Raw genomic sequence first — 53,015 nt, 5'->3', positions numbered from 1 at the left:
TATACCATTCTTTATGTTTAGATTATGCAAACTGACAGTGTGAATTTAACATATCCACAGGGTTTTCGGACTGACCCCTATATACTTCAATTTTATAAGGATATACAAAAACGACGACTTCAGAGTCACGAAAGAAAAAGCCCCGAAAGATGTCTCTTTCAGGGCTTTTCTTCGTTGGACTACCAAGATTCGAACTTGGACAAACAGAACCAAAACCTGTTGTGCTACCATTACACCATAGTCCAAACTTATGTGCTTTCTGTTAAAAAGCGGTGCAAAGATAGAGGTTTGCAAGCAAACCTCCAAATATTTCGTTCACTTTTTTACGTTCTATCGAGTGAATCGTGCATTATTACTTTGCAATCAATAGATAATAGTTCTTTTTGCCGCGCTGAACAAGCAGATATTTCTCATCGAGCAAGTCAGCAGTTGTAATCACCTGATCGAAAGCCGCCAGCTTCTCCTTATTCAACGAAACGCCGCCGCCCTGAACCAACTTACGCATTTCGCCTTTCGACGCAAATACGGCCGCATTATCAACGAATAGGTCGACAGCCTTCACTCCTTCCGCCAATGCGTCACGTGAAATCTCAAATTGAGGTACTCCTTCGAATACAGCAAGAAGAGTATCTTCATCCAGTTTGCGCAAAGCTTCCGAAGTCGCGTTACCGAACAATATGTTCGACGCGTCTACTGCTGCGTTGTAATCATCTTCAGAGTGAACCATCACAGTCACTTCCTTAGCCAGACGTTTCTGAAGGAGACGCAAGTGCGGAGCTGTCTGATGCTCGGCAACCAACGCTTCAATTTCTTCTTTTTCGATAGAAGTGAAGATTTTGATGTAACGTTCGGCATCGGAGTCGCTTACATTCAGCCAGAATTGATAGAACTTGTAAGGTGAAGTATAGCGAGGGTCCAGCCAGATATTTCCGGATTCTGTTTTACCAAACTTACCGCCGTCAGCTTTTGTAATCAGCGGGCAAGTCAGTGCAAACACCTCTCCCCCATTGGTACGGCGGATCAATTCGGCACCGGTAGTAATGTTTCCCCATTGGTCGGAACCACCCATCTGAAGCTTACAGCCCTTTGTTTCATACAAATGAAGGAAGTCATATCCTTGAAGCAACTGATAAGTGAACTCGGTAAATGACAATCCATCACGCGCTTCACCATTCAGACGGCGTTTTACAGAGTCTTTTGCCATCATATAGTTCACAGTGATGTGCTTACCTACTTCGCGAACAAAATCGAGGAAAGTGAAATCTTTCATCCAGTCGTAATTGTTCACCAGTTCGGCACGGTTAGGTACATCCGACTCGAAGTCGAGGAACTTGGCAAGCTGATTTTTAATACATGCCTGATTGTGACGCAATGTTTCCTCGTTCAGCAGGTTACGTTCTGCAGATTTTCCGGAAGGGTCTCCAATCATACCTGTAGCGCCACCGATGAGTGCCAGCGGCTTATGACCGCAGCGTTGTAAATGACGAAGGATCATCACTCCACAAAGGTGACCAATGTGTAGCGAATCGGCAGTCGGGTCGATACCCAAATAGGCAGTCACCTGCTCTTTGCTTAACAACTCTTCCGTTCCCGGCATAATGTCCTGCAACATGCCACGCCATCTCAATTCTTCTACAAAATTCATCGTATTACTCTTTAATTATTTGGTTTTTATTGTATTTCAATTCCATGTGCGACAAAAGTACGACTCTTTCTCGGAAGATACAACTCTTACGCCCTAAAAAAGACATTTTGGATATTTCGGCGGATCGTCTCACGCAACGCTTCCACTTCTACCCCACGCACTTTGGCTGCCCGGCACAGGATATCTTCAATATCAAGCGAACTGTTGTCCGTTTCCAGAAACAACCGTTCGTCGGGTACTGTCTGCATCGTTTCATCAGGATAATACTCTCCAAAAGAGAGATAAAAACCCTTTTTCAACAACTGCATCGCCTGCTCCGGTTTTCCACGGAAACCATGCCATACCCAAGCTTGTTGGGGACGAAATTCTTTTTTCACGGCCAGCAGTTCATCCGTCGCTCTCACACAGTGGATAATCAACGGCAAGCCATGCTTCTCCGACAACTGAACCTGCTTCTTAAACATTGTCAACTGCAGTTCCATTGGAGCCGCTGCCAGCTTATCCAGCCCGGCCTCTCCTACAGCCACAAACTGCTTATGCTTCAACTGCTTCTGAAGAAAAGCCAATTGCTGATCGGCATTACGTTCTGCCAACTCCCAAGGATGAATACCGGCAGAATAATAATATCCTTTCCTAGCAGAGAACACATTGTTAGACAAAGCATCCACCAAACCCTCGCCCTCATTCAGAAAACCTAAATACTCTTCAAGCAGGAGCCCTCTGCTCACCGCCACTTCCGCATTCTTTGCCAAAGGCATATACAATGGAGAGTCCGTTAATAGCGGATAATTGATGATGGATTTTCCTTGGGAGTCAATCTCCTGTTTATGAGTATGAATATCCAAAATGTCAGTCATATTCTTTTTCATTTTTCATTTCTCCTTTCAGTTGTTTCAAGGTACGGGATCATAGCCGGAGCCACCCCAGGGATGACACCGCAGAATACGTCGCACAGCGAGATAAAGCCCCTTTATAGGACCATGTTTCTTAATTGCTTCGACGGCATAAGCCGAGCAAGTTGGCGTGAATCGACAAGAGGGAGGAGTAAGAGGCGAAATACAAACCCGGTAAAAGTAGATGGGAACAAGCAACAAGAAAGAGAATACTTTCCTCAAAATTCCCGTTACGAATACCCACAGGGCAGATATTCGGGAGTTACGAGGTTTCATGAGGATAGTTTTTCAGAGATGCGCGCAAGCGCTATTTTCATCTTTTCTTCCAATTCGGAAGTTGCAATAAGCTCGTCCGACAGATAGATAAAGGCAACGGCTAACCGCTGCTCCCGGCGTTGCAGTTCGTCCACCAGAAGAGATTTGTTCTTCCGGTAGGCTTCGCGTATCTGACGTTTCACACGGTTGCGTTTCACCGCTCGTTTAAAACGACGTTTCGATACACTGATTAGTATAGAAGCAGGAACCTCTCCCTGCTCGACAGGCATATATACAACGCGTATCGGAAAGATGGAAAACGACTTCGAAACGCCGCCTTCAAACATCTTTCCGATCAAAATTTTACTATTCAGCCTTTCGGCTTTACACAAAGTATATATACCCACTCTGTTTATTTATTGTTTTCTCTGATAAACATGTCAAGTGCGGCAGTCATTGACGGAGCCTGCACCGTAGGAGCTTCAAGATCCAGACGGAGACCTGCGTCACGTACAGCCTGTGCGGTAGTAGAGCCGAAAGTTCCGATCTTAATCTCTCTCTGATTAAAATCAGGGAAGTTCTTCTTCAATGAAGTCACTCCGGCAGGGCTGAAGAACACTAACATGTCATAATCAAACTCCTCGTCCGGTGTAAAGTCGTTGCTCACTGTACGATACATCACAGCTTCTGTATGCTGAATGTTATTCTTGTCGAGCAAGTTTTTCACATCATCATTGTGTACGTCTGACATCGGAACGAGATATTTCTCCGTTTTATGCTTCACAATGGAAGGTATCAGGTCCTCAATCTTTCCGGTAGCTCCGAAGAAGATCTTACGCTTGCGGTATTGCACATATTTCTGAATATACAATGCAACAGCTTCCGTCACGCAGAAATACTTCATCGTTTCGGGAATTGTCACGCGCAATTCAGTACACAAAGTGAAAAAATGGTCAATAGCATGGCGCGAAGTGAATATTACGGCAGTGTGGTCGAGAATCGAAATTTTCTGTTGCCGAAATTCTTTCGCCGAAAGACTTTCAACCTTAATAAATGGTCGGAAATCTATTTTAACGCCATACTTTTCAGCTATGTCGTAATAGGGAGATTTCTCTGACGCAGGCTTAGGCTGCGACACTAGTACTTTTTTAATTTTCAACGTCCTAAAATTTTATTAGCAAAATATTGTTCATTTGAATCATACCTTGATAGAGTAGCAAACAAGGTACTATTTCAAGAGCGCAAAAGTACAAAATTAATAGGAAAAGCCCGCTAAATTGATGAAAAAAAAGCTTTATCCACTTATAAAACATCAATATTTTAGTGAAAATTAAAATAATAGCCCCAATTATGACCAAATTTGTGAGACTTAAATCAAAATAAACTAGAAAAAGAACGAATGGAAAGAGGGCAAATCCGACATAATATATGAGCGCAGAATAGGATTCCAGCCATATATTTGTCTTATTTTTATCAAAAAACGTCCACCCAAGAAACATGTAAATCAGCCATTTTAGTAAGAAATAAGCAAGGCAGAATCCAACGTAGATACCCAGCAAAAGGAGGGGGGATACCCGGTTCATCAAAGCAGGGCATGTATCATGAAAATAATTGAGAAATGTGATACCTGACAAGACACAAGTCTGCAACACAAGCACAAGGAGATAACGCACATCGGCTGCCGTAGAACTATCAAAAATACTCGTTCGTTCACGGTGCAATACAAAGTCTTTCACCTGTTGGGAGAGAAATTTCTTTCCGCGCGCCAAGGCTATGGAGGAAAGAAAGAAGCAAGCCAGCAAGGTCAACGCAATGGCATCGTCCGTGCGGGGAGAGTAGGAGATAGGTGTCCCCTCAAAGCCGGAATCAACTTCTTGCACAGCATGAAGATCAACCAACTGCAGACTATCAGTGTCCGCCTTTGCCGGACTAGTCTGGTTCTGCCGAAGAAGGGACAGCGTATCCGCACTTCGGGAACTTAGTGTGTCGCCTATCATATCGCTGCAAATTTACGAATGGAAATGTCCCATACAGGAGTTTCATAAAGCAATTGAACCGCTTCTTCCGGCGTCTGCGCCACTTTCCATATATCGCCATGCTGCCGGCGCATAAAGTTCTCATCAATAGCTTTTTCAAGCATTTCGAGGAGTGGATCGAAGAATCCATTTATATTGAGGATTACAATCGGATTGAGATATAATCCCAATTGTTTCCAGGTAATAATCTCCAGCAGTTCTTCAAGGGTACCGCATCCACCGGGCAAAGCAATAATACCATCGCTCAAATCTGCCATCTTCCGCTTGCGTTCGTGCATGGATTCTACTTCAATCAGTTCTGTCAATCCCGTATGATGCCAGTTTTGCTCCACCATAAAACGAGGAATCACACCTGTCACCTCACCACCATTTTTCAATACAGCATCTGCCACAGAACGCATCAGGCCAATACTTCCGGCTCCATTTATCAAACGAATACGGTGTTCGGCAAGCAAACGCCCGAGAGTATCGGCTGCTTGGAAATAAACAGCGTCTATCTTGGTACTGGAAGCGCTATATACACATACGGAATTTATCTGATTCATCTTCATCACTATCCATTATTATATCGAGAAGGCAAAATTACGAAAAAATTCCGTTATTCACATTCAACTTAATCAGAGATCATTTTTATCTCTACATTTATCTATCCCTATAAAAAAAATCTTGGACTCCTTATCCAGAAGTCCAAGAACCTTTCTCACAAAGAATACATCTATCACAGATATCTCATCTACTAACAGGTGTATCAAATTGTTGCTGAATGAACTTTATTATTCGAATCATAAAATCATTCGAACACCCTACCAGTAGTATTCAGCATACAATTTAAAAAAGTGATTTTAATTCTACGTTTCAATATACCTTTATGCGCCTTTCACAAGGTTTATTAAGCCCACGGATAGAATTTACCGATCTTTCCCCTTTCGGTCATCTAATCGCCATTTCAGCAATGCGCCATATATTTCAACAGCGGGGCTTCATCAGTTAATGATTTAGGTATATCATCATTATGTTAGTTGCAAATAATATATATTTCAAAGATTTATTCTAATTCAAAATCTCCGGTAAAGGCCTCCTCCGAAAGCTGTATTTCCAAGATATATTTACCTTTTTCCTCACCAGCAAGATCGACATAAACCTTATTTACATTTAAATCAGTAGAAGTATAAACAACTTCTTCTGTTTCTGCATCTTTTATAATAACAGTCACAACAGGAACAGTAGAAAGAAGATCAATAGACAATAATGAGTTTTCAATAAAAGCTTCAGGAGTAACAGGAATAGACCGATGTTGTACCTTAGTTTTATTTTTCAATCTGATTTCACGCGCAGATATCATTTCATCTGCAAAGGAAAACGTACTCACTTGAAGTAAAACAGCCAACAATAAAAAAGGTAAGAATTTAGCTTTCATAATAAATGGGTTTAAAATTTCGCTTCAAAAATACACAGATGAAGCAAAAGAAACGATTATTATGTGGTAACAATGGTAACAGACATTCATTAAAAAATAAAACAAGCAAAAAGTTCGTATCACATCTCACTGATTATCAACACCAAACACACGCTCAAAAATTTGTGCATCCATTTTATTCTTTATGCGATTTTTACGTGTCTTAAGAGCATCTGATGTGGCATCCATTAACTCCATTACAACAGTTTTTGAGCAACAAAGTAATGAAAGAACACAAAAAAACACATCATCACCAGTTAAAGCAGGATAACGTTCTTTTAAGTTCATCATCACATCAACAAATGCATTAGAAATATCAGAACGTATTTCCTTCCTCAAGCTACGCATCACCAATAACTGTTTAGGAGTTGCTCTCTCCAACGCTTCCAATTGATCGTAGCAATCAGTTGTTTTAAGTACTGATATACATAATTGAATCTGTTGTTCGGTCAATTCCGATCTTTTCTTATCTATATGTTCCTTATTAGATTCAGAAAGCTCTTCTTCTTTTAACAGCATAGTATCCACTCGTTTTTGGGTCAATTCATGCTGTAGAGCTATATAATGCTTTTTCCTTTTTCTGTCGTTCCACATAAAACAGAAAACACATATAATCATTAAAGAAGAAAATGCAGTAATCAAACTAAAAATTAGCGTTCTAGTATGCTCTGACAATAATCTTTTATGCTCTTCCAGTTGATGTTTATCCATAAGGCGGTTTAGCTCCTCATTATCAGTCATAATCTGCATAGAATCATAAAGTATCTTATAAGCATCCATATTCTCTGTTGCAGTTTTCCACTCTCCCTTTCTCTTCGCTATCTGATACATACCATCATAACAAACGGCCTTTCCATAAATATCAAGCTCATCCATGTTCTTACTAAAAAAATAACTGGCAGAATCTAGTTTATTCAGATTCAACATAATTTGAGCCTTTGACAAACAAGTATTAATAGCATCCTGCCCCTGTAATAGAATTGCTTTCGACACAAATTTATCTGCTTGAATATAATCCTTTTTCTCACTATAAACCATAGCTAAATCGTGATAAAGAGCTCCTATCAAACTAGAATCTTGATCTGCCAATGCACAATCAAGAGCTTGTTGATAATAATATAATGCACTATCCTTTTCATTTTGCAATAAAAACACACGCGCAATCCCTCTCATCGGATATGTCTGTTCATCTTTGCCTTTCAATATCTGATAAGCCGCACGATAGTTTTCTATTGCTACATTGTACAAACGATCCTCTTCATAACATTCTGCAAGATTATCATAAATCATTGCTAAGAATTCATTCCTAACAGGCATCAATCGAATTGCCGTCAGATATTCTTCGACGGCAAATGAGGCATATCCTTTCTCGCTATAAATAGCTCCCCAGTAATAATGAGCCTTTGCAGCACGCAGACTTTTCTTCTTATCGCCATAATAGTCAACAGCCGTTTTTATCAACGAATCATCCTCTAAAGCAATATAGTTTTTATGCCGTGCCTGGGTGAGCAGTAGCGCATAAAGCGCCCGGTCAGCACGTGGCATCTTCTGTGGATAAGTAATTGATTCCAAAATAGACAAAGCACTATCTGGATATGTCTCCATTAATGAATCAGCGCATAATAACAATTGATTCTTCACTGAAGGAGAGGAACAGGAAGAAAGAGAGACAGACATAAAAATGCTACCTACGCTGACAAGTAAAATAGAGAACACCAATAAATAGCGTTTAGAACAACAACATCTTGTTTTCATTTAGCAGTCTGTTTTATTTTACGATACAAAAGTAGCAATTTCCGATAAAACATACTTAGTAGCCAAAAAACATTTATTTAAATATAACTTATTAAAAATCAAGAGCTACAACTTCAATTTCCATTAAAGGAAGTTGAAATTGCAGCTCTTTCTTAACAAGTTAAGCCCTGTTTCAGACTGTTTTACAGACCAAAAGCAGCTTTAATTTTATCTACGTAGTCGAGTTTCTCCCATGTAAAGAGTTCCACTTCCACAGTTTTGTCTCCTTCGTAACGAGAGAAGAATTTCTTCGTTATCACTTGCGGTTCACGTCCCATGTGACCGTAAGCGGCTGTTTCCTGATAAATAGGATTACGAAGTTTCAGACGTTCCTCGATAGCTTTCGGACGAAGATCGAACAATTGGTCGATAACACGCGCAATCTCGCCATCAGTCATGTTGACGTGAGAACGGCCGTAAGTATCTACAAAGATATTGATTGGACGAGCCACACCGATAGCATAGCTCACCTGTACAAGCATTTCGTCTGCTACGCCTGCCGCAACCATATTCTTTGCGATGTGACGTGCTGCATAAGCTGCACTACGGTCTACCTTACTAGGATCTTTTCCGGAGAAAGCACCACCACCGTGAGCACCTTTACCACCGTAAGTATCAACGATAATCTTACGACCGGTCAAACCGGTATCTCCGTGAGGACCACCGATTACAAATTTTCCGGTAGGATTCACATGATAGATGATTTTATCATTGAACAGTGCCAATACCTTATCGTGATGAATAGAAGCAATTACACGAGGCATCAGAATCTCGATCACATCACGGCGGATGATAGACAACATTTCTTCGTCAGCTTTCAGTTGAGCAACTTGCGAGTCATCTTCCGGTTGGATAAAGTCATCATGTTGTGTAGAAACAACGATTGTATCGATACGGACAGGCGTTCCGTTGTCATCATATTCGATAGTAACCTGGCTTTTGGCATCGGGGCGGAGGTAAGTCATTACCTTTCCTTCACGACGAATGTCGGCCAGCACTTGCAGAATGCGGTGTGCCAAATCAAGAGAAAGCGGCATGTAGTTTTCCGTTTCATTGGTAGCATAACCAAACATCATTCCCTGGTCGCCTGCACCCTGTTCCATCGGATCCTGACGCTCTACACCACGGTTGATATCGGGGCTTTGCTCATGAATAGCGGAAAGTACACCACAAGAGTTGCTTTCGAACATGTACTCTCCTTTGGTATAACCGATTTTCTTAATCACTTCGCGTGCGATGAGTTGTAGGTCAACGTACGCTTTTGTTTTCACTTCACCCGCTAGCACCACTTGTCCGGTAGTCACTAGTGTTTCGCAAGCTACTTTCGAACTGGGGTCGTAAGCCAACAGTTTGTCAAGCACGGCATCCGATATTTGATCGGCTACCTTGTCGGGGTGTCCTTCTGACACCGATTCGGATGTAAATAAGTATCCCATCTTTCTTAAATTAAGAATTAAAAAATAAGAATCAAGAATGAGAGAGTAGGAGAGGCGAGTGCTGCAAAGGATAAGCCGAAAGGCGTCAATCAGACGTGTTTTAGCATTTTTTTCCGTGGTTGCAAGCTACTCAAATCTGTCCACACTTTCATTTCGGTTGCAAAGATAAAGAGATTTTGGAGATAATGAGTATCTTTGCCACGTATTTAACACATAAATAGATTTATAATGATTCTAAATAAGAAATTAAAAACGCTTTTGGTGCTGGCGTTCTATGTAGGATTCACGATTGCTATCTATGCCATTGTTTGCCATTTCATCGACAAGCCGTTTCAGGAGATTCATTTGCTGTATGCAGTACTGATAGGATGCATCGCCTATTTGCCGGTGTTTATTGCGGAGAAAAAGAAGAAGTAAGCTCTTTCATCGTTTTTCCGAGTACCGGATGCACTAATCCGGGAGCAATTTCCGCCAGTGGTTTCATAACGAAGTCACGTTCTGCCATTAACGGATGGGGGAGGATTAACTCTGCTCCGGAAGCAGAAATCACAGAAAGCACTAAATCTTCATAAAGTAACAGGTCAATATCAATCAGGCGGTCGCTATATATTTCGTTGACGGACTTTTTGGTACGCCCCAGCTCCCTTTCAATCATTTGCGTCTCTTGCAATACCTCCAATGGGGACAATTCCGTCTCTACACAAGCGGCCGCATTTAGAAAACTATTTTCTGAAGCAAAGCCCCAAGGGGCAGTAACATAAAAAGCAGACAGGGAAACTACTTTCCCTACCTGCTCTTCTATTTTTTGCACGGCATCCCGGAGATTCTGTTCTTTATCTCCAAGGTTAGTGCCGAGTCCCAAATATACTTTTGCCATTATTTGTCCAGAATCAGCATTGCATCTCCATACGTGCCGAAACGGTAACCTTCCTTCAATGCTACATGGTAAGCATCCATCACCTGGTCATAACCACCGAAAGCAGCTACAATCATCAGCAGGGTAGAAAGCGGCATGTGGAAATTGGAAATCATTGAATTGGCTACGGTAAATTCATACGGAGGGAAGATAAACTTATTAGTCCATCCTTCGAATTCTTTCAAATGTCCGTCGGTGCTGACTGCGCTTTCAATAGCACGCATCACAGTCGTACCTACCGCACAAACATTTCTGCCGTTATCTTTGGCACGATTAACGGTTTTCACCGCCATTTCGTTTACAAACATTTGTTCCGAATCCATCTTATGCTTTGTCAAGTCTTCTACGTCGATGTCGCGGAAGTTACCCAAACCAGCGTGCAAAGTGATATATGCAAAGTCTATACCTTTGATTTCCAAACGTTTCATCAACTCACGGCTGAAGTGCAAACTAGCAGTCGGAGCAGTCACCGCACCTTCGTTCTTCGCAAAGATAGACTGAAAGCGTTCTGCATCTTCCGGTTCCACGGGACGGTTGATGATAGAGTGGGGAAGTGGGGTCTCACCCAAAGAGTACAAAGCCTTTTTGAACTCGTCATGAGGTCCGTCATAAAGGAAACGGAGCGTACGTCCGCGGGAAGTGGTGTTATCAATTACTTCGGCCACCATCGAATCGTCCGGACCGAAATACAGTTTGTTACCGATACGGATCTTACGTGCCGGATCGACCAATACGTCCCACAAACGAAGTTCTTCATTCAACTCACGCAACAAGAATACTTCGATACGAGCACCTGTCTTTTCCTTGTTACCATACAAACGGGCAGGGAATACCTTCGTATCGTTGAATATAAACACATCTTTATCATCAAAGTAGTCCAACACATCTTTGAACATCTTGTGCTCAATCTTACCTGTATTACGATGCAATACCATCAAACGAGACTCATCCCTATATTTCATAGGATGTAGAGCGATCTTATCCTCGGGTAACTTAAATTTGAATTGTGATAATTTCATATCTATTCCTTATTACGTTAATTATTTTCTTCCTCATTTTCTATTTCCTGTCCGTCAATCCACTCTTTAAAGTGTTCGGGGTTCAGGCAGTCTTCCAACCGGACGTCACCTACACGGGTGCGGATCAATCCTGTCAGATGGGCTCCACTATGGAGCGCTTCACCAATATCACGCGCCAGAGCACGAATATATGTTCCTTTGCTGCATACGACACGGATTTGAATCATCGGTTCCGGGTCGTCCAGGCGACATTCCAGCAATTCAATCTCGTCGATAACAAGCTGCTTTGCCTTTAGTTCGACTTCTTCGCCTTTTCGGGCCAGTTCGTAGGCACGTTTACCATCTACCATACAGGCAGAGAAAGCAGGAGGCACCTGATTGATGGCACCGATAAAGCGCGTCAACACTTCTTCCACCAGCTCCCTTGTGATATGCTCGGTAGGGTAGGTGGCATCTATCTCATGTTCCAAATCGTATGACGGGGTAGTAGCGCCCAAACGCAACGTTGCGACGTACTCCTTCGTGTGATATTGAAACTCTTCTATTCGTTTGGTTGCCTTGCCTGTGCATACAATCATCACCCCCGTTGCAAGAGGATCCAACGTTCCGGCATGGCCGACTTTTAGTTTTTTCACTCCAATCCGACGGCAAATATGATAGCGGGCGTGCCCTACTACCTTAAATGAAGTCCAGCCAAGAGGTTTATTGAAAAACAGTACTTCTCCTTTTTTAAAATTCATCAGCCAATTTCTAAGTTGTATCCAAGCAACAGCATTACCAAAATGGTTCCGCCAACAATAATTCTGTACCAGCCAAATGCCTTAAAGCCATATTTCGTAACAAAGCTAATAAAGAACTTGATAGCCAGCAAAGCAACGACAAAAGCCACCACATTACCGATAATAAGTGCCGGCATGTTGTTGACAAGAATCTCGGTTCCACCATCCAGGAAGAGTTTCAACACCTTGTAACCGGTTGCCGCAAACATAGTTGGCACGGCAAGAAAGAATGAAAATTCGGCAGCATCCTTACGAGTCAACTTCTGGGCCATACCTCCGACAATGGTAGCCATCGAACGGGATACCCCCGGTATCATAGCAATACACTGAAACAAACCGATATTGAATGCCTTTTTTTCTGTCAGTACGGTATCTTCGCTTCCTTTCGAGAAAATCTTATCGCAGAACAGCATAAATATACCACCGATTACCAGCATCACTGCCACTATCGCTACACTTTCCAGCATCTCGTCTATCTTATCGCTAAACAGGAAACCCAAAATTGCAGCAGGAATAAAAGCCACCAGCAGTTTCCAGTAAAAATCGAATTTATGCAGAAAACACTTCAAAGCGGAAGCGCCTGCAGGAGCCGGTGTATGGTTCAACCGGAAAAAGCGTTTCCAGTAAAGGCAGACAACTGAAAGAATTGCGCCAAACTGAATAATTACAGTAAATGCTTTTACAAATTCTGTACTTTCTACTCCTAATATGTTTTGTGTAATAATCATGTGTCCTGTAGAAGAAACCGGTAGAAACTCTGTCAACCCTTCTACAATAGCAATAATAATCGTCTCAAATGTTGTTAAATCCCCCATCTTTATTCTTCTGTTTTTTGTGTTTTAGGTTTGCGCAATACTGCATAAATCATAGATATAAAGCCAAACAGGCAAACGACCGGCGCTACCTTGATTCTGCGTACACTGAAAATATCGGGTTCAAAAAGCGTTTCGGACGATGTAGGTCCCGTCATCAATAGAAAGCCGATAATAACAATCGCCATCCCTATTGCGAGCAAGATAAAGTTCACTTTATCAAAGGCAAATTTCTGCTTGTCAGACATAGTTTATTTAATTACAAATTACTAAATTCAATCATTCCCTTACTCTATCAGTCGGTTGTTACGGATGCTAATCACACGCAAACACAGGTTTGCCGTCAGTCATTCGCCATCCGCTAAATATAGTACAGGCTGTTTGCTTTCATTCTCAAGTATTTATTCATGGAGAAATAGGCGCATAGCCACGTTATTACAATTCCAAACGCCAATACGCTTGCACAGACTATCAACATGACTTCAGGCGTGATGACCTGAAGCAATTCCTGTTCGTACGTCACGGCCCAATAAGCGGTCCCCATCAATATGGAATCGGCAACGATGGCTGCCAATATCCCGCTCCATACATTCTTTCGAAGGAATGGCCCCCGGATGAATCCCCAACTCGCTCCTACCAACTTCATGGTGTGAATGAGGAAGCGTTTGGAGTAAATAGCCAGTCTTATGGTATTGTTTATCAGGGCAAAAGAGATAAAAGTAAGCACTACCGCCAAGGCAAGCAGTACCAGACTGATATTTCGTATGTTATCATTCACGGCGTCAATTAACTCCTTTCGATAGAGCACATCTTGTATGTTGATGTTCTTTTTAATCATTTTCTCTATCTTCGCAATGCTGTCGGAGTTTGCATAGTCGGAATGGAGTTTGATTTCAATGGAAGCGGTAAAAGGGTTATAGCCCAAGAATTCTTCCGGATCGGTTCCCATTGCTTCCGTCTGTTCTTTCAGTGCTTGTTTTTTAGAGATATATTCGGATTGTTTCACGAAAGGTTCCTGATTCAGCTTCTTCTGAAGTTTCAGTATATCCGCTTCTTTCATGTCGTCACTGATAAGAACGGAGAAACTGATATTCTCGCGGACATATACGGAAAGATTGTGTGCTGTCAATACGAAGAAGACAACCAGTCCCAGCAACAGCAACACTAATGTCGTACTGATACTCGACGTGATGAACTGCATGTCGAAAATCGAACCTGACTTATATTTGTTTTGATTTCCCATGCGTTATCTCTTTTTTCGGAATACATAAATCATTGAACTGCTGCGTTCTTTCCTTCCCAAAGCATTGAACCAGGCCAACGTCCCGGCAAACATCCCTTTCAGGAAACTGCATGAACTGCCACGATGTTTCTCGCTCAACATAGATACGTAAAACGCATCGAACGGCATCGGATGACGTGCCGCCATAATAAAGCCATGACGGGAAGCCAGCTGCTGTATAGTGCCCGGAGTGAAATGCCAGAGATGACGGGGAACGTCATAAGCCGCCCAATATTCACCGTAGCGCTTGGCATCATAAGAAGAGCAGTTGGGTACTGCCACAATCAATACTCCTTTTTCTGTCAGCAATTCGCGAAGCGTTTCCCAGGTCTCATTCAAAGATTCGAGATGCTCCATCACATGCCAGAGAGTGATGACATCAAAGCTAGCAGGAGCAAACTCTTTCAGAGCCGATTCGGGCTTTACCTCCAGTTCGAAATGTGTTTTTGCAAACTCACGTGCCTGCGGGCTTTTCTCCACTGCCTCTACCTTCCATCCCCGGCGAACCATTGTATCGGAAAAGTAACCGGTTCCCGTACCTATATCGAGCAAACGCCCCGTTTTACGATGCGCCTCTTTAGCTACCAAGCGCGCTTTGCGGCCCAGCATATAAGAACGTACGTAATGGTAGATATTATTCATCGCGCCCTTGCGCGTATCAGTGTGAGAAATATAGTCGGGAGTCTCATAATACTTGCCTATCTCTGCTTCCACGGGAACTCCTTGTGTGAATGTAAATCCACAGTCCTCACACGAATACAGTTCAAACTGTTCGCCCGAAGCATAAAAATCCGTACAAGTCATGACGCGTTTCAAGTGCATACCGCCACACACCGGACAAGCATTTATACTGAGTTTCTCCATTAACTATCTAAGCAAAATTAAGTGCTGCCTCGAATGACAAGACAACACTATACCCGAATTTGGTGCAAAGAAACAAATAAAAAGTGATGGATTGGGGTTTCGTTAAGGACTTTTAATAGAAGAGTTGTTCCCGATAGGAGGCAGAAGTAGTTTTGACAGCTCCTATCGGGACAAGTTCTCTTTTTTCAAGAAGATCAAAAAGTCAGATTAACGGAAAAGCCCATGTTTCTGTAGCTAGGCTGACGGAAATTGTCTATGCCCTGCCCCCAGGTTCCCGTGCTTGCCGTAGATTCCGGATCAAACGGAGCTTTATTGTACAACATAAGCAAATTACGTCCCACTAATGCCACCCGAACATCTTGTATCCATTTTACCCACCGGTTAACGGGGATATGATAGGCTATCGACATTTCAGCAAGACGAATATTAGTGGCATCATAGGTATACACTGTTCCCGTACATGCCTGTCCTACCTGCCGAAAGTAGTTCTCTGCCGGAATCTTTTCATCACTAACCCAGACACCGCCATTATCACGGGCTATTGCCGTAGCCTGCGAGACACCAAATCGATCCATAGCAGCTTGCGTCATCGACACACCTACACCACCAAAACGGGCATGAATCACAAAATCGAGTTCAAAGCCTTTCCATAAAAAACTGTTAGCCAAGCCCATCGTATATTTAGGATCAGTATTACCTGCATACACATAGTCGTATGCAGGATTGACAGTCTGTGAGGATTTATCAACAATAACATTCCCCTGTGCATCTCTCTGAAAATCTGTAATATATATATCACCTATAGAGCCACCTTCCTTCAATGGAGTATACCAACCGATACCTTTACCCATTTGGATTTCTTTTAAATTAAAATCGGTACCCGTTATAGGATTTTTCTGAGGTTCTAAAAGCTGCTTTACTTCATTCTTATTGATAGAATAAGTGAAACGTCCATCCCACTTTACCTGCCCGATATTCATATTTGTACTCAAGATAAGCTCGAAACCTTTATTATCAACCTTGGCCCCATTATACATGAAATAAATATCCCCCTGAAAGGGAATAGAAAGATATCCTCCAAACGGTAAATCGGAAGTAGATGTCTTGTACATTGTAAACGCCAAACTGATTTTATCATTAAGAAAACCTGCATTGAGTCCTATTTCGTGAGACTTAGTATGCTCGGGATCCAGCATATTATCCTCCAATCTGGGCTTCAAACCCACCCTTTTTTTATTCAAAAAGATATAATCAGTAAAACTATTACCGGTTTCACTATAGGTATAATTGAGTTTTAGAAACGAAAGGAATCGGTTGGGATTATCAGACAACCATCCTGTTGGGACTACAGATACCCCTACCGAAGGATAGATAACATCTGTTGAATAACTTGAATCATCATCCCAGAATTTCAGCCATTCCATTCGTCCGCCCAAATCAAGAAATAACAGGTTTTTATATCCCAATTGCGCAAGCATAAACAATGATGTAGCCCGGTCGTGATAATTGAAGTCTTGATCTCTATAGTAAGAGCCCCCATGTTTATCCAGCCCTGATAAATTAAACTGATTCACTACTCCCAATGCACCGTCAATGTAAGAGTTATCAAACTTCGTATCACAAATAGAAGAACCTAAAGTGGCATTAATCGAAAAGTCCCCTAGCTTTTTATTGACATTGAACAGGAGATCGGAATAAAACTGGGTATTCTTATCTTCAGACTCATAATACGAGCCCAAAGGATTGGCTTGAAGAGAAGACGCATAAAGTTTTTCGGTGGCAGTTTCTTTATCACGATCGTAATGAATACGCCCCGCCACATTGAGCCAGGAGATCAAATCATATTTTGCTCCTATCCCACCTAGTAAACGTCTCTTTTTCTGATTGTACAGATTCCGGTTGATTATCCAATAAGGATTTTGCATACCCATCCCCATGTTTCCTAAAGGCCAATATTGCGCATTAGCCCCAAGTTTCGGATCGTAAACTTCAAAATGATTCTTGTAGTTATAATCGGGATTGACGCTAATACGCTCTTGCAACACATCAGGTACCAAATAGACAGGAACCAATGGATTACCATACATACCTTGCGATAACATATTCTGTTCTGCGGTATGAATATATCTCAAAGTAAAGTCGAGTTTCAGTCTATGATTTAATAAAGAAGATGTATTCCGGAATGAGAAATTGTAACGATCTACATCGTTGTTGGGAATGATGCCAGTGCCATTCATTGTGACAGCCGATACTCGGGTTTGATTATATTCATTTCCTATAGAAAGGCTAAGGGAATTATTGATAGTATGTCCGGTACGGAAAAAGTCTGCTGGATTCCATGACTGAGGATGATTCGTCTTTTCTCCCCACCCCGCCACGTAGGTCTGCTGGAATTCAGGCATGACAAGTGGCGAACTGAAAGTGGTACTATTCCCCAACTCTACTCTTAGTTTTCCGGAATGTGCTTTCTTTGTATTAATCATCACCACACCGCTAGCGGAACGACTACCATACAAAGTAGAAGCTGCTGCGGTACTCAAAACAGAAATGCTCTTTATATCATCAGGAGAGAAAGCTGCTATACCATCACCAGTCTGCCAGTTAGAGGTATTTACATTAAAAGATTGCTCTGGCTCCAATCGTGGCAAAGGTACACCATCCAAAGTAAAAAGCACATTGTTGGATTTTAATATGGAACGGTAACCACGCAACACCATCCTTACTGAACCACCCACACCGGAAGCACTGGGATTAATAGCAGCTCCCGCCACTCTTCCTATCAGGGAGTTTACGAAATTGGCGTCTTTCACCTTCATCAGATCGGCCCCATCAATCTGTTGTGGACTGTATGCCAACTTCACCGTATCCTTTGGAGAAGTTTCATGATCCGCATAAATCATAGAAACAGGTAACAAGGCCAATAAAAGAATCGCACCTCCTTTTTTCATCAAAGAAATGTACAAAGATTGTGAGAAGCCACAACTAAGCAAAGTTTTGAGAGTAAATGCTTTCATAGGCATCAAATATTTAGATTTTGGTTACTACAAACTATTCATGTATCAAAGTTTATAGAAAAACTATATACATAATATAAATACAACTATAAGGAGCTTTCTACTAAAAGAGAAATGAGACTTTTTAAGAAAAATCTTAAATTATATTTTAGATAGTTTCTATTTCCCTTTACTAACAAAATTCAAATTACATACTTTCGAATGCATAATTTCGAAGAATATTATACAGCCCTAAAAAACATTCAATTTAGAGAATATAAAATACCCTGATATAAATTGGCTGTTTTTAGTCGACTTATATTAGGGTAAGATACATATCGGACGACAATCCATCAGCGATGTAACTGTACATTCTCTGTAGCCAAGTGTCGTCCGGGGCTTTTTGAATATAAACCATAAAAGAAAGTAGGAAGAAAACAAACCCAGTTCCCTTCCTACTTGATGAATAAAAGTTCTATTTGCTCTTTCTCAGTTTTCTGACGACCTCGTTTATGGGTACTAATCTTTTACTTTGATAAACAATCGCAGCATCATACCCTGTTTTTGCCACTTGATCTTCGTTAAAAATGACCAATTGATCGGTACATAAGGGCAAGTAACCTTTTTGGTTTACAAAATACTTTATCCTATCAAAATATTCTTTTTTTGTGCTTTTGATCGTCCCTGCATTGCCTTTAAAAAATGCAACTCTCTTTCCGTGAAAATCAAATGTGCTTTTTATCGTTTGATAATTAAAATTCAGATATTTACTTTCACAAATATTCAGGGTAACCATAGTATCTTCCCCCATTTTGACAAGACAGTCTAAAATATCTTTTTGCCTGTCTTGTTCGGATTTATCTTGCCCCATTAATGAAATGTTAAAAATCATAGGCAGGAATAGAATTAAAAGTAAATGTTTCATTTTTATTTATTAAAAAAATAACTATAAGTCCACGGTCTAATACCATTTCCCCACAAATACATTTGTGCATTTAAGAGATATGGATGTATTCCTATATTGAACAATCCCGATAAATTCAATGCAACAGAAGTATGTGTAACACAACTGCTCAATTCCAAGCTATAGATAAATTTGCCAGAATTCTCCATCTTATTAAGCCATTGTCCATATTTCATTATTGTACCCTTATTGACATTAAGAGTTTGTCGCCAAAACACTTCTCCTGCACCTGTATGAGTATCCCAATGGTTTGTTCCTTTCATCCAATGCCAACTGCCATTCCCGTCGACATACCTATTGGGACCGACTGAAATAATACCATTAGGGTCAGCATTAGCAGGATTTCCATTGCCCAAACCAGTTCCTGTCATAGTTCCTTCATTTACTAATGCAGAATGCCCTACAGCATCCGAATTTTCAGTAACCAAATCAACCTTTTGAGGATTAAATCCTATCAACGCATCACTCAAATTTGCCAGTGCTCCAAGCCCATATCCGATATTCTCCAGTACAGAATTCCCTTTTTCGCCGAGATATCCAAAATCTCCATTCGTAAAGTCGTAAGAGACTGCACCAAGACTGATTGATATCGGCGTTTGTCCACCGGTATAAGCCCAAGTACCTACCGAGTTGACAAGCGAAGAACCAGCTATAGCCACAGTGTTCGCCATTGGAATTCCTGAAGTCGCTATCGCTCCACCTACATAACCTGACACACCGCCTACAACAGCACCACCAAGCATATAACCCCAAGTTTTACCGGAGCTCCAATCCCATTTTACAGGATTATATTGTCCTTTATTAGCTATAACACCACCCGAATACATACCAATTGCAGCACCAATAATTACAGGAACAAACCAAAGAAACTCTCCATTCCGATCCACATAGCACAGTGGATTATTCATCGCATACATATACCGATTATACGACTGCGTAAAGTCCAACACCTGCACATATGGGTCAGGACTCAAGAATCTTCCCAGCACTGGATCATACAGACGGGCATTCATGTTAATCAATCCAAAGAACGAAAGATGCTCGTGTCCTGTAAAGCCTCGATCCAGCATCAGCTCAGGCTCCGTACCTGGTGCATAAACGGTTTGGGTAGCGGGATTGCGCAATCTTCCCCAAGCATCAAAGCTATTCTCTTCCACTACGTTTCCTTGTGCATCGGCTATTTGTAAAATGCTGCCTAAGTAATCCCGATGAATAAAGAAAACAGATAAGCGATTACCTTCTTTTATTAATACCGCAGGAGCATCATAATATCCGCCGCCAAGATAAAGCTTTTCTTTGACACTGCCAAGAGATTCGTCTATTTCGTAGTTACCACCCAGATAGTAACGAGTCAACTCATTCTGATTGTTCACAGAATACTGCATACGTATGCGCTCATGATTGGCGTTGTACGTCAACATGACTTTCTTCGTATCCAGCATGATAACAGAAGGACGCTGGGCAGCGGTATAAGTGATGTCAATACCTGACTTTACCGGGTCTCCCCCGTTGTAATCCAAACCAGTCACTGCATAGGGGCGATTAGGATTAGTATAATTCAGGCCCAAGTTATTTTCATTACTCTTCCTGCGAATATTGCCCAAATCGTCATAGATGATACTGTTATGTCCTTCAATTCGTAAGCGGTTCAATTCATCATAACCGAAGTTTTCCGACAACCCTCTCGTCTCATCCGTACGATTCTCTAGACTGTTGGTTTCCGTATTGAAGCTGTAGCTATGGTCGAACATGACTGTTTCGTCTGCCCTCATAATGCTGCGTCTTGTAAGTAATCCACAATCATTAAAGGTATAGCTGCGTTGCATACCACCGGCGGTAAGCTTCGTCAATTGGCCCAACTCGTTCTCTTCATCGTGACGATACACCAAGGTCCCGTCCTGCAAGCGGACTTCGGACAAGAAACCGTTCCGGTAAATCAGATGCTCGGTAGCCAATGTTCCGTTTTGAGAAGTATAAACCACATCGGATGGCAGTCCAGTGGTAGTGTAGCCATACGTTTTCTGTAACCACTTGCCGTCTGGCGCTTTTTCACGCTGCATTTCCAGCCTGCCATATCCGTCGTAAACGTTGTACATACCACTGCCATTGCTCGACACTGCCGAGAGCAGCAGGTTCTCTGTATTGTCATAGGTGTAGACCGTTGTCATGTCAGGGGTAGTCTGCCTGGTTATTCTCCCGTAGCAATCGTACTCTTTCACAATCTCACGACTATCAGCATCCGTTTCCTTACATATGTTTCCGGCAGCGTCGTATGCTGTACGCCTGATTCCGGCACTCGGGTCTTTGATAGCAATGCGCCGACCGTACTTATCGTAGTAGAAACGGGTCTGTATTTCTTTCTGATTCGCCTTTACTACTGCTACTATCGGTTGTCCGTCAGGGCGGTAGTAATAGTCAATAATTCCCCCGTTATCCGCAACCTGCGTCATCAGTCCCGCAGCGTCATACTTGCGAATGCGGCGAATACCATTCTCTAGAACAGTGTCCGTCAAAATTCCATAGGCGCAGGAATCTATTTTCCCCGAGGCGTGGCGGGTAGAGGTAAGACGGTTGAACTTGTCGTATACAAAGTGGGTCCAGTGTGAAGCCACGCTATCCTTAGTCGGTAGTGATTCTTTTTCCAACAAGCCAGTCTTGGGGTTATACACCTTATCTATTTTCATTTCCCGTTCATCAAAGCGAATCTGCGATGTACGCACTTCACGCTTGAGAAAGTCATAATACATTTTCGTCACGGGTTTTCCGGTCTCAGTAGCGGTTACAACATACAGTCCGGGGTCCTTTCCCTGGCTCCATGCAATTGATAGCTGTTTCGCACTCCCGTCAGGATAGCTGGTTTCCATAAGACGTCCCCATGCATCATAGATGTAGCGGGTGATGCGTCCTTTAGCGTCAGAACTGCTTTGCAAAAGTCCGGTTGCAGGGTCATACGTATAGTCAATAGATAGTCCCATGGCATTAGTCTTTTTAAGCAGGCGTCCGTTAGGGTAGTACATAAATGTGTATCCTAATGTATCTGTTGACTCATAAGAGCATTGCTTCTGCTTGATTAGCTGCAAACGGTCGTTATACTCGTAACGTTCTTGGGAAGTGATACTTCCATTGATAAAGTTTGTTCTACAAACAGGCCAATAACGGTCGTCGTAATCTACTCTTACTTCCTGGATAACAGTTGAATCATTACGGAAGTTCTTTGTCACGGAATAAAGCGGAAGTCCCAATAGATACAAATCACTATTTTCCACATTCTCATAACCATGCGATTTCGTTTCCTTAAGGACGCCACAGGAAGTGGATACAGCAACCACCTGCCCATACCCATTATGTTCATACCTAGTCACTTTTTCCGTTTCATTGAGAGCATTCTTCACCGTTTCTTTCTGTAATTTCAGAAGGATCGTTTTATCCTGTGCCCTCTCCAACACATATTTACGTACAACTGTATCAGTGGGAGTTTCCTTTTTTATCTCCGCACCTAACAATTCCGGATCAAATACGGAAGTCATCAGACGTTTATTTATAACGTCTTCCGTCTCAATTTTCCGGAAACCACGGAATCCGAGCCCCGTACAGTGGAAAACGGCATGAGTATAGTTGTAGTATTCCCACGAAAGCTGCTCGCCTCCCTTTGTTTTTTTCAGCCATGACGGAACATACAGATGAGGAGTCATTACCGCATGTGGGTAACTAATATACCCAAATGATGGACTCAAAGTACCCTTATAGCGACTTTCGGGAACTTTCATTATATCCATATAATAGTGGTTCGAAGTCACTCCATAACTATCGGTTAGGTCATGTAACATACGCTGTTCTGACTCGTTATGAGAATAATCATATACATGGAGATTCTCATTGTCCACGCAGATAAGCCCGCCCGACCAGTAGTAAGATTGCGCTACATTAGCCATAGCAAACTGCGCCGAAAGATTATCCATTTGCAAAACAGAACGGATATTATAGTTCTGACTTATTTTTCCATTCTCGTTCAAGTGAAGATAGATTTTCCCACGCACGTTACGCAGCAAATCCGGCAAGCCGTCACTATCCACATCCACCAACATGAAGTTCTGCCCAACCGTCTCGTGAAAACAGTAGAACAATTCCTCTGTATGCACTTTAAATCCAGGATTAGCGGAACTGTAGGAAGAGTTGCCGGTTGATAACAGAAACTTCCACTGCTTGCCGTTCTCCACATTCCAGTCAAAGACCACCAAGTCACGCTGGGGTACACTCGGATCAACCATACACTCCTGGCCGGAGTAGGGATGTACATAATGTTTATATCCACTCGCACTAACGCTTTTCAGATTACTCTCACTATCACATGCACCATGGCAAATTCCATCTCCGAAGTGTTTAAACCCATCCTTACAATGCACACGACGTGGCCCCAGAATAATATCCATATTCCCGTCACCGTTCATATCAGCCACCATCAGTTCCCTGTCCTTTATAGTACCGCTTTCAAAATTGAAGTGCATGATATTAATAGCACTAGAGTATGCCAGTTGCCTGAACCCATCACCGGTAAACTCGTAAACATAAAGACCGTTTATGTTGATCAGACAGATATCCGTTTTTCCATCACCATTATAATCCATAGGAATCAGTCGATCGGCATGCAATGCCCGACTATCTGCTTGGTACAGTGCAAAGTCAAAACAGGTTCCATTATAAATCGCTTTACGGCTATTCAAGTCTACCAGCAAGGCACGTGACGGATATTTCTTTCTATTCGAATCATAGCAAGTGGATATAGCCAGCAGCTCTGCCTTTCCATCCCCATTAAAGTCACCGGTAAGTACCTGCCGTTCATGAACATATCCATCCCATTCCGAGTATACATAATCCGAATGACGATTAGGATCGACATTATTTGTATATACAGACACCATCAACCGATCTTCATCATAATTCACTTTTACCGGTTCCTCCAATCCATCCCCATTCACATCTACCGCTTCCAATTGCTTAAAGCCTTTTCCTGCTGTAAATATGACGGGAGAAACGGGAGAAGTCGACAAATCTTTATATACCAGTAAATGCTGGTCTTCTTTATACTCACCTAACACCGGATACGAAATTAAACCGTCACTTTTCGACGCCCGGCTAAACTTTCCACGTGACAAGGCAAGTGACCTGTGAGAATTGGCTCCCTGAACAGAATTCGGAAAATACTTCTGTAAATAAATAGTACGCCCACTAAGAAACTCAATGCTCCTTCCATCTCCGTACTTGAAACGCAGAGGAGTTAATTTGCCGCTTTCTGTCTCGCAATCCAATTGTACCGGCAGATCCACGCCTCTATTTTGATAAGAAAGCAGATAACGCCGCCACAGTGTACTTTTATAAAAAGATTCCACTTTTTCCAGTAAACGACTATATTTAAATGCTTTTCCATCAACATAGCGTGTGATGTCATCAGTCACATTGCGATAGGTAAATACTATGGAATCATTATATACGCTTCCAGCTTCTCCATACAGAATCTTACGAATATAAGGTAAATTATCAACCTGAGTATAGTCATATTTAATAGTTCTACCTTTACGGTTCGTATATGAAGTCATCACGTAGCTGAAAGGAGCTTGCGCAAAGGCTTCAAACAAAGCGATGTTTCCATCTGGATAACGAGCTTGCAATGAACCGTTCGCCAATTTTTTCACTTTCACGAATCCCTGTTCGCTTTGCCAACTATTCGTACCAGTTTTTAACAAGCGGATACCATCCAACATCAACTTATCTTCGTTCAAAGAGAGAGGAGATGATTTTCCATCATAATAGATTGTTCCAGCCACGTGGGTGATACCGGAGAGCCCACTGATATTCCACCCATACCCCAATGCGCTTTCACGTTGTTGGCTATTGTAACAGAACGACAAACGGGGGTGAAAGTCTTCCGGATCAGGATGAATATCGATTGCCACCTGATAGGTAACAGCTCCCGTGGGAGTAAGGGCGTATTGAATAGGTATTTCACCTACTTCGTACCCCGTATTAGCGTAGTCATTACCACCTTCTAATGTTGTTGCGCCCTGCGCTTTTGCAGAAAGGGCCGTCAGTGAGGCGATTATTAAAATAATGAATCTTTGTATCATATTTTTCATATATATTGCTATTTCTTATTAGTTTTAATTCGATTACCCGACTGATCGTATTGGTAGCATACCGGGCTATTATCCGGTTCCTCCGGCAGAATTTCCGGTTCATCAGGAATGCCAGGTGATAAATCGGCTATAATAGTTATTCCCAGTTCTCCATTGGGAACAGAACCATTCATGTATTTATATCCTGCAGTAATAATAAAATAGGTGCCGGCAGGTAAATTTTTCAAATGGATATAAGCAAGTCCATGAGAAGCACCTTCAGGGATACCAAGCTTCTCCGGATCAAAATCCGGGGACATAAAGTCTCCCTCTTCAAAAATTTCGACCTCTTCTATGTTTACATCACTGTCTGGCTGAAGTTCAGAAAGGAGTCGATATACAAACAAGGAACTAAATCCCATGCGTGAGTTCCAGTTATGGACAATTACATTTCCCGAAGCCGGAATCTCCATCCGATAAAAAACGGCATTCCCTTGAGTCTTCTGATAATGGCTGCTCCCTTTAGGCATGTAAATGAAGCTATTATACCAAGGTGGCACTTTCCGTGTATCGCGTACATCCGTAAATATCATTTTTCCAATGTCGAATGTCACTGGTATTGCGTCATAATAATAGGTACCATCTTTTTCTACGGTTTGCGCCTGCAGTCCCAATCCCCAAAATACTGCTAATAATATGAATATAATTCGTTTAGTCATTGTGTTTATTGTTATAATTCACTATTGGATAATTCTACAAAGCCCCGCCATGCCAAACTGGCGCGCACAATTTTGCATAGTGGGGATTATTCAGCATTTCTCTTTTACAAATTCATCGCATTAGCGCCTAAAACGCCTGCCAAAGCCGAAGCCACTGCGATAACCACCTTCAGGATCATATCCCATACTGATTTCTTCATTGCCATCATTTACCTCCTTTCTGTTCTTTAATGTGTTGTGTTACTCTGTGTTTCTCCGTACTTCCAGTCTCATCAGTTCTATCGGCAAATTCTCCGAACTCCTTGAATTCCTTTGCCACATCGAAGCACGGGCACTGTTTAATCCACTCTTCCGGTTCTATCTCACCGTTTCCGTTCAAGTCCGGCGAAAGATCCCGGTGTCCGCAGACCCGGCAGCCGGAAAATTTCTCCTGTAGTTGCCCGACGAGTTGCCGGAGCGTAGCCCGCTGTGCCGGGGTCCGGGTATCTGCCGGGCGTCCCCGGCAGTCCAGACCACCTTCATAGCAGATACCTATCGAGTGAGCGTTGAAACCTTTGGCGTGTGCTCCGATGCGTTCCACGGGCCGGGTAAGGTGCACTGTTCCATCCTTGCGGATGTAGTAGTGATAGCCTGTTCCGTTAAATCCGCGACGCCGGTGCAACCGGTCCAAATCTTCCGGAGAAAGTATACAATCCTCCCTCGTAGCGCTGCAATGCACCACAATCAAGTTGATAATCCTCATGTTAGTGGATGATTTCTAGTTTAGTTAAAAGCCAAATGTTTAGTTAAGCCTACGACGTTTGTCGTTTACATTTTGTGTACTCTTCACTGCTGTGACGCCATTTATGCAGCCGGATCGGGCGCTTCTCCGCCTCCTTCATTACCGCCTCCACCGGGCTTGTCGCTTCCACCGGAGTTGCCGCCTTCCGCACTACCCGCATCGGAAACAAGTTTATCATAACGGGCACACTTCGCACCGGTCACCATCGAACGGGTAGCGGTAGTGCGGTCAAGGTTCCTGGTAGTCGCCGGTTGGAAACGGACGGTAAGCGTAGCCTGTGCAGCCGACACTTCGTCAGAGGTTTCCACACCTTTGCCACGAGCCACCATCACCATACGGAAGGTACCAAGACCGTCCACGCTTACGCTTTCCGAAGATTGCAAGTGTTGACCCATCACCGTCACCAGGTTGTCGAGTGTGTTTTTTACGTCACCCGGAGAGAGGGAAGAGTAGGCTGCTATCTCTTTCGAAAGTTGTGCGGAATCTACGTTTCCCGAACGTACAACTCGGGGGTAGAAGAGTTTTTTACCGCTTTTTTTGTCTTCCAGAGTTGACTGGAAGGGTTTGTACAATACTGGCATAATTGTAATAGTTTTTAGTCGTTAATAATTCTAGTTTGTCTGTGTCTTTAAGCTTATCGACAATGCAAATATAAGACCTTATTTCTGTCTGTGCAAGAGATTTTAAAAGTGTGCGTTAATAAATTCATTAATATAAGAAGTTGTTGTTATATCACTAATTTACAACATATTACACAACGCAGCAGCATCATAACCCTTATTAATTCAGTTATTCAGGACACTCAACAAATAATGACCGGGCAGTTTGATCTTTCCGGCACTTGCCCGAATGACACCGAAACCCTTCCAAACCTTACCACCGATTTCTCCGTAATTACTTTTCAGTACGATTGCATACTGTTCAGAGGGAGGAATATGATAAAGGCGAAGGTTATCCAATAGTCCGGAAAGGTTGCGCGGGTGTCCGTCAGCAGGAGCTTGCATCCGGTCAATATCCGACTGTGTCAGTTCGTGTTTCTTCTTCGCCGGTTTTCTGTTAGAAAAATCTCCTCCTTCTTCTCCCTCATCCCCTCCTTTGGGCAAAGGAGGGTTAGGGAGGATGTTTTCTTTCCTTTCTTTTTCTTTTCTTTTTATGAAGGTGCTTTTTGTTGCAGTACCCGGGGATTCTGTTACAGTATCGAGGGTTTGCGTTACAATATCCGGGGTTTCTGCAACAGCATCCGGAAGGGTGGAGTGTACGGTTTCCTCATCCGGCAGCAGACAGTAGTCCGGAGAAATATGACAGCGGCTGCGGCGTTTAGTGATAAAAAGGAACTGCCGCTGAATGTCGGCGGAAGTCAGGATGCCGTAACGTTCGTAGAGAGAGGAATCGAAGAAACCGTACTCCACAAACAGACGAAGCACCCGGCGGACACTATCGTTATCCGTGCTGAAGAGCTGGTCGGAGAGTTCGTCATAGAAGTCATCATCGACATGAATATAATAACCCTCGCCCGAATATAGATAAGACAGGGTATAGAGCAGGATCGTGAAGGCGGAATCGCCTTCACGCTTCATCACACGGCGTACGACACGGTCGTGCATAAAATCGGTATTCAAAGGGAAATAGTCAAGCCCTTGTTTTATTCGTCCCATGATATAAATTGTTTTTATAAATCAGTCTGCCAATTCTAATTTTGATCCTGATTTTGATTCTAATTCCAATTCAAAGACTGATTCGGATTGGAATTCAGAACCTGATTCGGATTCAAATTCCGATTCACGGACTTTCCGCCTTTTCCGTTCAATGCTGGCAGCTACGGTTTCAAGGGCATGCAGAATAAGTTCCCGCCGCAACGTGGGATCTTCTGTAGAGGTAATTACCGGATAACTGCTTTCCCTGTTGCATGCCAGGGAGCGTTTCTCGTTCTTCCGGTGGTTCCGGCTGACAGTTTTACGACATTCCTTACAGTAGTTGCCGGGAAGACCGGTTTTCTTATTGATATAAAAGGCACTTGCCGGAAGAGAGCGTTTGCAACATCCGCAAACGCACAGTGTTTGTACTTTTGAGCTTTTCATTTTGTTATCCAATTATAAATTATAAATGCTAGTTTTTATCAGTCAGGTCTGTAATCATTCAAATACGGAGTATTCGTATACAATATGTTATCCTTTTGTTATCCTATTGCCAGGTATTAACATCTGGCGTTTCAGATATTAATGGTTAGAGAAATAGCTATTAACACTTGAGAGAATAGCTGTTAACAGGTATCAGTAAGCTTTCCGCAGGTGGCGGATGAGAAAATTTCAAGTTTTTTGTGTTTTTCTTGAAGTATTGCATGGCATATCCGTTTTTAATTTATATTTTTGAAACGTTTTCTATTAATCAATGGGACAAAGATAGAATATTTTTCATAAATAAAATAGCGATTTTCAATATTAAATCTCAACTATTTCACAAATCATTGATTATAAACATATAGTAAACATATTTTTGAGGCAGCCATTTTTATAGCTGTCATTTGTAAATCCGAGATTAGTCTTTTAAATAAAAAAACAGAATGGATACAAATTTGGATGTATTAGGTATCATCAAGCGTGCCAAACAGGCATTGAACTTAAAGAGAGACAGCGAACTAGCTGAATACCTGGAAGTTTCGAGAGCAACAGTTACCAATTGGGGAGCACGAAACAGTATTGATTTCCGTCTGCTGCTTGACAAATTCGGAGACAAGGTGGACTATAACTGGCTATTATTGGGAAAAGGAAATCCGAAACATCAGCCGAGATTTTGCCAAAGCGAGCTGGTACAGGGAGAAGTCGAAATTATACACAATCCGAAAACGCCCGAACCAATAGACGACCGTAGCGTGACATTATACGATATTACGGCGGCGGCGAACCTGAAAACATTATTCACCAACAAACAGCAATATGCACTGGGGAAGATATGGATTCCCAATATTTCCGTCTGCGACGGGGCGGTCTACGTCAACGGAGACAGCATGTATCCCATACTGAAATCGGGAGATATTATCGGATACAAGGAAATTAGCAGTTTCGACAACGTGATTTACGGGGAAATATACCTGGTGTCGTTTATGATTGACGGAGACGAGTATCTGGCGGTGAAGTACGTGAATCGTTCGGAAAAAGAAGGGTATCTCAAGCTCGTGAGCTATAATACTCATCATGAGCCGATGGATATTCCATTCGCGTCCATCAATGCGATGGCGATTGTGAAGTTCTCCATCAGGAGACACATGATGATGTAAGTTTTACCACAAAGAATGCAGAAGACACAGAGTTTCAAGGAAGAAAAAAGACCTCCGTGTCCTCTGTGGTGAAATCAGATTTCTTCCCCCTTCAGCGTAGCCGAGCTGGCCTCCGTGACACGCACATTAACGAAATCACCGACACGGTGCGTACCTCTGTCGAACACCACCACACGGTTCTGCTCCGTACGGCCGAACAGCTGGTCGCGCGAACGCTTGGAGACTCCTTCCACAAGCACTTCATACGTTTTACCGATGCAACGCTGGTTGGATTCGGCAGACAGACGGTTCTGCAAAGCGATAATCTCGTTCAGGCGACGGACTTTCACCTCTTCGGGCACATTATCTTCGAGATGCTTGGACGCATACGTTCCCGGACGTTCGGAATATTTAAACATGAAAGCAGCATCATATCCACATTCTTCCATCAGCGAAAGTGACAAGGCATGATCCTCTTCCGTTTCAGAATGAAAACCGGAGAAAATATCGGTAGTCAGTCCGCAATCGGGGACGATACGTTTGATAGCTGCCACCCGGTCCAGATACCACTCACGGGTATACTTACGGTTCATCAGTTTCAGAATACGCGAACTGCCGCTCTGCACAGGCAGATGGATATGTTTACACACATTCGGAACTTGCGCAATCACTTCCAGCGTTTCATCACTCATATCCTTCGGATGGGAGGTCGTGAAACGAATACGCACTCCCGGAGCAGCCTCGGCCACTGTTCGGAGCAACATCGGGAAAGTAACCACTTCGCCTGTCGGTCTTTCAAAACGGTAAGAGTTGACGTTCTGCCCCAACAGGGTGACTTCCTTATAGCCTTTCGCCACGAGGTCTGCTACTTCATTCAGGATGCTTTCTACGTCACGGCTGCGCTCGCGTCCACGAGTATAGGGCACGATACAATAGGTGCAGAAGTTATTGCAGCCACGCATGATGGATACAAAACCCGAAATATGATTGCCGCAGATACGCGACGGAATCACATCCCGATAAGTCTCGGTAGTAGATAGTTCCACATTGATTGCTTTTTCACCGGTTTCTACGGCCGCAATCAGGTCGGGCAACGTCAGGTAAGCATCCGGCCCCACAACGAGGTCTACATGATGATTCGTTATCAGATCATCCTTTACCCGTTCGGCCATACAGCCCAGTACACCTACAATCAGATGCTTTTTCTTTTTCTTCAGCGAGTGGAAAAACTCCAGGCGATTCAGAATCTTCTGCTCCGCATTGTCGCGGATGGAACAGGTATTCATAAACACGGCATCGGCTTCCTCCAGCGTTTCGGCTACGGAATAACCCGCCATTTGCATCACCGAGGCAATCACCTCACTGTCGGCTACGTTCATCTGGCAGCCATAGGTTTCGATAAACAACTTTTTGTTGTCATCCTTCATTTCAGTTGCGGATTTAAAGTCCGCTCCCGTTAATTCGTTCATACTCAAATCTTAGTTTAAAAATTCGGATGCAAAGATACGGCTTCGCTTTCAATAAGTAGTGAATTGATATCAAAATAACGCAAAAACTTATGATTTGGCAAGCAAATTTGTAATTTATGTTAAGAGAATAAACATTTTTAGGCGATATGCTTGGCATATTTAAATTTATTTTTCACATTTGTGCAATGAAAGAAACATTAGATTTTTTCATAGTTAAGGTTTAGGTTAAAAAAATTAAGGGGAGCTGTGAAGCTGCCCTTTTTTCATAATAAAATGTTAGCCTGAACCAGATAAAATACGTAACTTTGGCAGATAACTAATTAGCAGTGAAACACAATGGAAGATTTTTTGAAATTTCTCTTGATAGCAGGTGTCATTCTTGTGGGAATATTCAAAGAGGTGAATAAGAATAGTAAATCGAAAAAAGCTAAGAATAAACGCCCCGTTTCCCCGATGCCATCCCCCGTTGAAGTAGCTCCGGATGCAGTTCCTATGCCCGAGGCATGGGGTGGCCCCAAGTCGCTGGAAGAATTATTCCAGCCTAAACCCCTGAAACAGACGCCACCGCAACAGTCTCCCAAACAGGCGGCGAAACCAGCGGCGCAGCAGAAAAGAAAAAAAGAAGAAATATCCGTTTCCGCATCCCTGGCAAACAGTGCCGCGCAAGATAAACGAAATTCCCAACAAGGTTCTCATTATAACTCTCACACCGAATCAACTGATAACGAACATGATTTCACGATTCACTTCGCAGAAGAAGCCCGCCGCGCTATTATCTGGGGAGAGATACTTCAACGGAAGTATTGAGAGAGCCCGTAAACTCATTGAGTTTCGAATCATTATGTGACGAGTCATTGCCAAGCATTGGTACAAGGCCGTACAAACAGAGAATTAATTATCAATAAAAATATCAACTGTATTTAACACGAAATTTACTATTTATGTCACTCAATCGTATTTCGGCAGCGGAAGCTGCAAGCCTAATCAAACATGGCTACAACATCGGCCTAAGCGGATTTACTCCCGCCGGAACGGCCAAGGCTGTAACAGCCGAACTCGCAAAAATTGCTGAAGCAGAACATGCGAAAGGAAACCCGTTTCAAGTAGGAATTTTCACAGGCGCATCGACAGGGGAATCCTGTGACGGCGTACTGTCACGTGCCAAAGCCATCCGCTACCGCGCTCCTTATACTACCAACGCCGACTTCCGCAAAGCTGTGAACAACGGAGAGATTGCCTACAACGACATACACCTCTCACAAATGGCACAGGAAGTGCGCTACGGGTTCATGGGCAAAGTGAACGTAGCCATCATCGAAGCCTGCGAAGTAACTCCGGACGGAAAAATTTATCTGACTGCCGCCGGCGGCATCGCCCCGACCATCTGCCGTCTTGCCGACCAGATCATCGTGGAGTTGAACAGCGCACACAGCAAATCCGGTATGGGTATGCACGACGTATACGAACCGCTCGACCCGCCTTACCGCCGCGAAATACCGATCTATAAACCGAGTGACCGTATCGGACTGCCTTACGTTCAGGTAGACCCGAAAAAGATTATAGGCGTAGTGGAAACCAACTGGCCGGACGAAGCGCGTTCTTTCGCTGCCGCTGATCCGTTGACCGACAAAATCGGCCAGAATGTTGCCGACTTCCTTGCAGCCGACATGAAACGCGGTATTATCCCGTCCAGTTTCTTGCCTTTGCAATCGGGTGTAGGAAACATCGCCAACGCTGTACTCGGTGCATTGGGACGTGATAAAACGATTCCTGCATTCGAAATGTACACAGAGGTAATCCAGAATTCCGTGATCGGATTGATTCGCGAAGGACGCATCAAATTCGGTAGCGCCTGTTCACTGACTGTTACAAATGACTGTCTGGAAGGCATCTACAACGATATGGATTTCTTCCGCGACAAACTGGTTCTCCGTCCGTCGGAAATCTCAAACAGCCCGGAAATAGTACGCCGCCTCGGTATCATTTCTATCAATACAGCCATCGAAGTTGACCTGTACGGCAACGTAAACTCTACCCATATCGGCGGAACAAAAATGATGAACGGTATCGGTGGTTCGGGAGACTTTACCCGCAACGCTTACATCTCTATCTTCACTTGTCCGTCTGTGGCCAAAGAAGGGAAGATCAGCACGATCGTACCGATGGTATCCCACCACGACCACACGGAGCACGATGTCAACATCGTTATCACCGAGCAAGGTGTTGCCGATCTTCGTGGCAAGAGCCCGAAAGAACGCGCACAAGCCATCATCGAAAACTGTGCACATCCTGACTACAAAGAGCTTCTTTGGGATTACCTCAAACTGGCCGGTAACCGGGCACAGACTCCACACGCTATTCAGGCTGCACTTGGTATGCACGCAGAGTTGGCTAAGAGTGGCGATATGAAGAATACTAATTGGGCTGAATACTCAAAGTAAATATAATATATATAGTATAGAATTTACAGTATTCGATTCAAAACAAGTATAATTGTATTCTCTGGTAAACAAAATCCTACGATTTTTGCTTATTAGAGAATACAATTGTCTTTTTATAGAAGAATCAATAAAGAGCCCTCCATGGAAAATAGTACCTGCCCCTTGACAACATAGAAATCGGATTCAACAACGGAATTCCACTTTGGTTGTACGGGCTAATGTATTCATATCAGCCTATTTCCCAATAATCACCTCACACACCTTATCCTGAAATGCTCTCGCTTTAGCCGCCGAAAGCACATTCTGGTTCATAATGGCAAAGGCTACTTCATGTCCGTTTTTCATCTTCAGATAGCCCGCAAGCGCATTTATTGCCGTAAACGAACCTGTTTTGGCATGAACATTCCGGAAGGCAGGAGTACCTTTCATCCGGAATTTCAATGTTCCGTCCACTCCGCCAACGGGAAGAGATTTATATAACATCTGAAACACCTCTGTTTGCGAGTACGCATATTTCAGAAAGTCCACCAGCAGGGCAGGAGAGAGGTAATTATAATTGGACAGTCCGCAACCGTCGGCAATCTTATAGTCTTTCGGGTCATGCCCCAGGCGACGGATCAATTTCATAATCTCGACAATACCATCTTCGGCAGCCACCTGCTTCTTTCCCGTAGCCTGGGCTCCTAAGCGACAGAGCAATGCTTCCGCATTAAGATTATCACTCTCTTTCATCAACTGGTTCAGCACTTTCTGCACGGAAGTATTCCAGCAAGCCATCCGTTCTACAGTCACACTATCACGAGGCAATTCGGCAAAACCATACGACTGGGGAGTCGTGATTCCTTTCCCACGAAGACGCTCCAGGAAAGTATGCATAAAAAAACGGGGAGAATCGTAGATGTTTACATCGTCCTTTCTGATCGAAGTGACATTGCCCGAAACGAGGAGATTATTGCCATTCGTCAGCCAGTCTCTCGTGAAAGAGAATCTTCCGGCAGAAGAGGTACGTGTTTTCGTCTGATTCGTCACTGTATAATAGGAGGATACAGGTTGACAGGAAACACTTGCAGTATCTCCCTGCACTGTAGAGGGAACGACAGAAACCTGCACAGTCCCCTTGCAAAACATCAATGGAGAGAGATAGGGCTGATAGCCCGCAGGGGTATCGTCCCATGCCCATCCACTACCCCAATAAAGAGAGTCTTTCATCGAAACATCGCCGTACACCTGTCCGTTAATCACCGAAAAAGGGAAAGTGATTACCTCTTCTATCAATGAATCCATCGACTGGCTGTTAAATTCAGGATCGAATCCGCCTACCACATACAGGTTGCCTTGCAAAGTATCATGTTCTATCACGCCATCGTGCCATACTTCCGTGCGGAAAGGTTCGGCAGCTTCGGGGCGGGAGAGGGCGGTAATAGCCGTCAGCAGCTTCATTGTAGAGGCAGGACGGGAAAGTTTCTCCGCACGATAGTTATAAAGTGATTTCTTAGCCGTCAGATCGTAGACGGATATGCCGACCTCGGATGCTTCGGGGAGCATCTTCTTGATAAGCGAATCTATCCGGGAGAAATTTTGTTGTCCCCAAAGTGGCAACAAACAAACTGAAAGGGTGACCAACAAAAGACTTTTTTTCATACAATACAGTTTATGATATCAACAAATGTACAATGACACATCACCATACAAACTATTGCCAATAAGGCCGGAGTGATTATATATTTTCTCATCATATATTTGATTTTATCAGTAAGATACCCGCATCAATGAACGATCGCAGATATCGGAATCCCTTTATAACACTTCCCGGAAAATCTCTCCTACCGTAGGATGCGGGAAAACAATCTTTTTCCATTGCGCTGCCGTCAATCCGAGCTCAATGGCAGTGCCCGCAAGAGTGATAATCTCCGAAGCCGGATTGCCCAATACATGGGCTCCAATCACCCGTTGCTGTTCATCCAACAATACTTTGCAGACTCCGTTCACGCCCTCATTCTCCGCCACAAAACGACCGGAGTAAGCCATCGGAAATTTGATAACCTGATAAGTGATACCTTTTGCCAACGCCGATTCCTCCGTTTCACCCACTCCGGCAATCTCCGGATTGGTATAGACTACGCCCGGAATAGCCCGATAACTCATGGCATCTTCCTTTCCCAAGATGGAATGTACGGCAACTTCCGCTTCACGAACAGCCGTATGGGCGAGCAAAGAGAATCCTGTCAGGTCACCACAAACATACACGCCCAGCACAGAAGTCTGCATCTTTTCATTAACTCTGATAGCGCCACGCTCTGTCTTCTCCAAATTCAAGTTTTCGAGCCCGAAACCTTTCGTCACCGGGCGACGGCCGACACTCATCAACAGCTTTTCTGCAATGACACTGCCGTTTCCCTCCGCGTTCTCATAAGAAACAACAGCCCCTTCTTCCGTTTGCGACAAGCCGACCACTTTCGTACTAAGCAGGAATTTAATACCTCGTTTGGCATATTCCGCACGGAGCAAAGCGGAAAGCTCCTTATCCATTCCACCCAGGATTTCGTTCATCATCTCAACCACTATCACCTGTACTCCCAAACTATTGAAGAACGACGCAAACTCCATACCGATTACCCCGCCACCAACAATAGCCAGAGAAGCCGGCAATTCTTTACTGTCCAAAGCATCCCTGTGCGTCCAGTAGTTCACCGCGTCCACTCCCGGAATAGGAGGAATAAAGGTTTCCGAACCCGTACATAATATCAGATTCTCTCCTTCGTAAGTCTCTTCCCCGCAGCGAACCGTATTTTTATCAATGATCTGCGCTTCTCCTGATACAATTGTAACATTGTTGGCAGTCAGCTTCGCTTTCACTCCCAGCACCAGTTTACGCACTACCTTACTTTTACGCGCTATTATCTTAGGCAAATCGAAAGAGACTTCCGGGATATTGACTGCATACTTTGATGCATGTTTTGCACTGTCATAAGTCTTTGCCGAATACAACAATGTTTTCGTAGGAATACAGCCTTCATTCAGACAGACACCACCCAGACTATTCTTTTCGATAAGCAATACGCTCAAACCGCCTTTACCGGCAGTTTCGGCAGCCGTATATCCCGCAGGACCGCCACCAATGATAATTACTTGATATTTCATAGTATATAATCAGTTAATCTTTTCATTATTATCAAAACATGCTACGATTCATCCGCTTGAGAGTCTACAGGGTCTATTGCCTCCGTGGCCTTTATTTTCTTTGCGAACATTCTCTTTTCGAGTAGTTCTGCAAATTCCTGTTCCTTGACAGGCATCACCGAAACAAACTTCCCTTTTCCGTATTCTATCAGGATATAATCCGTCACCGAGAAGCGGCCGAACTTCATGGAATGGTATTTCCTGACTGCGGTAATTTCGGAAAGCGGGATGATCTTCTTGCGAATAAAACGACCACGTGAGACTTCCAGATCACCGTTTGTTGTCAATGTATAAGTAGTGTGTATAATTTGTTCGATCACTACAATCAGCATCAACATAAACAGTACCGCCACTAAGATATACTTACACCACAATGCGCCGACGGCATTCACAGTAAGCACCACCAACAGGAAATATTGGTACCAGGCGATGCGGGCATGAAAAATTCGATTCATTTTGTCAGATTTTTGCCTGCAAGGTAGCAATTTTATGAATTAGTGACAACGAAAAGTACAACGAAGTAACTTATTTTGTAGCTTTGCGGTGAGAAATAACAAGATTATGGTAAGAAAATTCGATTTCCTCGTTATCGGTTCCGGAATTGCCGGTATGAGTTTTGCGCTGAAAGTGGCGCACAAAGGTAAAGTTGCTCTTATCTGTAAAAGTGGGCTGGAAGAAGCCAATACGTACTTCGCCCAGGGAGGTGTAGCCTCCGTCACCAACCTTCTGGTGGATAATTTCGACAAGCACATTGAAGACACAATGATTGCCGGCGATTGGATCAGTAACCGTGCCGCAGTAGAAAAGGTAGTGCGCGAAGCTCCCGCACAAATTGAAGAACTGATTAAGTGGGGAGTGGATTTTGACAAAAACGAGAAAGGCGAATTTGACTTGCACCGCGAAGGCGGACACTCGGAGTTCCGTATTCTTCACCATAAAGATAATACGGGAGCGGAAATTCAGGACAGCCTGATTAAAGCCGTACAACGCCATCCGAATATCACGGTCATCGAAAACCAGTTTGCCATTGAAATCCTGACACAGCATCACCTGGGAGTGACTGTAACCCGCCAGACACCGGACATCAAATGTTATGGTGCTTATATCCTCGATCCGAAAACGGGAAAAGTAGATACCTATCTTGCCAAAGTGACGCTGATGGCTACCGGTGGAGTAGGAGCCGTTTATAAAACAACCACTAACCCGCTAGTCGCTACCGGAGACGGTATCGCCATGGTTTACCGTGCCAAAGGTACGGTGAAGGATATGGAGTTTGTACAATTCCACCCTACCGCCCTATATCATCCGGGAGACCGCCCTTCTTTCCTGATAACGGAAGCAATGCGTGGTTACGGAGGTGTACTGCGTACAATGGACGGCAAAGAGTTCATGCAGAAATATGATCCCCGTCTTTCACTCGCTCCCCGTGACATCGTGGCACGCGCCATCGACAACGAGATGAAGAACCGTGGAGACGACCATGTATATCTGGACGTCACCCACAAAGATCCCGAAGAAACAAAGAAACACTTCCCCAATATCTACGAGAAATGTCTTAGCCTGGGCATCGACATCACGAAAGATTATATCCCGGTAGCCCCGGCCGCCCATTATCTCTGCGGAGGTATCCTTGTCGACTTGGACGGACAATCTTCCATCGAACGTCTTTATGCCGTGGGAGAATGTTCCTGCACAGGATTGCATGGAGGCAACCGCCTGGCTTCCAACTCACTGATAGAAGCAGTCGTATATGCCGACGCTGCCGCCAAACACAGTCTACAAGTGGTCGATCAATATTCTTATAATGAAAATATTCCCGAATGGAATGACGAAGGAACCCGTTCGCCGGAAGAAATGGTGCTCATTACGCAAAGTATGAAGGAAGTGAACCAGATTATGAGTACGTATGTAGGTATTGTCCGCAGCGACCTCCGTCTAAAACGTGCCTGGGACAGACTCGATATTATCTACGAAGAGACTGAAAGCCTGTTCAAACGCAGCGTAGCGTCCAGAGAAATCTGCGAATTGCGTAATATGGTGAATGTGGGTTATCTGATTATGCGCCAAGCAATGGAGCGTAAGGAAAGCCGCGGATTACATTATACGATAGATTATCCTCACGTGAAGAAATGATTATGAAAACATTGATTCGGACCTTTATTCTTTTCTTCTGCATAACGGGACTAGTTTCCTGCTATGCAGGTATTCCACTGAAAAGCGGAAAATCAGAAAATAACCAGACTTATGAAGTCAGTTATCTGTTCGAGCACGACGGAGTGAAAGTGTACCGTTTTCTCGATCTGGGAAACTATGTGTATTTCACGACCCGGGGAGATGTAACCAGTATCAAGAATGATTCAACGGAAGAGAGGACGATTACTATTTATAAAGACAGTATACCAAACCGATAACGAAAAGAGGCTGTCTAATTAGTCTCTTTTTAACGATTTCACCCCTATCAGCAGTTCAAATAATGACTCTGACAGGGGTGATTTCTTTTTTTCGGGGCATGTTAGACAGCCTCTTCCTTTATTTAAATCATTCGAGATTTATCTATTCATCCGTAGATTAATAGTTTTCCTTCTTCACCTCGAAATAAGCCTGTGGATGCAGACATGCCGGGCAAACTTCAGGAGCTTCCTTACCGATTTCAATGTAACCGCAGTTACGGCATTGCCATACCACTTCGCCTTCTTTAGCGAATACAGTCATATTTTCGATGTTATTTACGAAGGCAAGATATCTTTCTTCGTGACCTTTTTCTGCGATGGAGATATTGCGGTACATAGCAGCAATCATCGGGAAACCTTCCTGTTCTGCCACGTCGGCAAAGTGAGGATAATCCAGTGACCATTCTTCATGTTCACCCGCTGCGGCAGCGCGAAGATTTTCAAGTGTATTACCAATTACACCGGCCGGATAGCTGGCAGTGATTTCTACCATACCGCCTTCGAGGAACTTAAACATACGTTTTGCATGTTCTTTTTCCTGATCGGCAGTTTCAGTGAAAATAGCTGCAATTTGTTCGTAGCCTTCTTTTTTAGCCACACTTGCAAAATAAGTGTAACGCATTCTTGCCTGTGATTCTCCTGCGAATGAAGTCAACAGATTTTTCTCTGTTTGAGTTCCTTTAATACTCTTAGCCATAATTCTATATATATTTTAAATTGGTTGATTACCAAACGTAACTTGTCGTACTATTTATAACGCAAATATAAGCCATTTGTTCACAATAAACCACCTTTTCTTAATGAATAAAAACTATCACCTCATTGATGAAATCTATCAACAGACAAATAGTATGTTCAAAAACATACTTATTTCGATTATTTTATCTAATTTTGCAACCTCTAGTTTGCAAAAAAGTACAGAGTACACGTATAATAACATCTAAAAATGAAGCTATTTGAATTTAAACCCAAACTGGTTTCTTGTCTAAAGAATTATTCGAAAGAAACGTTTATGGCGGACCTGATGGCCGGCATCATCGTAGGTATCGTGGCGCTTCCACTGGCTATCGCTTTCGGTATCGCTTCGGGAGTTTCACCCGAAAAAGGTATTATCACCGCTATCATTGCGGGATTCATCATTTCCCTGTTGGGAGGCAGCAAAGTCCAGATCGGCGGTCCTACAGGAGCATTTATCGTCATTATTTATGGCATCATACAACAATACGGCGAGGCCGGACTGATTGTAGCCACGCTGATGGCGGGCGTACTCCTTGTATTATTAGGAGTGTTCAAGCTGGGAGCGGTCATCAAATTCATTCCTTACCCTATCATCGTCGGATTTACCAGCGGTATCGCCGTCACTATTTTCACGACCCAGATTGCCGATATTTTCGGTTTATCTTTCGGAGACGAGAAAGTGCCGGGAGACTTCGTCGGGAAGTGGCTGATTTATTTCCGTCACTTCGACACGATCAACTGGTGGAATACCATCGTTAGTATTGTCAGCATTATTATTATCGCCATCACTCCGAAGTTCTCAAAGAAAATTCCCGGCTCGCTGATTGCCATCATCGTAGTGACGGCAGCTGTTTACCTGATGAAAACTTTTGGAGGGATCGACTGCATCCAGACAATCGGCGACCGTTTCACCATTAAATCGGAGTTGCCCGATGCCGTTGTGCCTGCGTTGGATTGGGAAGCTATCAGGGAATTGTTTCCGGTAGCTATCACCATTGCCGTATTGGGAGCTATCGAATCGCTGCTGTCTGCCACTGTAGCCGACGGTGTGATAGGCGACCGCCACGATTCCAATACAGAATTGATTGCACAGGGAGCTGCCAATATCATAGCTCCTCTGTTCGGAGGTATTCCTGCCACCGGAGCTATCGCCCGTACCATGACGAATATCAACAACGGAGGTAAGACACCGATAGCCGGAATCATTCATGCAGTAGTATTACTGTTGATTCTGCTCTTCCTGATGCCACTCGCACAATATATCCCGATGGCATGCCTTGCCGGAGTACTGGTCATCGTATCTTACAACATGAGCGGATGGCGTGTATTCAGAGCTTTACTGAAGAATCCGAAATCGGACGTTACCGTACTGCTTATCACGTTCTTCCTGACCGTTATCTTCGACCTGACTGTCGCTATCGAGGTGGGACTGGTGATTGCTTGCGTCCTCTTTATGAAACGTGTCATGGAGACTACCGAAATCTCAGTGATTACCGATGAGATTGACCCGAACAAAGAATCGGATATTACCGTACACGAAGAAAACCTGATGATTCCCAAAGGTATAGAGGTATACGAAATTAACGGCCCTTATTTCTTCGGCATCGCTACCAAGTTTGAAGAAACAATGACACAACTGGGAGACCGCCCGAAAGTACGTATCATCCGTATGCGCAAGGTTCCGTTCATCGACTCCACAGGTATTCATAACCTGACTGCTCTCTGCGAAATGTCGCAGAAGGAAAAGACTACCATTATTCTTTCGGGAGTCAACGAGAACGTGCATAATGTACTGGAAAAAGCCGGATTCTACGAGTTGCTGGGAAAAGAGAATATCTGCCCGAATATCAACGTAGCATTGGAAAGAGCGAAAAGTCTGGTAGAATAACGCTGTTTATCAGTTACTTGCAAGCTATATATACCGTGCGTATTGGACATATAGATCCAATGTGTACGGCATATATGATCTGCGTGTTGGAGCTATATACCCAACACGCAGCATCTATATTTCCTGCAAACAGGACATTATCATCATTTATTCTACCACGCTGACCTCTATTTGATACAACCTCACCTCTTTTATTTCAGAGCCATGTTCTTGTTTTCCTTATAATCAAGCGCACGGTTTATAAGCTTCAACTGTCCGAGAGCATTCTCTAATGAGGCATTTATAATAACCGGAGTTGCTTTAATACCCGGATTCACTATTGCCACATCATAAGCCGACTGTTCCAATTCACCATCCAGATAGATTTTCAACATTCCATTCTTCTCACGACATAAAGACACAATGCACTCTTTATTATTATTAACAGGTTGCCTGGAAACTACTTTCACCCCTTTTACCACGAATGTAAGCCGTCCTTCCGCATCCAAATCTACCGAAATATCTTTTCCCTGACGCAACAAGGAAACGGCATTCTTATCAGTTTTCAAACGGAAAGACAGGTTGAAATCCCCGCCACCACTGATTCCCGTCAGAACAGGTATTTCCTGATTCTCAAAATAAAGGAAAGAGGTGCGTAATGCTTTTGTATTTCCCGCGTCATCTTTTACTCCCGAAATATTCAGACGATATTTATTATCCTTTTCCATTTCACGAGCCAATGCCAATGTCACAACACGCCTGTCCGCAGAAATCGAAGTAGCGGTAATCTCATTCCCCGAAACAGAGAATATTCCGTCTTTCAGCATCACAGGTTCATTAAACTCAACAGTCAGGGAAGTCGGAGAGGTCGTCTTAACTATCCGCAGGGCAGGGGCTTCCTTATCAGGCACGGTACTGAATTTCCAAATCCGCACCTCACCCGGCTGCAAACTTAGGGAGATTTGTTCGCCATAGCCGAACAAATGATCCTTTGTATCCTCTTTTTGTTCACCTGCCCGATACGTCCACACCGAGGTACGATACAAGCCTTTCAACCCTTCGGGCATTCCGATAATACGGTCGAGGGTGAAGTCAAACTCTTTCACCTCATCAGACGGGTTGCGGACAGAAATAATCCCTTCCTGTCCCGACCATGCCGAATAACCGTAAGGAGTTCCTTTTGCAGGAGTCTGCCCTATCAGTTTGGCATGCTTCAGGATTTCATAGTTATCATTAATCCAATGGAGTACATCGGCATTTATGACCCATTTCTGTCCCTCGTTCATCATATTATAGCTATAATAAAGCTCCCAAAAAGCAGTGCCGCGGGTAGCCATCATCATCAGGTACGTACGGAATTCATCATCATTCATCTTTCCGGCAAGATTGGCGGTATTGCCATAAATCGGGTCGTGGTTATAAAGATGCGCCAAAGGGAACTGGAACGCACGTGTCTTCACAAAATCGAAATAGCGGTCGTCCCTGTAAGACAAGAGCTGGTCGAGTTGCGACAGGCGTTTTACATTCAGCCGTCCGATATCCTGCGAGTTCTGCATCCACACGGAGTTTCCCCATTGCAGGAACCACGGGCTGGGGTTGACATAACACGTCAGGTTAATCCATAAATCATTTCTTTTCTCCCCGCGCTGGTTGCGCATGGCTTGAAATATATCAATCCAGCGTTCCCAATGCTCGGTGACATAGTACATCCCCTGATAACCTCCGGAAATATAATTCCCCTGCGGGTCGGGTTGCGGCGGACGTGCAGAAAATCCGTCCAATTTCCAATAATTCACGTCAAACCGTTGCTGGCAGTCCAGAAAGAACGTCTTCAGTTTCTCGCAATACACCTTATGATTGGTGCAAATATCACTTGAATTGCGGTTCAGCTTTCCATTCCCGTTTTCTTCCAGAAACCGGGCGAACTTGATAAAATAATTATAGCCGCCACGAGGCCCCAGCCACAATCCACAATCGGAAGAAAGGCGGTGCGACAAGTCAGAAGGCGTAAACAGTTCGTTCGGGAATTTACTGTTGAACGACCAGAATTTGGCCTTGTTCTCTTCCTGCCATGGACCGTAGGCATTCCAACCGTCATCCATCACATAAGAGTCAATCGGACGAACACCATTCTGCGTCAGTCCGCGTTCTACTTCACGGAAAGAGTTGAGGATATTGTTCTCATTGATGTTCAGCATAAAATCATACCATGAGTTGTACTGAATACGGAAGCCGACCGGGACAGCAATATCATGGATATAACTGAAAAAGTCCGTCTGAATAACATCCATATCCGTACTGCGGGTAGCACCGATTACTTCTTTCCAGGTGGTAAACGTACCACTTTCTCCAAGACGGCCTTCCGAAGCAAGCATTTCAAAGCTCTTTCCCGAATAATAACGGATACGCACCTTCTGACTGTCCTCAATCTCCGTCTCCGCAGCCGGAAATTCAAGGCCGAAGAACATCCCCTGTATATACACCGGCTGTCCCAAAGAAATGTAATATCCACTGATACCGCCCACTCCCTGCTCCATTACCGGATGCGTCCAAACGGCATATCCTTCGGGAAGATTCATCGGTTCGAAATCAATATAATCCAAACGCGCCAGGTGGCGTTGCGAATCGGGGACAGTTATTTCCAGATATTTCCTCATATAGTGCTTCCCTTTTTCCAGTTCAAGAACCATATCCACCTGCCAGTCCACCCCTTGGTGACGGAAATTCTTATAGTGGAAAATCAGCCGCTTACCGTCTTTCCCTTCTTCCGCAACCTGTATTTCCTGCAATGAAAGAGCGGAAGAATAAATATCCGAAGCCAGCGAATCCGCAGTTAACGTACGGATAACGAACTCTTCGGAAGCTACTTCGGGAAGAATACGGATTGCTTCACTGCCCGTACGTTTATTCTCAATCACCCGTGTACGGACTTTGCCATCCGCCAGTGAGAACTCACGGGAGAGGTATTCATTGCCAATCGTCACCGTACTTTCCGTACGGGCGATATAGACCTCTTTCTTATCAGCCGCCATCATGGAGACGGAATATCCCCCAAGCAACACCAAAAGAAAACATATTTGTTTAATCATCATATTCTTTTTATTTAAATCGTTATTTCATCAAACCTTTAAAAATAATCCGCGCTTATACATCGCCCCCAACAGGAAAAAGACAATCAGATAATTGGCGAAAGTAAGCCATACGGAATAATAGCCACCCAGATATTGTTCGAGCCCGTAGCTGACCGAAGCGGCAACGCAACGGAAATTCACGACTTCACCCAACAGATAAGCTGTTATGGAATTCATGCCATACACTTTCAGCCAGTCCAATCCCCGGGTATGTCCCTTGTAATCAATCCAATAATAGAACAATGCCATCAATAGAAAACAATATCCGCCGGAAAGCAGCGTCATACTACCTGTCCAGATACGCTTGATAACAGGCATCTGCAAACTCCACAGCAATGCCAAACCTACAAGAGCAAGTCCGACAACCAGCAGCATCTGTACCACCTTTTTCCGGTTCGCCTTCCCCTCTTTCATTATCTTTCCGGCAAACGCTCCGAGCATGACAGTCACTCCGAATGTCAGGCTACTCCATATCCATGTATAGTTGTAGTATGGCGAGAAGCTCCAGGTTCCGTCCTCATTCCAAAATACCCCATCCCGAAATCGACCCAGGACGTACCTGTCCACTTGTTCCGCAAAGTTTCCTGCAGGTGTAAAATCACCCAGGAACGTCATCGGAATCCAATAGGCGAGAAGGAGCAACAATGTGATCCCTATCTGCCACTTGAACGGGAAGTGCAACTGAATAACCGCAGCAATAAAATAACCGACGGCAATAGACTGCAACGTATTGGAATACAAATAAAGATGCTGGCTATCAAGCCCCAACAAATTGCCCTGTACAATCATCCCGAAAATAAACAACAGGATAACCCGCTTTAAAATCCTGCGATATACAGGCCAATAACTTCCGGTAGTACCTATGTATTTCGACAATGAAAACGGCATGGAAGCTCCTGTCATAAAGAGAAAAAGCGGCATCACCAAATCCCAGAAACGGAATCCCTCCCAAACCTCATGGTCAAACTGGTAGAGTATGCCGTTAAGAAACGGCAGGTTCATCTGCCGCACCAACGCTGCAAATACAGGTTGAAAAAAGACCAAAAGAAATAAATCAAAACCTCGCAGAATGTCCAATGAAGCAAGACGGGTGGAATTGTTTTCCGGTAATTTGTTCTTCATACGTATAACTTTTATATTAACTTGATTATCGTCTTATCCAAATGTCGCTTTATCCATACACGCCTAGCTGACTTGTCTTATTCCAACATCACTTCGTCAAAAAAGATTCTCGATGCCTGTCCCGACCGCACATGAGATGCAGGACAAACTCCCGGACCTTTGGCGCTCACACGTACATAACGCCCTTGTGTGCCTCCCAGTTTCAATGGCAGGTTTTCTATAAAATTCCCTTCGCGGAAAATCTCTTCAGGCGTGAAGCTTTGCATGGCGGCTTCGCGGAAGTTGGAGTTATCATCCGAGACTTCCACTTTCACGGATGCCGGCTTATGGATAGCCATTCCATTGTTCGTGATGCATCCCAATGTCAATGTGTTCAGCACTTCCGGCTTCAACAAGTCAATTGTGAAAGAGACAGAATCATTGTTCGTCCATGAGCACCATTCGAAATCCGAATATTTCAGGCTCCCGCGTATTCCATTCGTCAGGAGCTTTTCAGCCGGGTTGATTCCCAGTACGGGTTTGGCAGTGGCCAGATTCCACCGGACAGGAAGTATTAATGTCTTTCCCATCTGTCTACCCTGCGCAAAAGTAGCACTTTTCAGAGTAAGTGTCTCTTTTACAGGTACTTTTCTTTCGTAGAGCGGTGAGGTTGCCGTAGGTTCGCTGCCATCCGTCGTATAATGTATCTCCATGTCGGGGCGGATACATTCCAGTTCCACTTCAAGTATTCCGTCGTTTGGAGTTACCGTATGCTGGATATTGTACATCGAACGAGCATAAACGATGCCTTTAGCTGTCAGATGTTCATTATAGGCATCCAGCCCTTTCAGGAACGAAGTCCAGTCCTTGTGTGCGGGCTGTGTCCATGCCACTTCCGCCAGGGCGGCAAGACGGGGAAACACCAGATAATCCACATCTTCCGGTTTATTGCAAAACTCCGTCCACATGGATGCCTGTACGCCCATGAGCAAAGAAGCATATTCCGGTTTCCAGTCCGCCTGCACCGGTTCGTAGTCGTAGACATCTTTCAGCGTGTTATTGCCGAAATAGGTCTGGGGTTCGAACCATTGCGGGCCTTGATAACGAATCAGGTACATGATGCGGGCAGGCGTCATAATGAACTGATGTCCTTTTTCCGCAGCTTTCAGAGCAGCCGCACCGAATCCGCGCCAGCCTTGGATAATAACGCCTTCCGGTAGGAAGCTGCTGTTTGTCAGTTCGTCCCAGCCTATCACTTCACGCCCTTTGCTACGCACATAGTCGCTCATTCGTTTCATAAAATAGCCTTGCAGATCTTCTTCGTTGGCGAGATGCTCTTTTTTCATCCGTTCCTGACAAAGCGGGCATTTTTTCCAGTACCCTTTCTGCGCCTCATCTCCTCCCAGATGAATATATCGCGAAGGGAAGATTGCCATCACTTCGTCCAGAACATCTTGCAAGAATGTAAAGACAGTATCTTTTCCGGCACAATAAATCACTCCCGAATTACTTCCACCCAAACCCGGAACAACTCCAATGTAACAGTTTACTACGGGGCAGACCAGTTGCGGATAGGCAGCCAGTGCAGCGTTGCTATGAGCCGGCATATCTATTTCGGGGATAATTTCTATCTGACGGTCGGCGGCATAGGAAACCATTTCTTTAATATCTTCCTGTGTATAAAATCCACCTATAGGAGTGGGTTCACCCGGTTCGGCGTTACGGCGGAAATAGAAAGGAACGTCCATGCGGTTCACTCTCCATGCTCCCACTTCCGTCAGGCGGGGATATTTCTTGATTTCCAGCCGCCAGCCGTTATCATCCGTGAGGTGGAAATGAAGGGTATTGATTTTAAGCATGCCCATACAGTCGATGATACGCAACACATTTTCTTTGGGAATAAAGAAGCGGGCTGCATCCAGCATCAATGCCCGATAGCCGAAGCGCGGTTCATCCTGAATGGTTACTGCGGGAATACTCCATTGGATATTCTCAACCTGACGATTGCCTTCGACAGCCGACGGCAACAGCAGACGGATGGTCTGCAGTGCATAGAAAAAGCCTTTTATATCGGATGCCTTTATCTGAATCTGCTCAGGAGTAACCGCCAACTGATAGGCTTCGCTTTTTAAAGAAGAGTCAGTCGTAAAACAGACATGACTCTTCTCACTACTACCTATTGCCAACTGCGGGGTGATCCCCGAGCTTCTTTTTAATAAGTTTATAAAGTTGCGGACGATGACAGCCTGCTCGTGGTTCTCTACCGAAAACAAGGTTCGGGCGGAGAAGGTGAAGTTACCCTCGCCCGGCACAACCTGCACCGGACGGGGGACTATTGAAATAGGGGGTGATGTCAAGTTGTCCGCGCATGCACCCGATACGGATGCAAACAGCATACAAATGATTAAGATGTATTTCGTCATGGTTTGATAGTCAGTTGGTTGTTAAAAAAATCGCAAGTACCTCTTCCGCCCCTTTTTATGGAAGCCTTACAAGGCACTTGCGAAATTTAATTAAGACAGTTTGTGATTAATAGAACTTCGTTTTATTTCTATTTCTCTTATTCTCATACTCCTCTACCGAAGATTTATTTATATAAGTACGAACCCAATCAATCTCCATACGGGGAATAGCATCGTTATCCTTATCGCGGTCATAATTATCAAAAGCTGCAAAGCCAGCATCCCAATGCGACTCAGGATTAGGACTCCATACACCACCTGTTTCTGTACCATTTTCCTTACCAAGCGCCCATGGACTGGGGGCTCCCATCGTAAGAATAAACTTAAGCCCCTTCAGATTCTTTTCATTTGTAAAAGTCCACTCTTCCTCAGTCCACTCACTCTTCTTTAGGCATACAGTTTCTTCGCCATTAATCCCTAATGCAACCTCAGTATCAGAACGCCATTCCAACCAATAAATATTCCAATTTCCCATCTCTATCGTGTTATTGGCAGTCTTACTATTCTTATTAGTAGCAGTAGGTCCACCATGGAATGTCTGATGCGCCCTGTTTCCAGTGGCAGGGCCGACCGGATTTTCAAGAATATCAATTTCCGAATAAGTCGGTTGGCTAGCAGAATTATCGGACATCAACCAGATACCCATATTGAAGCCATTACGCTGCCCACGGAGACGGGCACGGACTTCCATTCTGCAACCGACTGATATCAACTGGCTGTTAGACTTCCATGTAGAACCTGTCCCACAGGCATAATAAGCAGAACTACCATAATCCCTCGTACCTTTTGCCGGTGCCGTAGCCTCCGATTTAACTTTCATCTGCTTCATCTGCAAATAGCCTTGTTCTGTGATATTGGAGAACTGCTCATTGATACAAGCAGCATGAGTCTGTACAATAACCGTATTTTGTGGTGCCAGGAACCCAGGTATCTTATTTCCAAAAGAATTGTTATTAGTCCACATATCGCCGGAATTTCCAAAACTATGGAACTCCCATGCATTGTAGAACTTCCAACCTGCCTTGGCCAATTCAGCATTCGGATGCGGATCCATTTCCTTTATTTCCTTTGCCTGTCCATATTGTGCAATAGCTGCAGTCAATTTAGCACTTGAAGCAAACGCAATCCCAGGCTGATCATACACCCATCGTTCATCATCAATTTCACTTCCCTTTTTAGCCTCAAGGTCGTTCATCGTAATTTCCAACTTTCCATTATCCAACGGATGGATACCGGAAAGGGTAGTAAAATTCAAAATCAGTGTTTCAGTCTGGGTAGGTTCTGTGTAAGGGGGGAGAAACGATGCGTGTCAAAGTTCGGTCGGTCTGAAAATATCTGATTGCTTTGGTTTTCAAAGCGTTAGAACGGGGTAGGAGTGAGCTGGGTGGAAAAACGAAGCGTTTACATCGCTTTACATCGAGCTTACATTTGAACCTTGTTTGAACGCCGTTCAAATGAATCTCTTTACATTAGGAGTGGAGTAGGGGAGAATTCAGGCAGTATGGTATTATTTCACTCCGATGCTTTGCCCAGGCCATACTTCCATATACAAAGATAACCAAATGGTGTAATTTATGCAAGTGGAGTAGGGGAGCGCTTCGCTTCTCTCCTATTTTTATTTATTAAAATTATTCCATATAGCTGATATTTGGTATATTTGCAGTGAAATAAATACTATATATCATGAGTAAAGTTATCCATGTACATTTGATTTTTGAGAAAAAGAACATCTACTTTGGTAGTATATCGGCCATTTTTGAAACTCTGACGGAGAAACAGGTCGGAATCACTAAGAGTAGTCTTTTACATGCTGGACTGGTTGATGACATTGCCAAATACACGAAACGTGCAATGATTATTCAGTCTCGCTTGATAACATGTACCAGAAAGGGATAAAATGCCTTAGAACGCAATTAAAAGCCGCAAAAGCGGCTTTTTTTGCCCTTATAAGTGTCAAACTATGATGGAAGGCTGTATTTATCCGTTTGAACGCTTTGAACGTCTTAAAAAGTGGAAAGGTTATTCACTTGCTTATTCATTTGGTTATTCATTTAAGCTATTACAAAAACGAAATGTTTTGATTGCTTATTCATTTGGTTATTCATTTTTGTGCCTATTTTGTTCTAATAAAACGGGGAAATATCTTTTTTTTATTTGGTATTCATCGGTTTTTATAATATTGTAGGGGGTAAATTGTATATAGATAATATTTATTTACTCCCCTGTATTTTTATATATTCTGCTGTAAAATAGTGATTTAACTGTTTTTACCTCCCTTTCCCCATAAAACACGTTTTAGATGGCATTGGCAACCGTAGAATCGCTTGCATCCGAAACACGCCCCGACTTGTCCTGTTTAAGTTGTGTAATTGTCTGTTTGAGCATCCCTATTTCCTCTGCCATTTCTCGAATGGTGGAGTCTTTTTCCCTTAAAACATCCAGAAGCTCCCTAAAATTATTGTTAGCTGTTTCTGGAGGAGCTGTTTCCGTTACTACTGGTGTAATTTTTTCGGCTTCTATATCTTTTAAAAGAAAGTCGTCGATTGATATTCTAAAAAACTTAGATATTTCACATAACAAACTCAATTTAGGTTCTGTATTACCCAGTTCATAGTTTGACATTGTACCTTTTTTGATGCCCAGAAACTCAAATTCATCTAATTTAAGTCCCCTACTCTCCCTTAGATATCTAAGATTCTTAGAAAAAACGCTCATAAATCTAAATTATTTGGATTAACACTTTGTTGTCTAAGAAACTTAGACTATATTTGCCACGTGATTAAAGTTTAAACACGCCCCAAAGCTACAAAAAAGGCTTGAGGTAACAATGAGAATTTAAAAAGAAGCAAAATGGAAGTAAAATTTAAAAAGGGACAAAGTGTGAGAATCACCAAGAGAAATGGTGAGATCATTGATGGTATAGTTCGTGACTGGGATTATAACATTTGTACGTTCGTGCGGGAATATAATATCGATTATATGAAAAATGGTCAGGTTTGGACTGTAATATGTGTTCCGGAGGATGCGATAAAGGAGCTTTAATAATTTTCTCGGGCAGTTAGTTCAGCTGGTAGAACAAACTAAACTCCTATAATGGAGAGGTTATGGTCCGCGGTTCGAATCCGCGACTGCCCACTACGATAATTTAAATATTAGATAGTATGAAAGAACGAATAGTTGTAGAATACGGTGAGGTGAATAAAATTGCCGAACTGATGGGCTGTACAAACGTGATGGTGAGTCATGCGCTTGCCTTCCGTAAGAACAGCAAACTGGCCCGTTCCATTCGTAAGCTCGCCATTGAGCGCGGTGGATCCAAAGTAGGTGGTAATCCTCAAAATACAAGTAGCCATGAAAAATGATTTGATGACATTGTTCAGCGACCAGCTGCACTGGTTTGCTCGTCTGAAACGAAAACAGCGCTTTTGCGTGCTTTACTTCTGTATGAGTTTCGGGATCCTGCTCTCTATTTTTTTTATTAATCCGCTGCTGGAACTTCTCGTAGTGTTGAATTTCGGGATCTCCGTGCGGCTGCTGAAGAAGCATGTCCCTTTGAATGATTTAGAGGATTGATAATCAAGCTGGGAGATGGAATACTTTGATAATATATTGTGTGTAACTTACAAAGAGTTGCTGGATATAATGCCCAAAGGCACTTTGAATAGCCAGCTGTCCCGAGAAAAACTGGATGTCGTTTCCCGTGGCGGTGGTGAAAATAATCCGGCTCTGTATGCCTATTCCTCCCTTCCCGAGAAATACAAGAAACGTTGGGTTGAGCGTCATGGCGAACCCGAGAAACAAATGAGACAGGAAATGATCCGTAACATAGTGAAGAAAGACGAGAAGGCCGAGAACTTTTTCGAGGATTACCGTTACGACAAGAACGGTGAGATGGTCGCTCTTCCCGAGGATGTGAAGAAGGAATACACCTGGAACGCTTCGGTGCTGAACGCGTTGATGGAAGAGTTCAAACGCTTGAGTTCATCCAATAACAAGCTGACCGGTTTCCGCCGTAACCTTTGGGAACTTCTGCTTGTCACGAGTGAGGAATGGCGTCCGGTGTACGGGCACAGTCTTCCGGGCAGTGTGGGGCGTTTGAAAGCCCTGATAAACAAGTTCCGTCCCGACAACTACGGTGTGCTTGTGAGCGGTAAATACGGCAACAGCAA

At 43.6% G+C, this 53,015-nt stretch carries 47 protein-coding genes, 2 tRNA genes and 1 pseudogene; 13 read left to right on the top strand and 37 right to left on the bottom strand.

The window, feature by feature from the left end:
- Nucleotides 1-174 precede the first annotated feature (174 nt).
- From LPH68_RS14800 to metK, 11 genes are all read right to left on the bottom strand, one after another.
- Nucleotides 175-245 (bottom strand) — tRNA-Gln (locus LPH68_RS14800).
- A 107-nt stretch (nt 246-352) separates the two neighbouring features.
- A complete protein-coding gene (gene tyrS / locus LPH68_RS14795; protein ID WP_120143781.1) occupies nt 353-1,645 on the bottom strand; it encodes a tyrosine--tRNA ligase in 1,293 nt (430 codons plus the stop codon).
- A gap of 86 nt (nt 1,646-1,731) precedes the next feature.
- Nucleotides 1,732-2,514, bottom strand: coding sequence for a TatD family hydrolase (locus LPH68_RS14790; RefSeq protein WP_120143779.1), 783 nt, complete (start codon nt 2,512-2,514; stop codon nt 1,732-1,734).
- A 24-nt stretch (nt 2,515-2,538) separates the two neighbouring features.
- On the bottom strand, nt 2,539-2,814 hold the full coding sequence (gene yidD, locus LPH68_RS14785; protein WP_008023749.1) for a membrane protein insertion efficiency factor YidD: 276 nt from the start codon (nt 2,812-2,814) through the stop codon (nt 2,539-2,541).
- Nucleotides 2,811-3,200 (bottom strand): ribonuclease P protein component, encoded by a 390-nt coding sequence (rnpA, locus tag LPH68_RS14780; protein ID WP_118408260.1) that lies wholly within the window; start codon nt 3,198-3,200, stop codon nt 2,811-2,813. Before rnpA ends, yidD begins: the two co-directional genes overlap by 4 nt.
- 5 nt (nt 3,201-3,205) lie before the next feature.
- The gene (locus LPH68_RS14775) at nt 3,206-3,952 is read right to left on the bottom strand and encodes a uroporphyrinogen-III synthase (protein ID WP_008023747.1); all 747 of its coding nucleotides are present in this window, start codon (nt 3,950-3,952) and stop codon (nt 3,206-3,208) included.
- Nucleotides 3,953-3,956: 4 nt separating this feature from the next.
- Nucleotides 3,957-4,790: a DUF4271 domain-containing protein gene (locus LPH68_RS14770; protein ID WP_008641572.1), complete on the bottom strand. Its 834-nt coding sequence runs from the start codon at nt 4,788-4,790 to the stop codon at nt 3,957-3,959.
- Nucleotides 4,787-5,374: a TIGR00730 family Rossman fold protein gene (locus tag LPH68_RS14765; RefSeq protein ID WP_032841920.1), complete on the bottom strand. Its 588-nt coding sequence runs from the start codon at nt 5,372-5,374 to the stop codon at nt 4,787-4,789. The genes LPH68_RS14770 and LPH68_RS14765 overlap by 4 nt, the downstream gene beginning before the upstream one ends.
- A 500-nt stretch (nt 5,375-5,874) precedes the next feature.
- Nucleotides 5,875-6,246, bottom strand: a complete 372-nt coding sequence (locus tag LPH68_RS14760; RefSeq protein WP_008641569.1) for a DUF3244 domain-containing protein — start codon at nt 6,244-6,246, stop codon at nt 5,875-5,877.
- 126 nt (nt 6,247-6,372) lie between these two features.
- A complete protein-coding gene (locus LPH68_RS14755) occupies nt 6,373-8,040 on the bottom strand; it encodes a tetratricopeptide repeat protein (RefSeq protein WP_008641568.1) in 1,668 nt (555 codons plus the stop codon).
- Between the two features lie 182 nt (nt 8,041-8,222).
- A complete protein-coding gene (metK, locus tag LPH68_RS14750) occupies nt 8,223-9,515 on the bottom strand; it encodes a methionine adenosyltransferase (protein ID WP_117683631.1) in 1,293 nt (430 codons plus the stop codon).
- Between the two features lie 228 nt (nt 9,516-9,743).
- Between metK and LPH68_RS14745 the strand changes: the two genes are divergently transcribed.
- Nucleotides 9,744-9,932 carry a hypothetical protein gene (locus LPH68_RS14745; RefSeq protein WP_151923260.1) on the top strand — a complete coding sequence of 63 codons (189 nt, stop codon included), beginning with the start codon at nt 9,744-9,746 and terminating at the stop codon, nt 9,930-9,932.
- Here the strand turns inward: LPH68_RS14745 and folK are convergent.
- The 16 genes from folK to LPH68_RS14665 form a co-directional block, all read right to left on the bottom strand.
- Nucleotides 9,907-10,392, bottom strand: a complete 486-nt coding sequence (folK, locus tag LPH68_RS14740; RefSeq protein ID WP_151923259.1) for a 2-amino-4-hydroxy-6-hydroxymethyldihydropteridine diphosphokinase — start codon at nt 10,390-10,392, stop codon at nt 9,907-9,909. The two genes, LPH68_RS14745 and folK, sit on opposite strands and share 26 nt — an antisense overlap.
- Entirely contained in the window at nt 10,392-11,450 is a 1,059-nt protein-coding gene (gene queA, locus LPH68_RS14735) for a tRNA preQ1(34) S-adenosylmethionine ribosyltransferase-isomerase QueA (protein WP_004302895.1), read from the bottom strand. The genes folK and queA overlap by 1 nt, the downstream gene beginning before the upstream one ends.
- Before the next feature lie 17 nt (nt 11,451-11,467).
- Entirely contained in the window at nt 11,468-12,190 is a 723-nt protein-coding gene (gene truB, locus LPH68_RS14730; RefSeq protein WP_049701498.1) for a tRNA pseudouridine(55) synthase TruB, read from the bottom strand.
- Nucleotides 12,190-13,044, bottom strand: coding sequence for an undecaprenyl-diphosphate phosphatase (locus LPH68_RS14725; RefSeq protein WP_004322592.1), 855 nt, complete (start codon nt 13,042-13,044; stop codon nt 12,190-12,192). Before LPH68_RS14725 ends, truB begins: the two co-directional genes overlap by 1 nt.
- Nucleotides 13,045-13,046: 2 nt before the next feature.
- Nucleotides 13,047-13,289, bottom strand: a complete 243-nt coding sequence (locus tag LPH68_RS14720; protein WP_009001366.1) for a DUF3098 domain-containing protein — start codon at nt 13,287-13,289, stop codon at nt 13,047-13,049.
- A gap of 113 nt (nt 13,290-13,402) precedes the next feature.
- Nucleotides 13,403-14,284 carry an ABC transporter permease gene (locus LPH68_RS14715; protein WP_022198918.1) on the bottom strand — a complete coding sequence of 294 codons (882 nt, stop codon included), beginning with the start codon at nt 14,282-14,284 and terminating at the stop codon, nt 13,403-13,405.
- A gap of 3 nt (nt 14,285-14,287) precedes the next feature.
- Nucleotides 14,288-15,187: a methyltransferase domain-containing protein gene (locus tag LPH68_RS14710; RefSeq protein WP_049701497.1), complete on the bottom strand. Its 900-nt coding sequence runs from the start codon at nt 15,185-15,187 to the stop codon at nt 14,288-14,290.
- A 194-nt stretch (nt 15,188-15,381) separates the two neighbouring features.
- On the bottom strand, nt 15,382-18,201 hold the full coding sequence (locus tag LPH68_RS14705) for a TonB-dependent receptor plug domain-containing protein (RefSeq protein ID WP_192923084.1): 2,820 nt from the start codon (nt 18,199-18,201) through the stop codon (nt 15,382-15,384).
- A gap of 454 nt (nt 18,202-18,655) precedes the next feature.
- Complete coding sequence (locus LPH68_RS14700; RefSeq protein ID WP_049701495.1) at nt 18,656-19,105, bottom strand: hypothetical protein; 450 nt, start codon at nt 19,103-19,105, stop codon at nt 18,656-18,658.
- Nucleotides 19,106-19,107: 2 nt separating this feature from the next.
- Entirely contained in the window at nt 19,108-25,275 is a 6,168-nt protein-coding gene (locus LPH68_RS14695) for an FG-GAP-like repeat-containing protein (protein ID WP_230296966.1), read from the bottom strand.
- A gap of 8 nt (nt 25,276-25,283) precedes the next feature.
- Nucleotides 25,284-25,973, bottom strand: a complete 690-nt coding sequence (locus LPH68_RS14690; RefSeq protein ID WP_151923255.1) for a hypothetical protein — start codon at nt 25,971-25,973, stop codon at nt 25,284-25,286.
- 104 nt (nt 25,974-26,077) lie between these two features.
- The gene (locus LPH68_RS14685) at nt 26,078-26,173 is read right to left on the bottom strand and encodes a smalltalk protein (protein WP_005681936.1); all 96 of its coding nucleotides are present in this window, start codon (nt 26,171-26,173) and stop codon (nt 26,078-26,080) included.
- Nucleotides 26,174-26,178: 5 nt separating this feature from the next.
- Complete coding sequence (locus LPH68_RS14680; RefSeq protein WP_134985718.1) at nt 26,179-26,715, bottom strand: N-acetylmuramoyl-L-alanine amidase; 537 nt, start codon at nt 26,713-26,715, stop codon at nt 26,179-26,181.
- Nucleotides 26,716-26,816: 101 nt separating this feature from the next.
- Nucleotides 26,817-27,335: an HU family DNA-binding protein gene (locus tag LPH68_RS14675; protein ID WP_120079432.1), complete on the bottom strand. Its 519-nt coding sequence runs from the start codon at nt 27,333-27,335 to the stop codon at nt 26,817-26,819.
- 204 nt (nt 27,336-27,539) lie between these two features.
- Nucleotides 27,540-28,409 carry a DUF4373 domain-containing protein gene (locus LPH68_RS14670; protein ID WP_151923254.1) on the bottom strand — a complete coding sequence of 290 codons (870 nt, stop codon included), beginning with the start codon at nt 28,407-28,409 and terminating at the stop codon, nt 27,540-27,542.
- A 21-nt stretch (nt 28,410-28,430) separates the two neighbouring features.
- The gene (locus LPH68_RS14665; RefSeq protein WP_004302867.1) at nt 28,431-28,832 is read right to left on the bottom strand and encodes a hypothetical protein; all 402 of its coding nucleotides are present in this window, start codon (nt 28,830-28,832) and stop codon (nt 28,431-28,433) included.
- 482 nt (nt 28,833-29,314) lie between these two features.
- Here LPH68_RS14665 and LPH68_RS14660 point away from each other — a divergent pair, with 482 nt between their 5' ends.
- Nucleotides 29,315-30,028: a S24 family peptidase gene (locus tag LPH68_RS14660; RefSeq protein ID WP_008775392.1), complete on the top strand. Its 714-nt coding sequence runs from the start codon at nt 29,315-29,317 to the stop codon at nt 30,026-30,028.
- A 74-nt stretch (nt 30,029-30,102) separates the two neighbouring features.
- On the opposite strand, the gene miaB is transcribed toward LPH68_RS14660, so the two are convergent.
- On the bottom strand, nt 30,103-31,476 hold the full coding sequence (miaB, locus tag LPH68_RS14655; RefSeq protein ID WP_149951348.1) for a tRNA (N6-isopentenyl adenosine(37)-C2)-methylthiotransferase MiaB: 1,374 nt from the start codon (nt 31,474-31,476) through the stop codon (nt 30,103-30,105).
- A gap of 336 nt (nt 31,477-31,812) precedes the next feature.
- Here miaB and LPH68_RS14650 point away from each other — a divergent pair, with 336 nt between their 5' ends.
- Together LPH68_RS14650 and LPH68_RS14645 are read left to right on the top strand one after the other, a co-directional pair.
- Nucleotides 31,813-32,283: a ferrichrome ABC transporter substrate-binding protein gene (locus tag LPH68_RS14650; RefSeq protein WP_151923253.1), complete on the top strand. Its 471-nt coding sequence runs from the start codon at nt 31,813-31,815 to the stop codon at nt 32,281-32,283.
- A 134-nt stretch (nt 32,284-32,417) separates the two neighbouring features.
- The gene (locus LPH68_RS14645) at nt 32,418-33,917 is read left to right on the top strand and encodes an acetyl-CoA hydrolase/transferase family protein (protein ID WP_151923252.1); all 1,500 of its coding nucleotides are present in this window, start codon (nt 32,418-32,420) and stop codon (nt 33,915-33,917) included.
- A 234-nt stretch (nt 33,918-34,151) separates the two neighbouring features.
- On the opposite strand, the gene dacB is transcribed toward LPH68_RS14645, so the two are convergent.
- The 3 genes from dacB to LPH68_RS14630 all read right to left on the bottom strand — a co-directional run bounded on the left by dacB (nt 34,152) and on the right by LPH68_RS14630 (nt 37,552).
- Nucleotides 34,152-35,558 carry a D-alanyl-D-alanine carboxypeptidase/D-alanyl-D-alanine-endopeptidase gene (gene dacB / locus LPH68_RS14640; protein ID WP_151923251.1) on the bottom strand — a complete coding sequence of 469 codons (1,407 nt, stop codon included), beginning with the start codon at nt 35,556-35,558 and terminating at the stop codon, nt 34,152-34,154.
- 156 nt (nt 35,559-35,714) lie between these two features.
- Nucleotides 35,715-37,058, bottom strand: a complete 1,344-nt coding sequence (gene lpdA, locus LPH68_RS14635; RefSeq protein WP_151923250.1) for a dihydrolipoyl dehydrogenase — start codon at nt 37,056-37,058, stop codon at nt 35,715-35,717.
- A gap of 41 nt (nt 37,059-37,099) precedes the next feature.
- Nucleotides 37,100-37,552 carry a PH domain-containing protein gene (locus LPH68_RS14630; RefSeq protein ID WP_087318029.1) on the bottom strand — a complete coding sequence of 151 codons (453 nt, stop codon included), beginning with the start codon at nt 37,550-37,552 and terminating at the stop codon, nt 37,100-37,102.
- Between the two features lie 106 nt (nt 37,553-37,658).
- On the opposite strand from LPH68_RS14630, the gene nadB reads away from it, so the two are divergent.
- Together nadB and LPH68_RS14620 are read left to right on the top strand one after the other, a co-directional pair.
- Nucleotides 37,659-39,230 (top strand): L-aspartate oxidase, encoded by a 1,572-nt coding sequence (gene nadB, locus LPH68_RS14625; RefSeq protein WP_049701485.1) that lies wholly within the window; start codon nt 37,659-37,661, stop codon nt 39,228-39,230.
- 2 nt (nt 39,231-39,232) lie between these two features.
- Nucleotides 39,233-39,508, top strand: a complete 276-nt coding sequence (locus tag LPH68_RS14620) for a DUF4884 domain-containing protein (protein WP_118196237.1) — start codon at nt 39,233-39,235, stop codon at nt 39,506-39,508.
- A gap of 157 nt (nt 39,509-39,665) precedes the next feature.
- Here LPH68_RS14620 and rbr read toward each other — a convergent pair whose 3' ends face one another.
- Nucleotides 39,666-40,244: a rubrerythrin gene (gene rbr / locus LPH68_RS14615; RefSeq protein ID WP_087318028.1), complete on the bottom strand. Its 579-nt coding sequence runs from the start codon at nt 40,242-40,244 to the stop codon at nt 39,666-39,668.
- 249 nt (nt 40,245-40,493) lie between these two features.
- On the opposite strand from rbr, the gene LPH68_RS14610 reads away from it, so the two are divergent.
- Nucleotides 40,494-42,173, top strand: coding sequence for a SulP family inorganic anion transporter (locus LPH68_RS14610; protein WP_151923249.1), 1,680 nt, complete (start codon nt 40,494-40,496; stop codon nt 42,171-42,173).
- Nucleotides 42,174-42,364: 191 nt separating this feature from the next.
- Here LPH68_RS14610 and LPH68_RS14605 read toward each other — a convergent pair whose 3' ends face one another.
- From LPH68_RS14605 to LPH68_RS14590, 4 genes are all read right to left on the bottom strand, one after another.
- On the bottom strand, nt 42,365-45,244 hold the full coding sequence (locus LPH68_RS14605) for an Ig-like domain-containing protein (protein ID WP_229129653.1): 2,880 nt from the start codon (nt 45,242-45,244) through the stop codon (nt 42,365-42,367).
- A gap of 27 nt (nt 45,245-45,271) precedes the next feature.
- Entirely contained in the window at nt 45,272-46,405 is a 1,134-nt protein-coding gene (locus LPH68_RS14600) for an acyltransferase family protein (RefSeq protein WP_117683619.1), read from the bottom strand.
- 77 nt (nt 46,406-46,482) lie between these two features.
- Nucleotides 46,483-48,807 (bottom strand): family 20 glycosylhydrolase, encoded by a 2,325-nt coding sequence (locus LPH68_RS14595; protein ID WP_117683618.1) that lies wholly within the window; start codon nt 48,805-48,807, stop codon nt 46,483-46,485.
- 106 nt (nt 48,808-48,913) lie between these two features.
- Nucleotides 48,914-50,101: a DUF5014 domain-containing protein gene (locus tag LPH68_RS14590; RefSeq protein WP_230296965.1), complete on the bottom strand. Its 1,188-nt coding sequence runs from the start codon at nt 50,099-50,101 to the stop codon at nt 48,914-48,916.
- Between the two features lie 428 nt (nt 50,102-50,529).
- Between LPH68_RS14590 and LPH68_RS14585 the strand changes: the two genes are divergently transcribed.
- The gene (locus tag LPH68_RS14585) at nt 50,530-50,742 is read left to right on the top strand and encodes a hypothetical protein (RefSeq protein ID WP_004327294.1); all 213 of its coding nucleotides are present in this window, start codon (nt 50,530-50,532) and stop codon (nt 50,740-50,742) included.
- Between the two features lie 399 nt (nt 50,743-51,141).
- On the opposite strand, the gene LPH68_RS14580 is transcribed toward LPH68_RS14585, so the two are convergent.
- Nucleotides 51,142-51,561, bottom strand: a complete 420-nt coding sequence (locus LPH68_RS14580; protein WP_004327295.1) for a helix-turn-helix domain-containing protein — start codon at nt 51,559-51,561, stop codon at nt 51,142-51,144.
- Nucleotides 51,562-51,696: 135 nt separating this feature from the next.
- Between LPH68_RS14580 and LPH68_RS14575 the strand changes: the two genes are divergently transcribed.
- The 5 genes and pseudogenes from LPH68_RS14575 to LPH68_RS14555 form a co-directional block, all read left to right on the top strand.
- Nucleotides 51,697-51,888, top strand: a complete 192-nt coding sequence (locus LPH68_RS14575) for a hypothetical protein (protein WP_004327296.1) — start codon at nt 51,697-51,699, stop codon at nt 51,886-51,888.
- A 10-nt stretch (nt 51,889-51,898) separates the two neighbouring features.
- Nucleotides 51,899-51,981 (top strand) — tRNA-OTHER (locus tag LPH68_RS14570).
- A 26-nt stretch (nt 51,982-52,007) separates the two neighbouring features.
- Nucleotides 52,008-52,208: a hypothetical protein gene (locus LPH68_RS14565; RefSeq protein ID WP_004327297.1), complete on the top strand. Its 201-nt coding sequence runs from the start codon at nt 52,008-52,010 to the stop codon at nt 52,206-52,208.
- Nucleotides 52,198-52,419: a hypothetical protein gene (locus tag LPH68_RS14560; protein WP_005932418.1), complete on the top strand. Its 222-nt coding sequence runs from the start codon at nt 52,198-52,200 to the stop codon at nt 52,417-52,419. Before LPH68_RS14565 ends, LPH68_RS14560 begins: the two co-directional genes overlap by 11 nt.
- 15 nt (nt 52,420-52,434) lie before the next feature.
- Nucleotides 52,435-53,015, top strand: a pseudogene (locus LPH68_RS14555) (kinase); the annotation flags it as partial.

Source organism: Bacteroides sp. 1_1_30 (genome assembly GCF_020982715.1).
GTDB classification, from domain to species: Bacteria; Bacteroidota; Bacteroidia; order Bacteroidales; family Bacteroidaceae; genus Bacteroides; species Bacteroides xylanisolvens.
Note: the sequence above shows the minus strand (reverse complement) of the source record. Positions and strands in the feature narration are given on the sequence as shown.

Excerpts from the sequence above, each read along its gene's own strand:
- tyrS (WP_120143781.1), bottom strand. The coding sequence starts at position 1,645 with ATGAATTTTGTAGAAGAATTGAGATGGCGTGGCATGTTGCAGGACATT.
- LPH68_RS14790 (WP_120143779.1), bottom strand. The coding sequence starts at position 2,514 with ATGAAAAAGAATATGACTGACATTTTGGATATTCATACTCATAAACAG.
- yidD (WP_008023749.1), bottom strand. The coding sequence starts at position 2,814 with ATGAAACCTCGTAACTCCCGAATATCTGCCCTGTGGGTATTCGTAACG.
- LPH68_RS14770 (WP_008641572.1), bottom strand. The coding sequence starts at position 4,790 with ATGATAGGCGACACACTAAGTTCCCGAAGTGCGGATACGCTGTCCCTT.
- LPH68_RS14765 (WP_032841920.1), bottom strand. The coding sequence starts at position 5,374 with ATGAATCAGATAAATTCCGTATGTGTATATAGCGCTTCCAGTACCAAG.
- LPH68_RS14760 (WP_008641569.1), bottom strand. The coding sequence starts at position 6,246 with ATGAAAGCTAAATTCTTACCTTTTTTATTGTTGGCTGTTTTACTTCAA.
- LPH68_RS14755 (WP_008641568.1), bottom strand. The coding sequence starts at position 8,040 with ATGAAAACAAGATGTTGTTGTTCTAAACGCTATTTATTGGTGTTCTCT.
- metK (WP_117683631.1), bottom strand. The coding sequence starts at position 9,515 with ATGGGATACTTATTTACATCCGAATCGGTGTCAGAAGGACACCCCGAC.
- LPH68_RS14745 (WP_151923260.1), top strand. The coding sequence starts at position 9,744 with ATGATTCTAAATAAGAAATTAAAAACGCTTTTGGTGCTGGCGTTCTAT.
- folK (WP_151923259.1), bottom strand. The coding sequence starts at position 10,392 with ATGGCAAAAGTATATTTGGGACTCGGCACTAACCTTGGAGATAAAGAA.
- queA (WP_004302895.1), bottom strand. The coding sequence starts at position 11,450 with ATGAAATTATCACAATTCAAATTTAAGTTACCCGAGGATAAGATCGCT.
- truB (WP_049701498.1), bottom strand. The coding sequence starts at position 12,190 with ATGAATTTTAAAAAAGGAGAAGTACTGTTTTTCAATAAACCTCTTGGC.
- LPH68_RS14725 (WP_004322592.1), bottom strand. The coding sequence starts at position 13,044 with ATGGGGGATTTAACAACATTTGAGACGATTATTATTGCTATTGTAGAA.
- LPH68_RS14720 (WP_009001366.1), bottom strand. The coding sequence starts at position 13,289 with ATGTCTGACAAGCAGAAATTTGCCTTTGATAAAGTGAACTTTATCTTG.
- LPH68_RS14715 (WP_022198918.1), bottom strand. The coding sequence starts at position 14,284 with ATGGGAAATCAAAACAAATATAAGTCAGGTTCGATTTTCGACATGCAG.
- LPH68_RS14710 (WP_049701497.1), bottom strand. The coding sequence starts at position 15,187 with ATGGAGAAACTCAGTATAAATGCTTGTCCGGTGTGTGGCGGTATGCAC.
- LPH68_RS14705 (WP_192923084.1), bottom strand. The coding sequence starts at position 18,201 with ATGAAAGCATTTACTCTCAAAACTTTGCTTAGTTGTGGCTTCTCACAA.
- LPH68_RS14700 (WP_049701495.1), bottom strand. The coding sequence starts at position 19,105 with ATGAAACATTTACTTTTAATTCTATTCCTGCCTATGATTTTTAACATT.
- LPH68_RS14695 (WP_230296966.1), bottom strand. The coding sequence starts at position 25,275 with ATGAAAAATATGATACAAAGATTCATTATTTTAATAATCGCCTCACTG.
- LPH68_RS14690 (WP_151923255.1), bottom strand. The coding sequence starts at position 25,973 with ATGACTAAACGAATTATATTCATATTATTAGCAGTATTTTGGGGATTG.
- LPH68_RS14685 (WP_005681936.1), bottom strand. The coding sequence starts at position 26,173 with ATGAAGAAATCAGTATGGGATATGATCCTGAAGGTGGTTATCGCAGTG.
- LPH68_RS14680 (WP_134985718.1), bottom strand. The coding sequence starts at position 26,715 with ATGAGGATTATCAACTTGATTGTGGTGCATTGCAGCGCTACGAGGGAG.
- LPH68_RS14675 (WP_120079432.1), bottom strand. The coding sequence starts at position 27,335 with ATGCCAGTATTGTACAAACCCTTCCAGTCAACTCTGGAAGACAAAAAA.
- LPH68_RS14670 (WP_151923254.1), bottom strand. The coding sequence starts at position 28,409 with ATGGGACGAATAAAACAAGGGCTTGACTATTTCCCTTTGAATACCGAT.
- LPH68_RS14665 (WP_004302867.1), bottom strand. The coding sequence starts at position 28,832 with ATGAAAAGCTCAAAAGTACAAACACTGTGCGTTTGCGGATGTTGCAAA.
- LPH68_RS14660 (WP_008775392.1), top strand. The coding sequence starts at position 29,315 with ATGGATACAAATTTGGATGTATTAGGTATCATCAAGCGTGCCAAACAG.
- miaB (WP_149951348.1), bottom strand. The coding sequence starts at position 31,476 with ATGAACGAATTAACGGGAGCGGACTTTAAATCCGCAACTGAAATGAAG.
- LPH68_RS14650 (WP_151923253.1), top strand. The coding sequence starts at position 31,813 with ATGGAAGATTTTTTGAAATTTCTCTTGATAGCAGGTGTCATTCTTGTG.
- LPH68_RS14645 (WP_151923252.1), top strand. The coding sequence starts at position 32,418 with ATGTCACTCAATCGTATTTCGGCAGCGGAAGCTGCAAGCCTAATCAAA.
- dacB (WP_151923251.1), bottom strand. The coding sequence starts at position 35,558 with ATGAAAAAAAGTCTTTTGTTGGTCACCCTTTCAGTTTGTTTGTTGCCA.
- lpdA (WP_151923250.1), bottom strand. The coding sequence starts at position 37,058 with ATGAAATATCAAGTAATTATCATTGGTGGCGGTCCTGCGGGATATACG.
- LPH68_RS14630 (WP_087318029.1), bottom strand. The coding sequence starts at position 37,552 with ATGAATCGAATTTTTCATGCCCGCATCGCCTGGTACCAATATTTCCTG.
- nadB (WP_049701485.1), top strand. The coding sequence starts at position 37,659 with ATGGTAAGAAAATTCGATTTCCTCGTTATCGGTTCCGGAATTGCCGGT.
- LPH68_RS14620 (WP_118196237.1), top strand. The coding sequence starts at position 39,233 with ATGAAAACATTGATTCGGACCTTTATTCTTTTCTTCTGCATAACGGGA.
- rbr (WP_087318028.1), bottom strand. The coding sequence starts at position 40,244 with ATGGCTAAGAGTATTAAAGGAACTCAAACAGAGAAAAATCTGTTGACT.
- LPH68_RS14610 (WP_151923249.1), top strand. The coding sequence starts at position 40,494 with ATGAAGCTATTTGAATTTAAACCCAAACTGGTTTCTTGTCTAAAGAAT.
- LPH68_RS14605 (WP_229129653.1), bottom strand. The coding sequence starts at position 45,244 with ATGATGATTAAACAAATATGTTTTCTTTTGGTGTTGCTTGGGGGATAT.
- LPH68_RS14600 (WP_117683619.1), bottom strand. The coding sequence starts at position 46,405 with ATGAAGAACAAATTACCGGAAAACAATTCCACCCGTCTTGCTTCATTG.
- LPH68_RS14595 (WP_117683618.1), bottom strand. The coding sequence starts at position 48,807 with ATGACGAAATACATCTTAATCATTTGTATGCTGTTTGCATCCGTATCG.
- LPH68_RS14585 (WP_004327294.1), top strand. The coding sequence starts at position 50,530 with ATGAGTAAAGTTATCCATGTACATTTGATTTTTGAGAAAAAGAACATC.
- LPH68_RS14580 (WP_004327295.1), bottom strand. The coding sequence starts at position 51,561 with ATGAGCGTTTTTTCTAAGAATCTTAGATATCTAAGGGAGAGTAGGGGA.
- LPH68_RS14575 (WP_004327296.1), top strand. The coding sequence starts at position 51,697 with ATGGAAGTAAAATTTAAAAAGGGACAAAGTGTGAGAATCACCAAGAGA.
- LPH68_RS14565 (WP_004327297.1), top strand. The coding sequence starts at position 52,008 with ATGAAAGAACGAATAGTTGTAGAATACGGTGAGGTGAATAAAATTGCC.
- LPH68_RS14560 (WP_005932418.1), top strand. The coding sequence starts at position 52,198 with ATGAAAAATGATTTGATGACATTGTTCAGCGACCAGCTGCACTGGTTT.